This window comes from Chromobacterium sp. LK1, from assembly GCF_001043555.1.
Taxonomy (GTDB): domain Bacteria; phylum Pseudomonadota; class Gammaproteobacteria; order Burkholderiales; family Chromobacteriaceae; genus Chromobacterium; species Chromobacterium aquaticum.
In genome coordinates this window covers 225262-270231 of the sequence record NZ_LDUI01000001.1, presented here as the reverse complement: position 1 = coordinate 270231, position 44970 = coordinate 225262, and the positions used below count along the sequence as shown (strand labels likewise).

Below are 44970 nucleotides of genomic sequence, written 5' to 3'. Positions count from 1 at the left end.
GGACATGAGCGCGCAAGAGCCCTGCCTATTGGTGTTGCGCCGCACCTGGTCGCACAAGAAGCTGGTCAGCTTCGCGCGGCTGACGCATCCGGGGTCGCGCTACAAGCTGCGTTCGCAGACTCGGGTCAAGCGCTAAGAACCTGTTCAAAGCCTGCTGCGCGTCGGCGATACGGCGTTGAAAACCAGCTCAAAATGCTCATGTACCACTTGTACATTCCGCTTTTTCGCTCGTTTTCGCCTTGTCTCGCTCTTACTCAAAAGACTTTGAACAGGCTCTAAGAACCTGTTTACGATCTGCTGCGCGTCGTGAAGCGTGACACGGTGAGTACCGCTTCGAAATGCTCATGTACCACGAGTACATTCCGCTTTCTCAGCCGCAACGCCTTGCCTCGCCTTAGCTCGCGAGATCGTAAACACCCTCTAAATCCCGCCCCGCCAGGCGGAGTCCACGCTACATACAGCGGCACTAAGTGGAAGCACTTAGCCGAGCCGGCATCCCCTTGCAAGCCTTGCCAGACAAGGCTTGCAAGGCATGTCCGCCGCCGATCCCTCTCTGCCGCCGCGTATCGCTCCTGTCTATGCCTTGCCGCGCCGGAGCGCAGCAACTAATTTCTGAGTATCCCCCGCCTCCGGAGAGTAGCCGCCACATGCGCGCAGGTCTCACCCGCACTCTGTCCGCCGTCAGCGGACTGGGCCTGCGCGCCCAGTTGCTGCTGTTCGCGCTGGCCTGCCTGCTGCCGGCGGTGGTGCTGATCGGCATCGGCGCCTACGAATCGGCCCGCGACATGCGTGACGCCGCCCAGGAACAGACCCGCGTGCTGGCCGACCAGGTGGATCAGACGCTGGCCAGCAAGATAGCGGAACTGGAACGACTGCTGGCGCAGCTGAGCCAGCGCTCGCCGGTGCGCCGCTTCGACTTCGACGAATGCGCCATCGCGTTCCGCGACATCGCGCTGAGCTTCCCCTCCGTCACCAATCTGACGCTCAGCACCGCCACCGGACTGCAAGTCTGCAGCCATGCGTCCAATCCCGCGGCCAGGGAACCGCCGACCAAGGCCGGCTGGTTCCAGCGCGCGCTGGCCGCGCCCGGCTTGATGCTGAGCGAACCCTTGCAGGAGCCAGCCACCCATCGCTGGGTAGTGATGCCCAGCTTTCCGGTGCGCGACGAGCAAGGCCGGCCCATCGGCCTGCTGACGCTGCAACTGGACTTGCTGGCGCTGCAGGCCCAGGTGCTGCCCCCGGCGCTGGATCGCAAGCTGACCATCGCGGTATTGAGTTCGCAGGCGGCCTTCCTGCTGCGCTATCCCGACCCCACGCTCTGGCACGGCAAAAGCGCGGTCCACGTTGCCCAAACCATGGCGCGCATCCGCGCCAATGCCTCCGGCTTTGAATTGGGCGTCAGCCGCGACGGCGTATCGCGGCTGTACTCCTATCGCAAATTTTCCCAGGCCGACTGGCTGATCGTGGCCGCGCTGCCGGAGCATGACGTCTTCGCGCCCTACTACAGCCGCCTGCGCTGGGGCGCGGCCAGCGGCCTCCTCACCCTGCTGCTGTGCAGCCTGTTGGCACAGGGCTTCAGCCGCGCGCTGACCCGGCCGGCGCGCCGTTTGGCCGAAACCGCGCAAGCGGTGGCCGACGGCGACGCGCAGGCGCGCGCGCCGGAACTGGGGCCGCAGGAATTACGCGCGGTATCGCGTCAGTTCAACCAGATGCTGGACCAGTTGCAAGCCCATGTCACCGCGGTCCGCCTCAGCGAAATGCAGCGCGCCGGCATCATCGACACCGCGATGGACGCCATCGTCACCATAGACGCCGACCTGAACATCATCCAATTCAACCCGGCGGCGGAACAGGCTTTCGGCTATAGCGCCGAGCAAGTACTGGGCCAGCCGGTCAATCTGCTGGTGCCGGATGCGCTGCGCGCCGGCCACGCGCAATTGATCCAGGGCTTCGGCAGCAGCGGCCAGGTCAGCCGCAGCCTGGCGCCGGCCGGCGGCGTGCGCGGCCGCCGCGCCGATGGCAGCGAATTCAGCGCCGAGGCCTCGGTGTCGCAGCTGGAAGTGGCCGGTCGCAAGTATTACACCGCCATCATGCGCGATATCAGCGAGCGCCTGAAAACCGAACAGGCGCTGCAACGCCATACTCAGCAACTGGAATCGCTGCGCGACATGGGACTGACCCTGCTTTCCGCCGCCAGCCCGCAACAGACCGCGCAGGAAGCGCTGCGCATGCTGGCGCAGCTGGTGCCGTTCTGGGGCGCATCGGCGACGATGTTCGACTGGCGGCGCGAGGAAACCGTGTTCCTGGCGCTGGAATGCGAGGCCAAGGACGAAATCCCGCCCGACAGCCGCTTCCCCTTCTCCAGCTACGGCCTCAACGATCTGGAACTGCTCAAGCGCGGCCAGCCCAGCAGCATCCATGACATCACCACGCTGACGCAGCCACCGGCGCTGGTCAAATGGCTGCGCAGCCACGGCGTGCGCGCCTATCTGCGGCTGCCGCTGATGGCGGAAGGTCAATTGCTGGGCTCGCTGAACCTGGCGTTCCTGACCGTGGCCAACAATGGCTTCGAACACCAGGAAATCGCGCGCGCCTTCGCCCAGCAGCTGGCCATCACCCTGCAGCATTCGCTGCTGCGCCAACGCATAGAAAGGCTGAACCGCGTCTACGCCATCCTCAGCGGCATCAATATGCTGATCGTGCGCTGCCATGAACGCCAGGAGCTGTTCCGCGAGGCCTGCCGCATCGCCGTGGACAGCGGCGCGTTCAAACTGGCCTGGATCAGCCTGCTGGAACAAGACGACGAACAGCATCGCCTCGCCGCGCTGCACGGCCAGACCGAGCCGGCGCCGGACCCCGACGGGCTGCTGCAAGTGTCGGCCACCGCCATCGCCAGCGGCGGCAACATCGTCTGCAATCAATTGGGCGCGCCGCTGCCCAACCTGACGTGTGAACAATTGCTGGCGCAAGGCATCCGTTCGCTGGCCTGCCTGCCGCTGCCGCTGCCGGGCCAGCGCGCCGCCTCGCTGGCCCTGTGCTCCAACGAAAGCAATGCCTTCGACCACGAAGAGATGCAATTGCTGGCCGAGCTGGCCGGCGACATCAGCTATGCGCTGGACCACATCGAAAAAGAAGAACGCCTGCATTTCCTGTCCTACTACGACGAACTGACCGGCCTGGCCAACCGCAGCCTATTCCACGAGCGCCTGGCGCAGCAGATCAGCGCCAACCATCACGAGCAGCGACGCCTGGCGGTGGTCTTCCTCGATATCGAGCACTTCAAGTCCATCAACGATGTCTACGGCCGCTGGGCCGGCGACCAAGTGCTGCGCCTGCTGGCGGCGCGGCTGGAATCCTTCACCGAGGAAGCCCGGCTGCTGGCCTGCGTCAAGATAGACCGCTTCGCGCTGATCTTCCCCGAGGTCAAGAGCGAGGAAGACATCGCGCGCCAGGTGATGCAATTGCAGGAGCGCTGCGTGATCCAGCCCATCGCCATCCTGGACAAGCAATTGCGCGTATCGGCCAAATTCGGCATCGCCACCTACCCGGAAGACGGCGCCGACGCGGAAAGCCTGCTGGAAAACGCCGAAGCCGCGCTCAAGCTGGCGCAGAACACCAATGAGCGCTACCTGTTCTATCGCCAGGAAATGAGCGAGCGCGCCGCGGTGACGCTGGAGCTGGAAAACCGGCTGCGCCTGGCGCTGGAACACAAGGAATTCGTGCTCTACTACCAACCCAAGGTGGACGCGGTATCGCGGCAGATCGTCGGCGTGGAAGCGCTGCTGCGCTGGCAAAGCCCGGAACGGGGCCTGGTGTCGCCGGCGCAATTCATCCCGCTGCTGGAAGAAACCGGCCTGATCCTGGAAGTGGGCGCCTGGGCGCTGGGGCAAGCGGCGCGCGATCATCGCCGTTGGCTGGAAGCCGGCTATCCATCACCGCGCATCGCGGTCAACGTGTCGCCGCTGCAATTGCGGCAAGTGGATTTCGCCGATCAACTGCGGCGCGCGCTGAGCCAAGGCGCCGCGGTGCCGGGCATAGACATCGAAATCACCGAAACCGTGGTGCTGGACAATCTGGACACCTGCGGCGAAACGCTGCGCCGCATCCGCGATATGCAAGTGGGCATCGCCATCGACGATTTCGGCACCGGTTATTCCTCGCTGTCCTATCTGGCCAAGCTGCCCACCCAGGAATTGAAGATCGACCAGTCCTTCGTCCGCGCGATGCTGGACGATCAGGACGCAATGACGCTGACCGGGGCCATCATCGCGCTGGCTCATTCGCTGCAACTCAAGGTGGTGGCGGAAGGCGTGGAAACCGACGAGCAGGCCACGGCGCTGACCTATATGTTCTGCGATACCCTGCAAGGCTATCTGTTCTGCAAGCCGCTGCCGGCGGCGGAACTGGAACGCCGTTTCTGGCAGGACCGCCCCGATCCGCGCGCGCCGCTGCTCAATACCGTCCAGGCGCCCACCACCACGCCGGCCACGGGCTAAGCCGCTGTTCTCGAGCCTCCTAGCCGTAGAGCGAGACTTTGAACAGGTTCTTACGGCCAAAGCCGCCGCGTTACCTTGACCCCATCCCCGCTCTCGGCAACAATCCCCACGTTGCCGCCCACATGCGGCACACGGGATTGGCGTCTCGTTAAACGATAAAAAAGCGGCTGTGATCCTACAGCCGCGCACCATAGCAGTGCCCTGACGGGCAGGCTCGTGGTGGGAGAGTGCTATGCGCTCGCCGGTTTTATCGTTTCCGGTACGCCAATCCTGCCACGCGCCTGCCTCATACCTCAGCCTCACCCGGCAGGTGGTTTATCTTGTGTCACAGCAGGAGAAACACCATGTCTTACACCCTCCCCTCACGCCGCCGTTACAAACTGGCCGCCCGCGAACAACAGGAAGCCCTGCTCCCCTTCGTCCGCTATCTGCCTTCCCGCGACTACCCTCATTACTGGCAAATGCCCGCCGCCTCGGAAAACCACGCGCTTGCCCGCGCTTATGGCCGAGAATGCGCCGCCCATCTGCTGCAATGGTTGAAGGACAACCCGGAATACGTCGGCTCCGGCCTGCTCAGCCGCATCGCCCGCGACATCGACTTCAGCGACCTCAGCCAGCGCGGCCACTGGATGGGCTTCTTCAACTACCTGGAGCATATGCTGTGGCTGGGCGCGCGCCGGGTCCGGGTTTATCGTCATCTCGACTGCCAGCACCAGTTGCACGATGCGCAGACCCTGCGCACATGGCTGGAGGCGCGCCGCGCGCAACGGAGGCACTGATAAACGCAAAAAAGGGAGGCATCGCCTCCCTTCGTCCCCGTTTGGGCCGCGCTGTGCGCGTCCTCTTTAGTTCAGCCGGACCGTGATCCGGCTGACTGTTTCCTGCTTATCCGTTATCCAGTTTAACCGTTTCCGGCTTAACTGTTCCGGTTTATTTGGCTGCGGAAGCCGCGGCCTTCTTGTGAGACTTCTTCACGGCGTGCTTCTTGTGCTGCGCCGGCTTCTTCGCGGCCTTGGCCGGAGCGGAGGCTTCGGCCTTGGCGGCCTGGGCTTTTTGCGCCGGAGCGGACGCGGCTTGCTTGTGGGTTTTCTTCACCGCGTGCTTCTTGTGCGGAGCCGCTTTCTTGGCGGCCTTGGCCGGGGCGGAAGCCTCGGACTTGGCGGCCTGGGCTTTCTGCGCGGCGCCGGAAGCGTGCTTCTTCATTGCCTTGTGCGGGGCTTTCTTGGCGGCCGGCGCGGTCTTGGCGGCCGGCGCGGAAGCGGGCTTGGCGGCTTCGGCGGCGAAACCGGCGGCGGAGCTCAGGGCGAAAACGGCGGACAGGGCGATCAGGCTCAGTTTTTTCATGATGACATTCTCCAGTCGGGTCAGGGGGGCGTCCGTCTGCTCTGTGCTGCCGTGACGCCAGGTTTGGTGTTTCCTTGCTGCGTATCCTAGGCGCGCCGGACGGCCCCGTCTGTGGGTCAGTTGTAAAGGCATGTAACGCTGCGTAGCCATTACTGAGTTTGCACCTCAAGCTCGCTGATCCGATACTCGCCATCCAGCCAGGCCACCACTTCGCGCGCGCAGGGGTGTTCCAGCGCCGCGTAGCGGCCGCGCAGCTCGGCCGCGCGCTCGCCCAAGCGGTCCAGGCCGATGTCCTGCAAGGCCAGCAGATCGTGCCACAGCATGTCGGCCAGCGCCTCGCCGGCCACCGCCTGCGCGGCGCGGCGCATCGAGGCGCCGTATTGATAACGCGGCCCCAAGCGGTAGCTGTCCGCCAGCGTCAGCGCTGGAATCAGGCTGAGTTCCGCTTGCAGCGCCGGGTTCACCCCATGCGCGGCCAGCAGTTCGGCATTGGCCACCGGCCGCCCGGTGAAGCCGCGCAGATGCAGGTATTGCGACATGCGCGCGCCGTCGTTCACCGGGTAGTTGTCCCACAGCACCGGCTTGCGGCCCAGCCATTTGCCCACTTGCAGCAGGTGGCCGGGGGAGATTTCGCGCGAGCAGACTTCCTCGCCGGTCCAGAAGATGTCGATGTCCGGCGCCAGCCACTGGCCCAGTTGCTGCAGATAGCCGGCCGGACGCTGGCCGAACACCCGGTCCAGCACCGGATCGCTGGAGTAATAGCTGGGACAGACCAGCAGCCGTTCCACTTCGCAGCGCTGGCTGACCCAGGCGACGATCTCGGCCTGGCGTTCGGCCAGGTCGGGCAGGTCGCCGCGCATATCGTCGAACAGGATGGCCAGTTGGCGCATGCCCAGCCGCTGCAGCTGGGCCAGCTTGCGCGTCAGCGCGCGCTTGGCCTCGTCATCGAAATTCAGATAAGCCTGGTAGGGGCTGAGCCCGATGCCGAAGCTGACGCTGTGATGCTGACAGTGGGCGGCGAACTCGCTGAGTTGCGCCTCCCATTCCGGCGGGTAGTCCTGCTGCCACTGGCGGCGCAGATAAGCGTCCGCCTTGGGCGCGTACAGGTAGAAGCGATAGCCGTGCGCCGACAGCATGGCGGCGACGCGCGCCCGCTGCGCCCAGCTCCAGGGTTTGCCGTAAAAACCTTCGATGATGCCCAGAGGAATGTTCATGGAAAAACCTTCAGCGTCTTGGACGCGCCGGCGCCGGCCCGCCGCGCCCGGTTGACGGCCAAGCGCGGTCGTCAACCATCGAGAAATGATGACTTTAGCCTGATGATTGACTCAAAATTGCGCGCCAAGTTGCATTTCCGCCGGCAATCTGACCGGCTTATGCCATTGCTGGCAATGCTAGCGCCGCGTCGGATCCGCCTCGTCCGGCGTCGCGGCGCGATCGGTCAGCACGATGCGCACGCAATGCGGGTGCTGGGCACGGACCCGGTCCAGGAAGGCCAGGCCATCCATCTGCGCGGCGCGGATGTCGGCAATCACCGCGCCGGCGTCCTGGCGCTCCAGCCAGGCCAGCGCCTCGCTTTCGCTGCTGGCGGCCAGCACTTGGCAGCCGTCGCGCTCCAGCGTGCCGGCCAGCGCGGCCTGGATCGCGCTCGGCTCGCCCAGCAACACCAGCTTGGACGCGGCGGCCGCTTCGTCGCCGCAGTCCAGCCGCCGGCCTTCGCGCAGCAATTGGGCGAAGGCCGGCGCCGGCTGCGGCCGGCTGAAATAGAAGCCCTGCATTTCGTCGCAGCCGCGCCCGCGCAAAAACGCCGCCTGCGCTTCGGTTTCCACGCCCTCGGCGATCACCGCCAGCTTCAAGCCGCGCGCCAGCGACAGGATGGCGGTGGCGATGGAGGCGCTGTTCGGATCGCAATCCAGGTCGCGGACAAAGGATTGGTCTATCTTCAAGCGGTCCAGCGACAGGCGCTTGAGATAGCTGAGCGAGGAGAAGCCGGTGCCGAAGTCGTCTATGGTCAGCATGATGCCCAGTGCCTTCAACTGCTGGGTGGCGCGCACAAAGGCTTCCGAGTCGGCCATCATCGCGCTTTCGGTCAGCTCCAGTTCCAGCCATTCCGGCGCCAGCCCAGTTTCCGCCAGCACCCGGCGCGTCAGTTCGCACACATCCATCGCCGCGAACTGATGAGCGGACACGTTCACCGACATCGTCACCGGCGGCAGCCCGGCGTCCTGCCAGGCCTTGGCTTGCGCGCAGGCTGCGCGCAACACCCACTCGCCCAGGGGCACGATCAGCCCGCTGGCTTCCGCCAGCGGAATGAATTCGGCGGGCAGCAGCAGCCCATGGCGCGGGTGCTGCCAGCGCACCAGCGCCTCGCAGCCGAATAGCTCGCCGCCGTGCAGCTTGACCTGGGGCTGGAAGTGCAGCACCAATTCGTCGCGCGCCAGCCCGCGGCGCAAGTCATTCTCCAGTTCCAGCAATTCCAGCGAGCGCGCGTTCATTTCCGCCGCGTAATAACGCACGCCGTAACCGCCCACGCCCTTGGCCTGGTAAACCGCCGCCAGCGCGTTGCGCAGCAGGTCGTCGCCGTTGCGCCCGTCCTTGGGGAAGACCGCTATGCCGATGCTGCCGGACAGGAACACTTCCCGCCCCGCGGCTTCGAACGGCTCGGCCAGCAGCTTCAGCACCGCCTGGGCCAACGCGGCGCCGGCCATCTCGCCCTGGCTGAACAGGATGAATTCATCTCCGCCCAGCCGCGCCAGCGTGTCCGCCTTGGCAATGCCTTCCAGCCGCTGCGCCAGTTGGCGCAGCAAGTCGTCGCCGGCTTCGCGCCCCAGGGTGTCGTTGATGCCTTTGAAGCGATTGAGATTGAGCGCCAGCACTTCCAGCCGGTGTTGTTCCCGCCGGCAGCTGCGCAGCGCCTGGCTTAGCCGATCGCGCAGCAGGTTGCGGTTGGGCAGCCCGGTCAATTCGTCGAAATTGGACTGCCGCTCCAATTGCTGGATGTAGCGCTGGCGCTCGCGGATGTCGGTGAAGGACACCACCGCCCCCAGTTGCAGGCCGCCGCTATGCATGGGCACGGCGGAGAACTCCACCGGCAGCGCGCCGCCGTCCTTGTGCCGGAACGCGTCCTCGCAAGCGCGTGCTTCCTGGCCGGAACGCAGCATCGCGCGCAGCGGGCCATCCGCCGTCTCGTCCGCCACGCTGAGACAGGCGCCGGCGTCTCGGCCCAGCAGTTCTTCCTCGCAATAGCCCAGCATTTCAGCGGCGGCGGGGTTGATGAAGCGGATGACGCCATCGATATCGATGCCGAAAATGCCTTCCGCCGCGGAATTGAGGATTAGCTCGTTTTCCGCCATCCGCCGCGCCACTTCCGCTTCCAGCCTGGCGTTCTGATGGCGTAATGCATCGCGCGCCGCCTTCAATTCCAATTGGGCTTGCACCCGCGCCAGCAACAGGGATGGCCGTATGGGCTTGGCGATGTAGTCGACCGCGCCCAGTTCCAGCCCCTTCTCCTCGTCGCCGGGCGCGTCCAGCGCGGTCAGGAAGATCACCGGCACTTCGCAAGTGGCGGCCTGGCCGCGCAACGCGCGCAGCACGCCGTAGCCGTCCAGCTCCGGCATCATCACGTCGAGCAGGATGAGGTCGGGCGGCTGCTGCGTCGCCGTCAGCAAGCCGCGCTGGCTGGCAGCGGCCGTGCTCACCCGGTAGCGCGGGCTCAACATCTCGCTCACCACTTGCAGCACTTCCGGATTGTCATCCACCACCAGTACCGTCGGCGCATCCGGCGGCGCCTCTCCGTCGGGTTCGGCCGCCACCGTCTCGGCCTTGGGCAGCGCTTCCAGCGCTGCGCCCAGCTGCTTCAGGCCATGGTCCAGGGACTGGATCAAGACGGCCAGTTCCGGCCCCGACTGGCCCAGCCGCAGGGCGGCCTCCAGCGCGGCGGCCTCCGCCTGGGCGCGAGTCAGGCCCAGCGAGCCCGCCGCGCCCTTGAGCGCGTGGGCGATGTGCCGGCCTTCGTCCTGCTCGCCCGCCGCCAGCAATTGTTCCAGCCGCGCCATGTCCTGTTGATGCGCCGGCACGAATTTATGCAGCAGCCGCTCCAGCCGCGTCAGATCGCCCACCATGCGCAGGCCCGCTTCCAGGTCCAGCCCTGGCAGCGCCATCAGCAGGGCGCGCCGCGCCGCGCCAGGCGGCAACGACGGTTCGAGCGGATACGCGCCGTTCTCCGGCATCGGCAGCCATTTCAGCAGCATGCCGAACAGCTGCTCCGGGTCCACGGGCTTGGCGACGAAGTCGTTCATCCCCGCCGCCAGACAATGCTTGCGATCTTCATCGAAAGCGTTGGCGGTCATCGCCAGCACCGGAGTGTCCCGCCGCCCCGGCAGCTCGCGGATCAGGCGCGTTGCTTCCAGGCCGTCCATCTCCGGCATCTGCACATCCATCAGGATCAGGTCGTAGCGGGTGACGGCGACGCTCTCCACCGCCTCGCGGCCATTGCGCGCCAGGTCCGCCTTCAGGCCGACGCTGCCCAACATCCACAGCGCCACTTCCTGGTTGATGGCGTCGTCTTCCACCACCAGCACCTTGGCGGCGGCGCGGCGGCGCAGTTGCGCTTCCGTCTCGCTCGCTTCTTCCACCGCCGCGGCCACATGCTTTTCACCCAGTTCCAGCCAGGCGGTGAACCAGAAGGTGCTGCCCTGGCCCTCCCGGCTGTCCACGCCGACTTCTCCGCCCATCAGCGCCGCCAGCCGCTGGGTGATGGCCAGCCCCAGCCCGGTGCCGCCGTAGCGGCGCGTGGTGGAGTCGTCCGCTTGCTGGAAGGCCTGGAACAGGCCGGACAGCTTGGCGGCCGGGATGCCGATGCCGGTGTCTTCCACTTCGAAACGCAGTTGCCGCTTCTCGCCCTGCTGGCCCAGCAGGCGGGCCCGCAGCGTCACCGTGCCCTGTTCGGTGAACTTGACCGCGTTGCCGGCGTAATTGAGCAGCGATTGACGCAAGCGCGTGGGATCGCCGCGCAGCCATGCCGGCACGGCGGCGCAATTCACTTCCACGCGCAGCCCCTTGGCCTGGGCCGATTCGCCGATCAGCGAGCGAACATGGTCGAACAGCATGCCGATGGAGAAATCGGTCTGTTCCAGCGCCAGCTTGCCGGCCTCGATCTTGGACAGGTCCAGGATGTCGTTGATGATGGTGAGCAGATGGCCACTGGCCACCAATACTTTTTCCAGTTTGCTCTGCTGCTCCGGCCGCGGCTGGGCGCGCATCAGCAAATGGGTGAAGCCGATGATGGCGTTCAGCGGCGTGCGGATCTCATGGCTCATATTGGCAACGAAGGCGCTCTTGGCCACATTGGCGGTTTCCGCCGCTTCCTTGGCGCGCACCAGCGCCTGTTCGGTGTCCTTGCGCCGGGTGATGTCGGTGACAAAAGCAATGATCTTTTCCGGCTCTTCGGATTCGCCCGGCAGGTAGTAGCAGGTCATTTCCACCGCCACCGAGTTGCCGTCGCGGGTGCGCTGCCAGGTTTCAAACTGGGCGCGGCGCTGGCCGCGCAGCGTCTGCATCATGTCGGCATAGGCCTGCGGCGTGAGCTTGGGATCGATGTCCGACACATGCAGGCGCAGCATGTCTTCCACGCCATAGCCCAGCAGTTCCGCCGCGTAGCGGTTGACGTAGATCAGCCGCCCGCTGGCCGCGTCCAGCCAGTGAATGCCGATGCCCACGCTGTCCATCGCGAACTGGGTGATCTGCAGTTTGGCGCTGGTGGCGCGCACCTCGGCGGTGCGCGTCGCCACCATGTCTTCCAGGTGATGACGATAGAGGTCCAATTCCCGCCCCAGCTGTTTTTTCTCGCTGATGTCCTCCTGCAGCGACAGATAATGGCTGATCCGGCCATCCGGCTGGCGGATCGGCGCGATATGGGCGAAGTCCACGTATTCGCTGCCGTCCTTGCGCCGATTATAGAGTTCGCCCTTCCACGGCTTGCCGGCCCGCAGCGCCGCCCATAACTCGACAAAGGTCTGCCGCGGCGTATTGCCGGACTGGAGCAGGTCCGGCGTGCGCCCTATCACTTCGTCGCGGCTATAGCCGGTATTGCGGACGAAGGCCTCGTTGACGTACTCGATCCGGGCGTCCAGATCGGTGATGACGATGCATTCCGGGCTTTGCTCCACCGCCATCGACAGCTGGCGGATCCGCTCCGCCGCCTGCCGCCGCAGCGTGATATCGCGGAAGGCGCCGTAAATGCTGCCGTCCGGTAGCCGGATCGCGTTCACCTCCACCGGCACTTCGCTACCGTCCTTGCGCCGCAGCAGCATTTCGGCGCTCAATTGCTCATTGGACAGCAGCCGCTGGAACAGCGCCCTGGAATCCGCCGACCGCGCTTCGGCGCTGAACTCGCCGACCCGTCGTCCCAGAATTTCCGCTTCCTCATAGCCCAGCAGCTGGCAGGCCTGCAGATTGACGTACTGGTAGCGGCCATCGGCATCGGCCACCAGCACCGCGTCGGCGGCGTGGTCCAACACGCGGCGATAGCGCGCTTCGGCGCTGGCCAGTTCCCGGGTTTTCTCGCGCAGCGGTCGCAAATCGTTGTAGGTGCCGAAGAAGCCGCAGAAGATTCCGGACAAGTCATGCATCGCGGTGATGGAAGCGTAGACCGGTATCACTTCGCCGTCGCTGGCGACGCGCACCAGTTCTCCGGTCCAACGGCCCTGCTCTATCACCTGCTGCTCCAGCCGCGCTCTTTCTTCCCGCCGCGATGGATCGTCCGGGATGAAGCGGGCGATCGAGGAGCCGACCAATTCGTCCAGCGGATAGCCCATCAGTTCGCCGAAAGCGGCGTTGACGTAGAGAATGCGCCTGGCCGCGTCCGTCATCACCACCGGCTGCGCCGACTGATCCAAGGCCTCCGCCAGCCGATGGCGGTCTTCTTCCATCAATTTGCGCGCGGTGATGTCCTCGGTGAAGATGACGATGCCGCCGATGGCGCCATCGCGGCCATGCCAAGGCCGCACTTCCCAGCACAGCCACTGGACGGAGCCGTCCTGACGCGCAAAGCGCTCTTCTTCCTGGCGGATCACCTCGCCATCCAGCGCGCGGCGATGCACGAGCCGCCAGGATTCCGGGATTTCCGGAAGCACATCGTAATGGCAGCGGCCGATGATGGCGCCATCCAGCCGGTAATCCTCCAGCCAGCGGCGGCTGGCCGCCAGATAGCGCATGCCCCAATCGAACATCGCCAGCGCCGCCGGCGCGTGTTCGATGAACAGCTGCAACCTTTCCTCGCTTTCCTGCAAGGCGTTCTCCATCGCCTTGCGGTCGGAGATGTCCTGCATCGCGCCGCGCACCGACACCACCCGGCCGTTTTCCAGCACCGGCCGCCCGGAGGTGCGCACCCATTTGCGGCGGCCGCTGGCGCTGATCAGTTGCAGTTCCAGGTCATAGGGTTCCGCGTCGGTCACCACCCGGCGCACCGCCGTTTCGATGCGCCTCCGGTCTTCACCATGGAAAAAACCCAGCCCCAGCCGGGTATTGACGGGCGCGTCGACCGGCAGGTCGTGAATGCGCGCCACTTCCGAGGTCCAGCCGCCGTTGCCGCTGGCCGGATCGAACCACCAGCCGCCCACTTGGGCAATCGCGCTCATTTCCCGCAGCAGTTCTTCGCGCTGACCCTGCTCCGCTTCCGCCTGCTTGCGCGCGCTGATGTCGGAAGCGATGCCGCATACCGCGTAAACCTGGCCATGGGTATCGAGCAAGGGGAATTTGAGCACCAGATAGGTATGCGTCCCATCGCTCAGCGGCACGGTTTCCTCGTATTCGCGCGCCTGGCCGCTGCGTATCACTTCCTGATCGGCGCGGCGCAGATTGGCCGCCACCTCCGCCGGGAACAGGTCTTCGTCGCGCAGGCCGCGCATGGCGTCGGCATCGAGATGGAACAATTCTGGGTAACGTTGATTGGTCAGCAGATAATGCCCTGCGTCGTCCTTGACGAAGATGATGGCGGTGGAGTTGTCGATGATGGCGCGCAGCAAGGCTTGCTGGCGCGTCAGTTCGTCTTCGGCCACGCGGGAGCGGCGACTGATCAGACGCTGGCTGAACAGGCTCAGCATGACGCCGCACAGGGAGAACATGGCAATGGACACCGCGTCCGCCGGCTTGGTAATGACAAAGCTCCATTGCGGCGGGATGAATAAATACCAGACGATGAACACCGACAGCGCGGTGGCGATCAAGCCGCCCTCCAGTCCGCCCAACGCCGCGGACAGGAATACCGCCGGATAGAACAGGAACCAGGCATAGGGCCGCATCCAGTCCCATAACGGCCATTGCAGCGACAGCGCCAACAGGGGTATCAGGACGCTCAGCCCGATGCGGCGGTACGGGGTGGCGAAGAGAGCCCGGAGGCGCCGTCTGCCTGGTTTGGGATCAATCAATTATCGGCCTCGTCTCGGGAGCTGCCGCGGTGTTGTCGAACGCCATCCACGATCCGACAAGCGGCGAAAACGGCCGGGAAAGCGGCATGCGCATTCGGCACATGGGCATTTCGCAGCGGAACTCGCCGTGCAAGGTCTCATGACGCGCGGCAGACTTTAGAACAGGTTTTCTGCTCTCACGATAGACCACGCGCCCAGCCCGGACAAACCGATCACTCCCTCACATCGCCTTGAAGCGCTGCGCGTAGCCGCGGCTCAAGGGCAGCGTTTCCGGCCGCGATTTAAGCCGCAGGCTGCAGCGGCCGAGCAGGTCCTGCTCTATCGACAGCACTTGGGCGAGATTGACGATCAGACCGCGGTGGATCTGGGCGAAGCCGTCCGGGTCCAGCCGCGCCGCCAGCTCGCGCAGCGACATGCGGATCAGATGGCTTTCCTCCACGGTCACCACCTCGGTGTATTTGTCCCTGGCCTTGAAATACACCACCTCGCCGGCGGCGATCAGCCGCTTGCTGTCGCCGAGGCCGGCGGTGATCCAGTGCAGCCGCGGCGTCGCGAGCGCGGGCGGAGCCGGCGGCGGCGCGCCATGGGTCTGTTGCAGCCGCGCGATGCACTTGAGCAGACGCGCCTCGTCCAGCGGCTTGAGCAGGTAATCTGCGGCGGCGGCGTCAAAGGCCTGCAGCGCGAACGCGTCGTAAGCGGTGACGAAGACCACCCGCGTGCCGGCCACGCCCTGCGCCACCTGCACGCCGCTGAGACCAGGCATGCGGATGTCGAGAAAGGCGAAATCCGGCCGCAGCCGGTTGATCGCGGCCAGCGCCGCCACGCCGTCGCCCAGCACCGCCGCCACGTCCAGCTCCGGCCACAGCGCGGCCAGCCGCCGCCGCAGGTCTTCCGCCAGCAGCGGCTCGTCGTCGGCGATCACCGCGCGGGGCATCAGCCGGCTCCGTTCGCGGCCGGCAGCAGCAGCTCGGCCACCACGCCGTGCGGCGGATTGTCGCGCAGCGCCAAGCGCGCCGCGCCACCATACAAGGAGGCCAGGCGGCCGCGCACATTGGCCAGGCCCACGCCGCCGGACGCCGCCGGGTCCAGCCCCACGCCGGTATCGCTGACCCGCAGCCGCAACCGCTCGCCGTCGCGCTCCGCCGCCACTTCCAGCCGTCCGCCGTCAATGCTGGGCTCGATGCCGTGGCGCAAGGCGTTTTCCACCAGCGGCTGCAGCAGCAAGGGCGGCAGCGGCCAGTCCATCAATTCCGGCGCCGCGGTCACCGCCACCTGCAAGCGCGCGCCCATGCGCATGCCGGCGATGTCGAGCAAGGCGCCCACCAGTTCCAGCTCCTGCGCCAGGGTGCCGGCGCCATAGCGGGTGCGCGCCAGGCTGGCGCGCAGATAGGTGTTCAAATACCCCAGCATCCGTTCCGCGCGCGGCGGGTCCAGCGCAATCAGGCTTTGCACATTGGCCAGGGTGTTGAACAGGAAATGCGGCTCTATCTGCGCCTGCAGCAGCGCCAATTGGGCCGCGGTTTCCGCTTGGCGGCTTTCTGCCTCGCGCCGGCGCGTGGTTTCCAGTTCCATCGCCAGTTCGCGGGAACGGAAATGGCTGGTGGACAGCAACATGGCAAAGATCGCGACTGCAGGGCCGGCCCCAGCACGCGCCAGACATTGCCGGTCAGCGGCGCCTGCGGCGCCAGCACGTCGACGGCGCCGAACCAGGCCGCCAGCTTGAAACCCAGCGGCACGCTCAGCGCCGCCACCAGCAGATACCACGCCAGGTGACGCCGGCCGTCGCGCAGGCTCAGCAAGGTGCAGCCCAACCAACAGCCATAGCCTATGCACATCGAAATCAGCAGATTGTCGGCCAGGCTGCCCTTGCCGCCCAGCCAGTAGAAAAACAGGCCGATCGCCGCATTGCACGCCGTGCTGTAGCCCAGCCAATGCCATGCCGACAATCCCGCTCTCCGCTCGCCCATCCTGCTGTCGCCTCAGTAAAAGTAATTGAACACCAGCTGCCAGACCTGGCGTGCCGGGCTGGCGCCGTAATGACTGTCCGGCGCGCCGTCGAAACGCTGCCATTGCAAGGCCAGGTCCACCGGCCCCAGATGATAGCGCGCTTCGGCCCAGTTCATGCCGCTATGGTCCACCAGGTCGAAGCTGCGCATCGCGGTCAGGTCCAGATCATCCACCAGCGCGTCCTGCCAATGCGCGCGCAGCAGCGCGGCGCGCCGGGTCAACAAGCCGCCCCCGCCGGCCGCGCCGCGATACACGCCGTAAGCCGGTGGGTTCGCGCGCAGCGCGCGCCAGTCGTCGCGATCCGGTGCCGCGCCGTCATGCTGCCCTTCCAGCGTCAGGCTCAGCTTGTTGGCGCCGGTCCAGGTCAGGCCGGCGGCCAGCCGGTTGCGCCAGCCCTGATCCGCCAGCCCCAGGCTTTGCCGCCAGGCGGACTGTTGCCGGCCGCCGGCCCATTCCAGGTAGGCGACGGTGGCATCGCTGAGCACCCTCGACAGATTGAAGCCCAGTTGCGGCGAGCGGCCCTGCTCTTGCAGCAGCAGCCATTGCGGGTTGAGGTTTTCAGCGAAACGATAGCTGCCGACCAGCAATAGCCGCTGCCTGGGGTTGCTGGCGCCCCAGTCCAGGCTGGCGCCGTCCGGGTCCGGCCCATTGCCCAGCTTGGGCGACCAGATCGCGGTCAGCGAGCCGCGGTCCCATAGCTTCTGCCAGCGCAGCATCGCGTTGCCCAGGCGGTTTTGGCGCAGGCTGTCCGGGTCCGCCGACACCACCGAGCGCACGGTGCCGGCACCGAGAAAATCGGTGGGATTGTAGCCGGTGGCCACGCCGTAGCGGGTATTGACGCGACCGAAGTCCAACATCATGTCGGCGCCGAACTCGCGGCTCAGATACGCTTCCTTCAGGGTGTTGACGCCGTGGTTCCGCTGCGGCGCGCTGGCGAAGCGCCAATCCAGCCGGTTGGCCAGCGTGCCGCGCCAGACCGGGCTCAGCCGGCCATCCCAGCGCAGATCGAAGGACAGGCGCTGGCTGTCGGCGCCGCCCTGCGGCGACAGCGCGGCGGCTTCCAGCAGCAGTTTCAGATCGCGCGGCTTTTCTTCCTCCATCCGGGTCGCATCGGCCAGCTTCAGCGCTTCCTCGTCCGGCGGCAGGTCCGCGCCGTGAGCGGCGGCGCCGCACAGCGCCAGCGCGATCAACAAGCGACGCATCGCTCACTCCGCCCGGAAGCGCGGCAGGTAGTCGCGCTGCAGCCAGGCTTCCGGCACCTCGCGCCAGGCGAACTGGCTATTGCGCAACACCGTGATCCAGCGCGGGTTGAGGCCGTCTATGATCACGGTCTCGGTGGGCCGCTCGCGTCCCAGCACCGGCTGGTAAGCGCGGTAATACGCGGTCTTCAGCAGGCTGCCGCTCTCGGCGTAGAACTGCGCCTTGCGGCTGCGGTAGCCGTCGCGGTCCACCCACAGGTCGATCGCGTGGTAGGTGACGCCGGCGTTGCGCGCGGTGAGCCGCAGTTTGTAACTGCGCCGCGGCTGGCGGTCGCCATCCAGGATGTCTTCCTCGCCGGCCAGCGTCGCCTGGTAATCCAGCGCCAGGTTGACGGTGACCACGTCGCCATTGGCGGCCTGTCCCAGCAGCCGCTGCTGCGGCGAAATCGGCACGCTGGCCTTGCTGGATGGGTCAAAGAACCACAGATCGTTGCCGCTCTTGAGCATCAGCTTGCCGGCGTCGCGGCTGGGGCTGATGAAGCGCAGCAGGCTGCGGAACTGGCCGCTTTTCTGATCGGCGCGCGAATACACCGCCAGCGAGCTGGCCTCGTTCTGTTTACCGTCCTTGTAGCTGACCAGTGATACCACCAGCCCAAAGGAGCGCTCCGGATTGCGCACCGCGTCGCTATTGGCCAGGATGGTTTGCGCATCGGGCGCCGCCAGCGCCGATGCCGACAGCCAAACCGCCCCCAGGCAAGCCCATGCCCATCCCCTCATCGTCCTTCTCCCTTGCTTTCCGTCGGCCTCAAGCATGACGCAGGGCCTCCACGATATTGGCCGCCGCCGCTCGCCGCGCCGGCCACCACGACGACAGCAGCGCCATCGCCATCAAGCCGCCGGCGGTCACCGCCATCATCCGCCACTCGCCCCAGACCCGCACCAGGATGGGGCTGGGATCGACCTGTCCCGGCGGCAGCCAGGTCAGGCCGGCGTGATTGATCAGCCAGGCCAGCAGCAATGCCAGCGCGATGCCCAGCGCGCCGCCGCCCAGGCCCAGCAGCCAGCCCTCGCACAGGAATAGGCGCTGGATGCCGCGGCGGCGCAGCCCCATCGCCCGCAGGGTGCCGATTTCCACCGTGCGTTCCAACACCACCATATTCATGGTATTGCCTATGGTGAACAGCGCGACGCAGGCGATCAGCACCGCCAGGAAGCCGAAAATGGTGCCGAACATGCCGGTGATCTGGCCGTATTGCGGCTGCAGCGTGGCGAAGTCATGCACCGCCAGCGGCTGGCTGCGCAGCGTGGTGGCGAACAATTGCCGCAGCCGTTCGCTGGCGGCCGGTATCTGCGCGGTATGCCGCAGCTGCAGCACGATGGCGGTCACCATCGGCTCGCCCTGGCCGTAGACCAGTTGCTGCGCCTGGCGCAGGTGCAGGCCGACATACATATCGTCCAATTCCTTGATGCCCTGGCTCTCCACCTTGGCCACTTGCAGCCGCGCCACATTGGGCGCGCCGGCGGCGGTGGCGGCCAGCAGTTCTATCCTGTCGTCACGGCCGCTGGCCGGCGGCGCCTCCGCGGCCAAGGCGGCCAGATCGGCCGGCAGATCCTGGCCGCCGGTCGCCGCCGGCGGCGGCGCGCAGTCCTTGAGCCGGAACGCCGCGCACAATTGCAGCACCCGCGCCACCCCGGTGCCTATCACCGCCGCGTTAGGCGCGGTGCCGGTCAGCGCCACCGGCTTGCGCTTGTCGTTGAAACCGTAGTCGTCCCAGCGCCGCAGCCGGTTTTGCGCGTCCACCTCGCTGCCGCGCGCGATCACCGTGCGCGAGGCGCCGGCCGAGTAATGGCCGGCGATGCCGCCCAGGCTCAGCGTGGGCGTGACCACGGTCAGCATCGGCCGCAGCATCGGGTCGTTCTCGATCTGCCGCATCACCGCGCGGTAGTCGCGGATGCCGTAAGCGGCCGGATTGCCGCTGCCGTACAGGAAGTAATCGCGATGCTGGACTTGCAGATGGCCGCCGGCGCGCACCATGCCGGTTTGCAGCCCGTATTGCACGGTGCGGTTGTAGCCGCCGAACAGCAGCACCGCCACCAGGCCGATGATCATGGTGAACAGGGTGGCCAGCGTGCGGCGACGGTTGCGCAACAGATTGCGCCAGGCCAGCTTCAAGGTGTTCATGCCAGCGCCTCCTCTAGGTTCAGCGCGCCGACCCGGCCATCACGGACCAGATAGCGGTCGTCCGCCGCCGCGATCACCTGTGGATCATGCGAGGAAAACACCACCGCCACCTGGCGCTCGCGCTGCAACTGCCGCAGCAAGGCCAGGATGGACGCGCCGGTGTGGCTGTCCAGATTGGCGGTGGGTTCGTCGGCCAGCACCAAGGCCGGTTCGTGCACCAGCGCGCGCGCAATCGCCACCCGCTGGCGCTGGCCGCCAGACAGCTGGCCGGGCCGGTGCGCCGCCTTGTCGGCCAATCCCACCGCCGCCAGCATTTCCAGCGCACGACCGCGCCGCTGCCGCGCCGGCAGGCCTTGCAGCTGCAGCGGGTATTCCACGTTTTCGAACGCCGACAGCACCGGCATCAGGTTGAAGTTCTGAAAGATGAAGCCGATATGGCGCGCGCGGAAATCGCTGAGCGCGTCATCGCTCAAGCGCCCCAGGTCCTGGCCCGCCACCGCGATCTCGCCGGCATCGGCGCGGTCTATGCCGCCGATCAGATTCAGCAGCGTGGTCTTGCCGCTGCCGGACTGGCCGGACAACACGGTAAAGCGCGCCGTGGCGATCTTGAGGCTGACCTCGGCCAACGCCGGCACCTGCACCTGCTCCATACGATAGCTTTTCGACACCCCGCTCATTTCCACCGCCCACATGCTGGCCTCCATCGCGAAAACACAATGGCATGAATATGCATGAAATCGGAATGAAAAGCTCTGCCTTGCGACAAAACGCCGATTTCGGGCGCCAGTTGCGCCCCGGCGGCGCCAAGCCTTGCGCATCGACACCGGTTTTCCATGGGAGTAGCATGGTTTTACCCCTCGCAAAGGAGCTTGCATGACACAAGACAAAACCCCGCCCCAAGCCCCCCTGCCCGCGGAAGCCGGCGCCGATGTCCAGCCTCCGGCCGTCAAACCGCCGCCGCGCCGCGCCGCGACTCATCGCCGCAATAATGTGGAGCGCGCGCGCCAGGAATCGGTGCAGGCGATAGAAACCGTCAGCCAGCAGCCGGTGGCGCTGCAAGTGGCCGCCGCGCCGCAGGGCAGCGCAGAGGACAGCACCAGCGCGGAGCTGCCGGCCAGCTATCCTTACCGCAGCCGGCTGCGCCGCCCGGAATACGAGCAGCAAAAGCAGGCGTTGCAGATCGAGTTGCTGAAGGTGCAGAACTGGGTCAAGGAGAGCGGCCAGAAGATCGTGATCCTGTTCGAAGGCCGCGACGCCGCCGGCAAGGGTGGCACCATCAAGCGCTATATGGAACATCTGAACCCGCGCGGCGCGCGCGTGGTGGCGCTGGAAAAACCGTCGGACCGCGAACGCGGCCAGTGGTATTTCCAACGCTATATCGAGCACCTGCCCACCGCCGGCGAGATCGTGTTCTTCGACCGCTCCTGGTACAACCGCGCCGGCGTGGAACGGGTGATGGGCTTCTGCCATCCGCACGAATACTTGGAATTCATGCGCCAGACGCCGCAGCTGGAACGCATGCTGGTCAACAGCGGCATCCGCCTGTTCAAGTTCTGGTTCTCGGTCAGCCGCGAAGAACAGCTGCGCCGCTTCATCTCGCGCCGCGACGATCCGCTCAAGCACTGGAAGCTGTCGCCCATAGACATTCAGTCATTGGACAAGTGGAACGACTACACCGCGGCCAAGGAGGCGATGTTCTTCCACACTCATACCGGAGACGCGCCGTGGACGGTGGTGAAGTCGGACGACAAGAAGCGCGCGCGCCTTAACTGCATCCGCTACTTCCTGTCGCGGCTGGATTATCCAGGCAAGGACGCGCGCGTCGCGCACGCGGCGGACCCGCTGCTGGTGGGCGAGCCGCACAGCATGGACGCCGAGGACAGCGACGCGCTGCTGCGGATTTGAAGCGGGCCGGTCGTGGAGCCGCGAACAGCTGGCGCTTAGGCCGGTGAGCTACATGGATTTTGTCGCTTCCACTCCCGCCGCGCGTCACAGGCGGCGCGCAAAGGCGTGGACGACAGGCTGGTGGCGGCGAAATGCCCCACCTGGCGGGACACCTTGGACAAGGCGGAGCCGGACATACTGCCGATCTGCCAGGCATGCTGCAAGGGCCGCAGCGAAGGCGCGTCGTCGCTGGCCGCTTCCAGCCTGGCCTGCAGATCGCGGTTCACTTCCACCAGCCAGCGCTCGGTCAGCAGCATCCAGTCGCGCTGGGTGTCGGCCTGCGCCTGGACCAGGTTGGCCCCCACCAGCAGGCTGTCGTCCACTCGGCGTTCCATATCGCGCTGCGACAGCGGATAGGCCGGAGAGAACGCCGACCACCAAGTGACACAGGCGTCGTGCTGGGCTTCCAGCAAACGCCGCTGCCCGCGCTCTACCGCATCGCGATAATTCTCCATCGCGCCAATCAACCAACTCTGGGTCATTGCCACACCTCGCCACCCACAAACAGATGTTGTAAAAACCGGCTGCGCGGCCTTGCCCCCGCGACGACGTCCAAGTGCCGCCCCCAACAAGTTCTTAGGCTGACGGCAGGCGCCACACCTGCAGCAACTCCCGCAGCAGGGTTTCCAGCACCAGATCGCCCACCCGGTCCGCCGGGTAGACGAATTGCAACTCAGCCAATTTGCGCACATCCGGCAACACTGTCAACCTGCCGGCGTCCTGCCAGGCCAGCGCGTCCTCTTCCCGCGCCAGCGCCACCCCCACCCCGGAGGCCACCAGCTCAAGGATTGCGTCAAGATGATCGCACTCCGCTACCTTCTTAGGCGAAATGTTGAGTTCTCGCCACAACTCGGCGGTAATCTTGGAAAGGCTGGAGAACTGCGAGATGCCCACCCAAGGCAATTTGCCCAGTTCCTTCGGCGCGCCGCCCTGCAGGCGCAGCTCCCAGCCCACCGGCATCACAATGCGGAACGGCAGTTCCGTCAATTTGATGGTGGCGACGTTGACATAGGGGTTCTTGCCCAGATAGAAGCCGGCATCCAGCTCCTTCTTGCGCACCAGGTTCAGCACATCCACGGTGACGCCGTGGCGCAGCTGTATGTCCAGCAAGGGATAGCGTTCCACCAGGCCGGCCACCCAGGGCCCGATTTTCAAGGTGTCCGGCGTCAGGGTGACGCCTATCCGCGCCTTGCCGGACAACTGCCCTTTCAACTGCCGCGCATGATTGATGATGTCGCGCGCCGCGCTCAGAATGGAATGGGCTTGCGGCAGCAGTTCCTGGCCGGAGCGGGTCAAGGACACCCCGCCGGCGCTGCGTTCGAACAGCTGCATGCCCACTTCTTCTTCCAAGGCCTTGATCTGCGCGGTCACCGCCGGCTGCGACAAATGCAGCAGCTCGGCGGCCTGAGTCAGATGCCCTTGCTGGGCAACGGTGACAAAGGTGCGCAACTGATAGATTTCCATGTTCTCCCCTGACGTGGATGCGCGGTGACGAACCCGCCGGCATGCCGCTCCGACCCCCGCAAGCAGATCCCGGCGCCTGGGCGCGGATGGGGGATGAATGAGTGCGAAGGGGCCAACAAGATGGAGAGCGGCGGCCGGGGCAAGGCTAGCCCCGATATTTATTTGTGTTGGCCATTTTCTGCGCAGGGCCGGCCAAATAACAAGCGCTTTCTGCCACTCCATTATCGGAAGCCGCCATGGATGACGGCAAGGCAAGGCCTGGTTCAACACCCTGAAACTGTTCAAAAATAGAATATTAACTCTGGAATAAGAGGCAGAAAATTCACAATAACAAATTGATTTTTATTGATTTTTGCATTGCATCATTGGTGACACGAATTTTGCGCATCAGAAAAAGCGATTAGATTCGCCGCGCCCACCTCCCTTATGTTTTCAACAGCGACATCCCAAGTCGCGACCACAAAGGAGGATGCAATGAACGAGGACGTGCTCAAGAAGGTACAGTCCAACCCCAAGTTTCAGGAACTGGTTCACAAGAAAACCAGCCTGGGTTGGCAGCTCACCATAGCCATGCTGGTCATCTACTACGGCTTCATCCTGGTGCTGGCGTTTTCGCCGGCCACGCTGGGCCACCCGATCAGCGCCGGCGCCACCATGACCGTGGGCATTCCCATCGGCGTGCTGATCATCCTTTCGGCCTTCGTGCTCACCGGCATCTACGTCCGTCGCGCCAATACCGAATTTGATCTGCTCAATCAGCAAATCGTCGAGGAGTCCAAGCAATGAAGCAACGCCTCATCAAGCTGGCCTGCGCCGCCGGCGCCGGCTTGCCCTCCTTGGCCATGGCGGCCGGGGCCATCGAGGGCGATGTCAAGCAGCAACCCACCAACTGGCACGCCATCATCATGTTCCTGCTGTTCGTGGCGTTCACGCTGGGCGTCACTTACTGGGCGGCGCGCCGCACCAAGTCCGCCAGTGATTTCTACGCCGCAGGCGGCGGCATTACCGGATTCCAGAACGGCCTGGCCATCGCCGGCGACTATATGTCGGCCGCGTCCTTCCTCGGCATTTCCGCGATGGTGTTCGAAAAAGGCTATGACGGCCTGATCTACTCGATGGGCTTCCTGGTCGGCTGGCCGGTGATCCTGTTCCTGGTGGCGGAACGCCTGCGCAACCTGGGCAAGTACACCTTCGCCGATGTCGCCTCCTACCGGCTGCAGCAGACGCCGGTGCGCAGCTTCGCCGCCACCTCCACCCTGGTGGTGGTCGCCATCTATTTGATTGCGCAAATGGTGGGCGCCGGCAAGCTGATCCAGCTCTTGTTCGGCATGAGCTACTCTTCCGCGGTGCTGATGGTGGGCGTGCTGATGGTGTGCTATGTGCTGTTCGGCGGCATGCTGGCCACCACCTGGGTGCAGATCATCAAGGCGGTGCTGCTGCTGTCCGGCGCCACTTTCATGGCCATCATGGTGCTGGCCACCGTGGGCTTCAGCCCGGAAATGATGTTTGAAAAAGCGGTGGCCGCGCATAGCAAGGGCATCGCCATCATGGCGCCGGGCAAGGCCGACCCCATAGATTCAATCTCGCTGGGCCTGGCGCTGATGTTCGGCACCGCCGGCCTGCCGCACATCCTGATGCGCTTCTTCACCGTGTCCGACGCCAAGGAAGCCCGTAAATCGGTGTTCTTCGCCACCGGCTTCATCGGCTACTTCTACATCCTCACCTTCATCATCGGCTTCGGCGCCATCATGCTGGTGCTGAACCAGCCGGGAATGATGGAAACCGTGGTCAAGAACGGCAAGTCCGTCACCCAGTTGATCGGCGGCAACAATATGGCGGCGGTGCATCTGGCCGAAGCCGTCGGCGGCGATATGTTCCTGGGCTTCATCTCCGCGGTGGCCTTCGCCACCATCCTCGCGGTGGTGGCCGGCCTGGCGCTGTCCGGCGCGTCGGCGGTGTCGCACGACCTCTACGCCAGCGTGATCAAGAAAGGCAAGGCCAACGAGGCCGACGAGATCCGCGTGTCCAAGATCACCACCGTGGTGCTGGGCGTGGTCGCCATCGTGCTGGGCCTGGTGTTCGAGAAGCAGAACATCGCCTTCATGGTGGGCCTGGCCTTCTCCATCGCCGCCTCGGCCAACTTCCCGGTGCTGTTCCTGTCCATGTTCTGGAAGGGGCTGACCACGCGCGGCGCGGTGATCGGCGGCTTCATCGGCCTGTTGTCGGCGGTGGTGCTGATCGTGCTGGGGCCGACGGTATGGGTGGAAGTGCTCAAGCACGAGCACGCGCTGTTCCCGTACAAGAACCCGGCCATCTTCTCGATGACCCTGGCCTTCGTTTCCACCTGGCTGTTCTCGGTGCTGGACAACTCGCGCCAGGCCGGCGAGGAGAAAGCCAAGTTCGAAGCCCAGTTCGTGCGCTCGATGACCGGCATCGGCGCATCCGGGGCCTCCAAGCATTGACAATGACATAAGGCCGGACCGAGGATGTCGGCCCGGCCTATAAACCACCACGCCGCTCCGGCAGCATCGAGAGCGGCCGCATCACAACAAAGCTAATCCAGGAGAAGTTTATGTCCACGCTAGAATCCGTCCTCAAGGAAACCCGCAGCTTTCCGCCTTCCGACGATTTCCGCCAAAAGGCGGCGATCTCCGGCATCGAGGCGTACCACACGCTGTGCGAGCAGGCGGACGCCGATTACCTGTCGTTCTGGGGCGATCTGGCGCGCGATCAGATCTCCTGGAAAAAACCGTTCACCCGCGTGCTGGACGATAGCCAGGCGCCGTTCTTCAAGTGGTTCGACGACGGCGTGCTCAATGTGTCCTACAACTGCCTGGACCGCCACCTGGCGGTCAACGCCAACCGCATCGCGCTGATTTTCGAAGCCGACGACGGCGCGGTCACCCGCGTCACCTACGCCGAGTTGCACCGCCGCGTCTGCCAGTTCGCCAACGGCCTGAAGAGCCTGGGCGTGGCCAAGGGCGACCGCGTGGTGATTTACATGCCGATGGTGATCGAGGCCATCGTCGCGATGCAGGCTTGCGCCCGCATCGGCGCCATCCACTCCGTGGTGTTCGGCGGCTTTTCCGCCGGCGCGGTGCGCGACCGCGTTCAGGATGCCGGCGCCAAACTGGTGATCACCGCCAACGAAGGCCTGCGCGGCGGCAAGAGCGTGCCGCTGAAGGCCACGGTGGATGAAGCGCTGGCGATGGACGGCTGCGACAGCGTCAAACACGTGATCGCCTATCAGCGCACCCAGAACCAGGTGGCCTGGAGCGAGGGTCGCGACATCTGGTGGCATCAATTGACCGACGGCCAGCCGGAACAGTGCGAACCGGAATGGATGAATGCGGAAGACCCGCTGTTCATCCTCTACACCTCCGGTTCCACCGGCAAGCCCAAGGGCATCCAGCACAGCAGCGCCGGCTATCTGCTGGGCGCCGCCAACAGCTTCCGCTGGGTATTCGACTACAAGCCCAACGACGTGTTCTGGTGCACCGCCGACGTGGGCTGGATCACCGGCCACAGCTATATTTGCTACGGCCCGCTGGCCAACGGCGCCACCCAGGTCATCTTCGAAGGCGTGCCCACCTATCCGGACGCCTCGCGTTTCTGGCGCATGATTGAGCAACACAAGGTCAGCATCTTCTATACCGCGCCCACCGCCATCCGCTCGCTGATCAAGCTGGGCGCGGACCTGCCCAAGCAGCACGATCTGTCCAGCCTGCGCCTGCTCGGCACCGTCGGCGAGCCGATCAATCCCGAAGCCTGGATCTGGTACCACGAAACCGTGGGCGGCGGCCGCTGCCCGATTGTCGACACCTGGTGGCAGACCGAAACCGGCTCCATCCAGATTTCGCCGCTGCCGGGCGCGGTGGCCACCAAGCCCGGTTCGTGCACGCTGCCGCTGCCGGGCATCATGGCCGATATCGTCGATGAGTCCGGCGCCCAGGTTGACCCGGGCCGCGGCGGCTTCCTGGTGATCAAGAAGCCCTTCCCCAGCCTGGTGCGCACCATCTGGAACGATCCGGAACGCTTCAAGAAAACCTATTTCCCGGAAGAGTTCAACGGTCAGTACTACCTGGCAGGCGATTCCGCCAACCGCGACGAGAACGGTTATTTCTGGATCATGGGCCGTATCGACGACGTGCTCAACGTGTCCGGCCATCGTCTGGGCACCATGGAGATAGAGTCCGCGCTGGTGGCCAACCCGCTGGTGGCGGAAGCCGCCGTGGTCGGCAAGCCGCATGAGGTCAAGGGCGAGGCGGTGGTGGCCTTCGTGGTGCTCAAGGGCGCGCGCCCGCAGGGCGAGGAAGCCAAGAAAGTGGCGGCCGAGCTGAAGAACTGGGTGGCGCACGAAATCGGCAAGATCGCCCAGCCGGACGACATCCGCTTTGGCGAGAACCTGCCCAAGACCCGTTCCGGCAAGATCATGCGCCGCCTGCTGCGCTCCATCGCCAAGGGCGAGGAAATCACCCAGGACGTGTCCACGCTGGAAAACCCGCAAATCCTGCAACAGCTGCAACAGCCGCTGTAAACGCTGGACTCGCCGGATTCTCCGCGCCGGAGCCGCCATGCGGCTCCGGCTTTTTCATGCCTCGCGCGCCGCTCTGGCCTTGCCGGCAACAGCGCGCTACTCCAGCCGGAAACGCGCGATCATCTTGTCCTGCTCGGCCACGTCGGCGGCGGTATCGTTGCAATGCCGCAGCTGTGTCTGCGCCGCGTCGTTGACGCGCTGGCCGATGTGCTGGATGCTGCCGGCGCTGTCGTTGATTTCCCGCGTCATCCGGCTTTGGCGGTTCACCGCGTCGGCGATATCGCTGTTCTTGGCGTTGATGTCGGAAATCACATCCTGGATGCGCGTCAGCATCTCGCTGATCTGCTCCGCGTCCTTCACCGTGCTGCTGGCGCAATCGCGGCTTTCGTCCATCTTGCCCCTGGCCTCGCCCACACCGCGCTGCAGCTGCTCTATCATGCTGCGGATTTCCTGAGTCGCCTCCTGGGTTTGCGAAGCCAGCTTGCGGACTTCGTCCGCCACCACCGCGAAGCCGCGCCCCATTTCCCCCGCCCGCGCCGCCTCGATCGCGGCGTTCAGCGCCAGCAGATTGGTCTGCTCGGCCACGCCAGTGATCACCCTGACGATGGATTCAATGTTCTTGCTGAACTCGGCCAGCTCGTTCATGGACAGGGAAGTCTGCTCCAGGGTGTCGGCCAAGCGCCGTATCGCCTGGCTGGATTGAGTCACCAGCACCATCCTGCTACCGGTCTCCTCATGCGCCTGCCGCGCGGCCTCGGCCACCGCGCCGGCATTCGATGTCATCTCGCCGGACGCCTCCGCCATCTGGCCAATGGAGGCCACCAATTGCTCCAGCTCCCTTTGCAGACGGCTGGCCTCGCCGCTGCTCTGCTGCGCTTCCGCGGCGCTCTGCTCCGCGCCATCGTGGACGCGCGTGGAAATCTGGCGGATATCGCCGATCAAGCGCTGCAGATAAGCGATGAAACGGTTCAACTCCTTGGCCACTTCGCCGAATTCGTCGCGGGAGCTTTCGTCTATGCGCCGCGTCAGGTCGCCGTTGCCGCTGTTGAGTTCGGCCAGCGAATGCTTGAGCTGCTGCAAGGGACGGCGCAGGATCTGCTGCATCAGGGTGCTGAGAATGACCATGCTCAACACCACGCCGATCACCGCGCCCCAGAAGCCGCGCCAGCCTATCTGCCTCGCCTCGGCCATCACCTTGTCCTCGTCCAGCACCACGCCCACCAGCCACTTGGCCGGCTGCAGGTGCGACAGCGGATGGAAGGCCACCATCAGGCGCTGGCCGTTGACCTCCACTTCCTGTACTTTGCCGTCCAGGGCTGGCGCGTTGCCGCCAAACAGTTCCGCGACGCTCTTGCCATTCAGCTTGGCATCCGGATGGCTGATGATCTTGCCGTCGGCGGACAGCAGGAAGGCGTAACCCGCGCCATTGAAGGTGGCGGTGTTCAACGCGTCCGAAACCGATTTCAGGCTGAGATCGCCGCCGAAAGCGCCCTTGAACGCGCCCTTGTCGGTCAGCTTGGCCACCACCGAGATCAGAATCTCCCCGGACGCCGCGTCGGGATAGGGATCGGTCAGGCCGACGCCGGAGGCCGCCTTGGCCACCGGATACCATGGCCGCTTGCGGGCATCCCAGGTAGGCGGCGGGTTCCACGATGGGTCATTGGAGATTTTCTTGCCGTCGCTATCCAGGCCGCCGAACACCAGCTTGAACTCATTCTTCAGCATCGGCCGCTGAAACACTTCCTGGATGCGCTCGCCGCTGAAGCCGGCGTCTATGGTTTCCGCCATCAGTTGGATCTGCGCCAGCTTGCCGTTCAGCCAATTGGCGATCTGCTCGGCCAGCACCTGGCTGGCCTGGGTCACTTCCTGCTCTTTGCCGGCGCGTATGCTGTTCGCAACGCTCAGGTATTGCAGCCAGGACAGGGTGGATAGGGTCAAGGCCAGCACCAGCGCGGAAATCAGGCCGGCTTTGTGAGCGATTTTCATGGCGGGCGCTCCGGGAAAGTGAGTATTTTCACCATAGCGCAACTGTGCACACCTCCAAGCCATCCTGTTTATTTTTTTACAAAAGCGGCTTGCCGCGCCCAGGAGCGGCGAAAACCGAGCCCAAGCTGGACGGGTAAACCGTCGTTACGGCAAGGAGCGGCCGCGCCAGGAGTTGAAGCCTGGCGCCCTAGCGTCGATAATTAGCGGTTTTTGAAGCGGAATCCGACAGCATGCCCGTGATCACTCTCGTCGAAAGGATAGACGCCCTCCTGCCCCAGACCCAGTGCGGACAGTGCAGCCATAGCGGTTGCCGTCCGTATGCGGAGGCGCTGGCGGACGGACGCGATCCGATCAATCGCTGCCCGCCGGGCGGCGACGCCGGCATCCGGGCGCTGGCGGAGCTGCTGGGCCGCGACGTCATTCCCTTCGCCGCCGACGGCCCGCAGCCCAAGCCGCGCGCGCTGGCCGTGATACGCGAAGACAGCTGCATAGGCTGTACCCTGTGCATCCAGGCCTGTCCGGTGGACGCCATCGTCGGCGCGGCCAAGCAGATGCATACCGTCATCGCCGCCGAATGCACCGGCTGCGAACTGTGCCTGGCGCCCTGTCCGGTGGATTGCATCGACCTGGTTCCGGTGGCGGACCCGGCCGACGGCGAGCGCGAGCAGGTCATGGCCCGCGCCGCCCAGGCGCGCATCCGCTATCAGCGGCGCCTGGCGCGCAAGGAGCGCGACCAGGCCGACAAGGCCAAGCGCCTGGCCGAGCGCGCCGCGGTCGCCTCCGCCGCGCCCAACGCGCCCGCCACGGCGCCAGCCGCGGTACCCGCTGCGGTGCCGGCGGCACCCGCCGCCGCGGTCGACAAGAACGAACTGATCCGCAAGGCGATGGAGCGCGCCGCCGCGATGCGCGCCGCCCGCGAACAAGCAGACAAGGACAAAGCGTGAACGCCGTCAAACGCAAGGAAATCTTCAGCCGCCTGCGCGCCGCCAACCCTCACCCCACCACCGAGCTGGAGTACAGCAGTCCGTTTGAGCTGCTGATCTCGGTGCTGCTGTCGGCGCAGGCCACCGATGTCAGCGTCAACAAGGCCACGCGCCGGCTCTACCCGGTGGCCAATACCCCGGCGGCGATGCTGGCGCTGGGCGAGGAAGCGCTGGCCAACTTCATCAAGACCATAGGCCTGTACAAGACCAAGGCCAGGAACGTGATTGCCACCTGTCATTTATTGCTGGAAAAATACGGCGGCGAGGTGCCACAAACCCGCGAAGCGCTGGAATCGCTGCCGGGGGTGGGCCGCAAAACCGCCAACGTGGTGCTCAACACCGCCTTCGGCCAGCCCACCATCGCGGTGGACACCCATATTTTCCGGGTTTCCAACCGCACCCGGATCGCACCCGGCAAAGACGTGCGAGAAGTCGAGGATAAGCTGGTAAAATACATCCCCGACGAATTCAAAGTCGATGCGCATCACTGGCTTATCTTGCTGGGCCGCTATGTCTGCAAGGCGAGAAAGCCGGAATGCGAGCGCTGCGTGATAGCCGATCTCTGCGAATATCCGGCAAAAACCGTTATGATTAAAGACAATTGATTCCGCCACTGGAAAATTCTGGTTCCGTCCCTATTTCCGCATAGACATCAACCTAAAAGGATAGCCTGTGACAACGTATCTGCGCACCCTGGTTGGCGCCTTGCTCGCAGCCTCGTTGCTGTCCGGCTGCGACAAGGTCGAGCGCTTCTTCAAAGGCAGTTCCCAACCGGCGCCGGTCGCCATTCCCGCGCAGCAGGACGGCCGCGTCGCCATGCTGCTGCCGGACTTCACCCAATTGGTCAGCCGCGACGGCCCGGCGGTGGTGAATATCCAGGCCAGCCGCGAAGACAGCGGCGCTTCCCAGCAAAGCAATCTGCCGATTCCGGTGCCGGAAGACGACCCGCTGTACGATTTCTTCCGCCGCTTCATTCCCAATCATCCGCAGCAGCGCGAACAGCCGCCGGAAGAAAGCGTGTCCTTCGGTTCCGGCTTCATCATCAGCGCCGACGGCTACATCCTGACCAATGCCCATGTGGTGGCCGATAGCCAGCAGGTCAAGGTGATGCTGACCGACAAGCGCGAACTGCGCGCCAAGCTGGTCGGCGTCGACAAGCGCACCGACGTGGCGCTGCTGAAAGTGGCGGCGGCGGACTTGCCTGTCGTCAAGATCGGCAGCCCGGCGGACCTGAAAGTGGGCGAATGGGTGGCCGCCATCGGCGCGCCGTTCGGCTTCGAAAACACCGTCACCGCCGGCATTGTCTCGGCCAAGGGCCGCAGCCTGCCGGACGAGAACTTCGTTCCCTTCATCCAGACCGACGTGGCGATCAACCCCGGCAATTCCGGCGGCCCCTTGTTCAATCTGCGCGGCGAAGTGGTGGGCATCAATTCCCAGATTTACAGCCGTTCCGGCGGCTTCATGGGCATTTCCTTCGCCATTCCGATAGATCTGGCGATGAATGTGGTCGAGCAACTGAAGTCCAAGGGCAAGGTCAGCCGTGGCCAGCTAGGCATCAATATCCAGGAAGTGACGCAGGAGCTGGCGCAATCCTTCGGTCTGCCGCGCCCCAACGGCGCGCTGGTGGTACGCGTCGATCCCAAGGGCCCGGCCGCTCGCGCCGGCCTGCAGACCGGCGACATCATACTGAAGCTGGACAGCAAGGCCATTGAAAGCTCCAAGGACTTGCCGCTGCTGGTCGGCTCGCTGCAGCCCGGCACCAAGATCAAGCTGACGGTATGGCGCAAAGGCGTGGAAAAGGAGCTGGAAGCCACGCTGGCGGAACTGGCGCAGGAGGCGCCCAGCTCACAGCCGCAGCAGGAGGAAAGCTCGCCGCAGGGCTTCCAGTTCGGCAAGCTGGGCCTGACCCTGTCCGAGCTGACGCCGAGCCAGCGCTCCGATCTGGGCGTGCGCGGCGGCCTGCTGATCCAAAAGGCGCAAGGCCCGGCCGCCCGTTCCGGCCTGCAAGCCGGCGACGTGATTCTGGGCTTGAATCAGGTCGAGGTCTCCACCATCGCCAGCTTCGAGAAGGCGCTGGCCAGCGCCAAAGGCCATATCGCGCTGCTGGTGCGCCGCAACGAGGCGGTATTGTTCGTGCCGCTGCGCCTGGAGTAACTCAAGCTCTTAGCATTGCCCAAAGCCGCCGCCAGGCGGCTTTTTCATTGCCAGCGCGTATCGGCGTTCCCGATCCGCTGCTAGGATGAAGCTTTCGCCATCCATTACCCGGAGCCGCCATGGACTTTCACACCGCCGATATATGCGATCAGTTCGATGAACAGCTGCAAGTGATGGCGCCGATACTGCAGCGCTACGGTGCCCTGCCCCGCTTTTATGGCCGCATCGAAACGCTGAAGCTGTTCGAGGACAACAGCCTGGTGCGCGAGGCGCTGAGCCAGAACGGCGCCGGCAAGGTCCTGGTGGTGGATGGCGGCGCCTCGCTGCGCTGCGCGCTGCTGGGCGATCAACTGGGCGTGCTGGCGGTGGCCAACGGCTGGGCCGGCGTGGTGATCAATGGCTGCGTGCGCGACAGCGCCGCGTTGAACAAGCTGGCGCTGGGCATACGCGCGCTCGGCACCCATCCGCGCAAATCGGTGAAGCGCGGCGAAGGCCAACGCAATCTGAGCATAGAGTTCGGCCAAGTACGCTTCAGCCCCGGCCACTGGCTGTACGCCGACGAGGACGGCGTGGTTGTCGCGCCCGGCGCGCTGCACCCGGCGCCGTGACGCGCAGGCTCAGGCCTCGCTACGTTGATAGACGGGCAATTCCTGCTGTGCGGCCGGGCTGCCCCAGATCAGATGCTGTTCCCACCAGATATGCCCGGCCGGCGCCAGCGTCTCCGGATGATCCAGCGACGAGGCGGTGATGTCGATTTCCTCCGGGTCGGACTCGTGCCGATAGCTGAGGGTAGAACCGCAATGCGGACAGAAACCGCGGCTGACCGCGGCAGAGGAGTGATACAGCACCGGCTTCTCGCCGCGCCAGTCCAGGTCGGCCACCCGTACGGTGAACCAGGTAACGAAGGCCGCGCCGCTGACGCGGCGACAGCTTTTGCAATGGCAGTGCACCACATCGTAGGGCTCGCCGCGCAAACGGTAGCGCACCGCGCCGCACAGGCAGCCTCCGGTCAGATTCTGGCTCGTGCTCATGATGCCTCCCTCGCTATTGGGTTGACGACGGCCGGGAAACCACGGCCGGCGCACTCCATGCCGCCAGCCAGACACCCCCGCTTTTTAAATATGATTCAGCAGCGCCGCCAACGCCAAGCCCCAGCCGCAAATAAGCGGACCGCCGCCGCCAAGCTGATGCTGTGCCGCAACAAAAACAGCGGCCGCCCATGGGCGGCCGCTGCTTGCAAGCAAAACCGGAACGGATCAGCCCGCCTGTGTCGGCGTGGCGCCCTTGACCTCGGTCATCTGGTTATTGGCGTCGACGAAGACCAGCTTGGGTTGGTGATCCTTCAGTTCCGCCGCCTCGTACTGGGCGAAAGAAGCGATGATCAGCAGATCGCCCGGCGCGGCGCGGCGCGCCGCCGAGCCATTGACCGAGATAGTGCCGGAGCCGCGTTCCGCCTTGATCGCGTAGGTGGCGAAACGCTCGCCGTTGGTGACGTTCCAGATCTGCACTTCTTCGTATTCCAGAATGTCGGCCGCTTCCAGCAGGTTCTCGTCGATCGCGCAGGAGCCGATATAGTGCAACTCGCTGTGCGTGGTGGTGACCCGGTGGAGCTTGGATTTAAGCATATTGCGCTGCATGATTGCGTCCTTGATCCGCTGTTCAGCGGAACACTTCGATGTTGTCGATCAGCCGAGTGCGCCCCAGGCGCGCGGCCGCCAGCACGACCAGGCGTTTTTCGCCGGCGTGCGCCACCGCCAGGGTATCGGCCTGGCGGATTTCCACGTAATCCACGGTCCAGCCCGCCTGGGCCAGATCGTCGCGCGCGCCCTGCTCCAGCGTCGCGTAATCATTGTCGCCATCCTGCAGCCGCTGCTGCAGCCGCGTCAGATTGCGGTACAAGCGCGGCGCTTCGGCGCGCTCTTCCGCGCTCAGATAGCCGTTGCGCGAGGACAGCGCCAGGCCATCGTCGGCGCGGCCGGTATCCACCGGCACGATCTCGATCGGCGAATTCAGGTCGTCGACCATCGCGCGGATCACGTGCAGCTGCTGGAAGTCCTTCTTGCCGAAACAAGCCAGGTCCGGCTGCACGATATTGAACAACTTGGTCACCACGGTGGCGACGCCGCGGAAATGGCCGGGCCGGAACGCACCGCACAGCTCGTTCTGGATATTCGGCGGTTCCACATTGAAGTCCTGGCGCACGCGCGGATACAACTCTTGCTCCTCGGGGAAGAACAAGGCGTCCACGCCGGCGGCGCGCAGCTTGTCGCAATCGGCGTCGAAAGTGCGCGGATAGGCGCCGAAATCTTCGCCCTGGCCAAACTGCAGCCGGTTGACGAAGATGCTGACCACCACTTTGTCGGCGTGCTCGCGCGCCGCCTTGACCAGAGCCAGATGGCCGGCATGCAGATTGCCCATGGTGGGCACGAAGGCGAGCTTGCCCGCCTGGCGACGCCAGGCGCGCATCGCTGCGACGGTACGGATGATTTCCATTGCGCTATGTCCTGGGTTCGCCGATCAGAAAGTATGTTCCGCCGCCGGGAAGGACTTGTCCTTCACCGCCTGCACATAAGCCTGCACCGCGCCCTGGATGCTGGCGTTCTCGGCCATGAAGTCCTTGACGAAGCGGGCTTTCTTGCCCGGATAGACACCCAGCATGTCATGCAGCACCAGCACCTGGCCGGACACATCGACGCCGGCGCCTATGCCTATGGTGGGCGCGGCGATGGCAGCGGTGATCTCGCGCGCCAGTTCCGCCGGCACGCACTCCATCAACACCAGGCTGGCGCCTGCCTCGGCATGGGCCTTGGCGTCGTTGACGATGCGGCGCGCGTCCTCTTCGCTCTTGCCCTGCACCCGGTAGCCGCCAAAGCTGTTGACGAACTGCGGGGTCAGGCCGATATGGGCGCATACCGGGATGCCGCGCTCCACCAGGAAGCGGGTGGTTTCCGCCATATAAGCGCCGCCCTCCAGCTTGACCATGTGCGCGCCGGCCTGGATGATGCGCGCCGCGTGCGCGAACGCCTGCTGCGGGCTTTGCTGGTAAGCGCCAAAGGTCATGTCGCCCAGCACCATCGCCTGCTTGGCGCCGCGCGCCACGCAGCGCACATGGTAGAGCATCTCCTCCTCGGCCACCGGCAGCGTGGAGTCTATGCCCTGCACCACCATGCCCAGCGAATCCCCCACCAGCAGGATTTCCACGCCGGCCTGTTCCAGCAGCGCGGCGAAGCTGGCGTCGTAACAGGTCAGCATCGCGATCTTCTGACCTTCCTGCGCCATTTTCTGCAGGGTATTAACGGTAATTTTCATGCCCGTTCTTCCTCGTTCAGTCGTCTATCAGCCGACAGGGCGCATCACGCGCGGCGGCTCAGACGCTCTTGTTGAAATAGTTGCGCTGGCCGCGCGCTTCGCTGATGCAGCGGATCAGCAGTTCGAAGTCCTCGTCGCCTTCCACCAGGTTCAGGTGATCGGTATTGACGATCAATAGCGGCGCGGCCTCGTACTGGTGGAAAAACTCGCTATAGGCCTGATGCACGCGCTTCAGATAGCCCTCGGGGAAATTCACCTCGTACTCCGCGGCGCGCGCGGCCACCCGGCTCAGCAGATTCTCTTCCGACGCTTGCAGATAGATCACCAGGTCCGGCACCGGATGCTCCGGCATCGCCAGCGCGGCCAGGCGTTTGTACAACGCCTGCTCGGCCTCGTCCAGATTGATCTTGGCGAACAGCGCGTCCTTCTCGAACAGGAAGTCCGACACCAGCGGGCTGGCCAATAGTTCACCGTCCAGCATGCTCTTGGCCATGTCGGCGCGTTGCAGCATGAAGGAGAGCTGGGTCGAGAGGCCGTGGGCCGGCAGATTGCGATAGAAGCGCGGCAGGAAAGGATTGGCGGCCGGGTCTTCCGCCAGCAGGCGCACGCCCCAGTATTCCGATAGCCGGCGCGCCAGAGAGGACTTGCCCGCGCCGATCGGCCCTTCGACCACGACATAACGCAATTGACTCATCTCTCGCTTCCTCTTAGCTAGTTGTTTTCGAGACGCTCCACGCCCTGGTCGGCCAGGCGGCCAGCCAGTTCGCTGGCCGGACCCAGGCCCGGCAGCGTCAGATCGGGGGCGATTTCCGCCAGCGGAATCATCACGAAGCCGCGCAAATGCATGCGCGGATGCGGCAGGGTCAGGTCGGCGTCGCTCAGCTCGACGCCGCTGTAATGCAGCAGGTCCAGGTCCAACACCCGCGGCGCGTTGCGGAAGGTGCGCACCCGGCCGAATTCGGCCTCGATCGCCAGCAGATGACGCAGCAGTTCACGCGGCGCCAGCTCGGTGTCTATTTCCGCGACGGCATTGATGAAATCGGGCTGGTCGGCATAGCCTACCGGCGCGGTGCGGTACAGTGAAGACGGCCGCGTCAGCGTGGTGCCGGGCAAGGCGGCGATCGCGTCCAGCGCGGCGCGGATCTGCGCCGCCGGCTGCTCCAGATTGCTGCCCAGCGCGACGAAGGCTTGCGCCACTTAGGCTTCTCCGCCCGCGTCGCCGGCACTCTTGCGGCGATTGGCCGGGCGGCGGCGGCGGCGTTTCTTGGCCGGATCCGGCTCGCCGCTGGCCTTGGCGATTTCCAGCAGTTGCTCGCGCTCTTCCTCGTCGGCGCGCTGGAAGTCATTCCACCAGGACACCAGCTTCATGTCCACCTCGCCGGCTTCGCCGCGCAGCGCGAAGAAGTCGTAAGCGGCGCGGAAACGCGGCTGTTCCAGGAAACGGTAGGCGCGCTGGCCGCTGCGGCTGTCGAAGCGCGACTGCAGCATCCAGATTTCGCGCATGGTCACGCTGAAGCGGCGCGGAATGGCGAAATCGTTGTCCTGTTCGGATTCGACGTCGGCAATCGCCTGCGACAACGCGTACACCGGGCGCTCGCCGGCGTTCAGGCGCTTCTGCCAGCGCTGGTGCACCTGCTTCCACAACAGGGTGGCCAGCAGGAAACCGACCGATACCGGCTTATCGGCGCGAATGCGCTGATCGGTGCTCTCCAGGCCCAGCTTCAGGAACAGGTCCTCGCCCTTGTCGTCCATCACCGCGTCCAGCAGCGGGAACACGCCGCGCGCCATGCCTTCCTCACGCAGCTTTTTCAGACAGCCATAGGCCTGGCCCGACATCAGCAGCTTGAGCATTTCGTCGAACAGGCGCGCCGGCGGCTCCTTCTTCAGCAGATGGGCGTGGGTGCGGATGGGCTTGCGGGTGGCGTCGTCGATCTCGAAGCCCAGCTTGGCCGCCAGGCGCACCGCGCGCAGCATGCGTACCGGGTCTTCCTGATAACGGCGGGCCGGCTGACCTATCATCACCAGCTTGCCGGCGCGCAAATCCTTGACGCCGTGATGGTAGTCGATGACGGTTTCGTCGGACGGATCGTAGAACAGCGCATTGACGGTGAAGTCGCGACGGTGCGCGTCCTCTTCCTGGCTGCCGAAGCTATTGTCCGCCATGATGCGGCCGGTTTCATTGGTGTCATCGACCGAGCCGCCGCGGAAGGTGGTCACCTCGATGGTCTCCTGCCCCATCATCACGTGGACGATGCGGAAGCGCCGGCCGATGATGCGGGAACGGCGGAACACCCGGTGCACTTCTTCCGGCGTGGCGTTGGTGGCGACGTCGAAGTCCTTGGGCGACACCCCCAGCATCAAATCGCGCACCGCGCCGCCCACCACATAGGCGGCGAAGCCGGCCTCCTGCAGCCGGGTGGTGACTTTCAGCGCAGCGGAGCTGAGCTGATCGCGGCGGATGCCGTGCTGCGGCAGAGGAATCACGCGCGCCTTGGTGCGGCGCTTGCCCATGCCGGCGGGCAGGTCCAGTACTTTACGGATAAACTTGCGGATCATTATGAAAAGATAGTCGACTTGGAATCAGACGCTGTCGTCACCGGTTTTGGCGCGGCATCGGGGCCGGGAGGCCGTCCCGCCGTTCCATGCAACCCCGGCAGGCAGAGCAGGCTCTGCGGCGCGCGGCGCCTCGATCGACTGAAACACACATCCCGGCGCCGCCGCAAAACGGGTGGCGACAGCACCTTGGAATTCGCAAGACTATAAGGTAGTCAAGCCGGCGATTATATCCCTATTCTCCGCAGAAAATACAATTCGCCGCCATATCCCGCCGCAATGCAACATCCATGGCCGCCAATTGCCCCCCTCCGGCGATCGGCATACAATCGCTGCCGGTTCGCTGACTTCAACAAGACTCCCGCCGTGCTCCCAACTCTCAGCTTTCAGATTCAGACCATTCCCGACGTGCAAGCCATCCGCCAGCTCTATCAGCTGGATGGCGAAATCGGCGAGGCCGACGTCGCCGACTTCGTGCTGCAGCGCTGCCGCGCCCAAAGCGGCAGCGACTTCATGCCCTTCCATCTGCACCGCGTCGTCGCCATCGCCGGCGTGCTGCAACAGGATGGACGCCTGAGCGTGATTCAGCGCCTCGCCGCCGATCCCAAGGACGAGGCGGCGATGCTGGCCGACTGGCTGACGCTATTGCGCGACAGCCGGGCGCGCCTGGTCAGCTGGGACGGCGCGCGGCTGGAACTGCCGGTGCTGCGCCATCGCGCGCTGGCGCTGGGCCTGCCGCTGGCGGAGCAACTGCGCAACGGGGCCGATGCCGCCTCGCACTGCGCGCTGAGCGACGCGCTGAGCGGCGGCCATGCCGAGCTGGCCACGCCGCTGGGCGAACTGGCCAGGCTGTGCGGCCTGCCCGGCGAGGCCGACCTCAACGGTCCACGTCGCTGGGAACTGTATCGCGCCGGCGACAGCCAGGCGCTTTCCGACCACAATGCGCGCCAGGCCGCCAGCTGCCATCTGCTATGGCTGCGCCAGCAATGGATAGACGGCGCGCTCGATCAGGCCGCCCACCTGAACTGGCAGCAAAGCCTGCGCGCCGCCGCCGCCGCGTTGCCGCACGCGCACTGGCGCGGCTGGCTGGCCGATTGGCGCGGCTACGACGCCGCACAAAATCGTTGACAGCCAAAAAGCAAAGGCATAGATTGACGTTCATGCGCCGATTTGACACAGCTTGCGGGCGCTTAACAAATGCCAGCTAAAGCGTAAAACCGGTAAACCCGCTTGCGCTCTTAGTCGCCGGCGGGTTTTGTTTTTCCGGCACAGGCAGTTAAGCGGCCAATCGCTGCGGATCGATGCATGCGCCGCGTTTTCCCCGACACCGGGGCAAGCGCGGCAGGCGCCGAGTTAATGACAACTTGCAGGGCGCCCAAAAATCCTGCTAAAGCGTCGCCGGCGGATACCCCAGAACCGGCGCGCCAACCGCGACCCGACTGGAGAACCGCCATGTACGACTGCCTGCAAGATAGCTATACCGATTTCTCTTTTGCCAATTTCGACGCCGTGGGAAGACCTCGCCCCCTTTGCGGCAGCCTGAGCGCCTCGCCGCTCACGCCGACCGATGCCCCCGCCCTGCAGCAGCTGGCGGATTTCGCCCATGAGCTGGGCTATGAACTGGACCGCAACGGCGAGCATCTGACCGTGCAGGACATTTCGCTGCTGGACGCGCTGAACATCAATGCCCGCTTTGGCGGTGAATTGTTGATCAGCTGCGATCTGCGCCGCGATCCGCCCGCGCGTTTCTGATTCCGTCTCGCGCGCTCCCGCGCCGCCGGGAGCGCCCTGCGTTCCCGGCACACGCCATGCCGCCCCATTGTCATGGCGCGGCAAAGACAAGCTCGCCCCTCAGCCGGTATAATGGCCAGTTCTCCGTGCCATTTCAGCCCTACTCCCATGCTGTTTGAAATCAATCGCGCCCCGCGCGGGGCCGTGCTGCAGGAAGCCCGTCAAATCAGCCGGCTGGCGCTGCCGATGATGATCGCCCAGATCGCCCAGGTCGCCACCGCCTTCGTCGACACCGTGATGGCCGGCCGCGTCAGCACCGACGATCTGGCCGCCGTCTCGCTGGGCGCCAGCGTGTTCATCACCTTCTACGTCACGCTGATGGGCATCGTCACCGCGCTCAACCCCATCCTCGCTCACCAGCTGGGCGCCGGCGAGCACGACAAGTTCAAAGACACCGCGCGTCAGGGCCTGTGGTTCGGCCTGCTGATCGGCCTCCTCGGCGCCGCGATGATGGTGGCGCTGGAACCGGCGCTGCGGCTGTGGCTGCACCTGCCGCCGGAAGTCATCGACAAGGTGATGCTGTTCATCACCGGTGCCGCCGTGGGCATGCCGGCGGCGATGACCCACCGCGCGCTGCACGCCTACGCGTCCAGCCTGGGCCGGCCCAAGGCCATCATGGTGGTCAGCCTGCTGGCGCTGGCGCTGAACATACCGCTCAACTACATCCTGATCCACGGCCTGTTCGGCCTGCCCAAGCTGGGCGGCGCCGGCTGCGGCTGGGCCACCGGCATCGTGTTCTGGTTCAATTGCCTGGCCTTGCTCGCCTATGTCAGCTGGCACCGCAACTTCCGCCAGTTCCGGCTGCTGGAGCGGCTGCGCGGCCCGGACTGGCGCATGTACCGCGGCTTTCTGAAGCTGGGCGTGCCTATCGGCCTGTCCTTCTTCGTCGAAGTCAGCCTGTTTTCCTTCATCGCGCTGCTGATCGCAGAGCTGGGCACCGTGGTGGTGGCCACCCATCAATCGGTGCTCAATTTTTCCAGCATCATCTATATGCTGCCGCAGAGCGTGGCCACCGCGATGTCGGTGCGCGTCGGCCACCATGTCGGCGCCGGCGACTATCGCGCCGCCCGCTTCAGCTCCGGCGTCGGCCTGTTGCTGGGCCTGAGCATGGCCTTCTGCGCGATGCTGGTGGTGCTACTGTTCCGCGAGCCCATCATGCGCATGTACACGCCGGACCCGCGCGTGATCGCGATGGGCGCCACCCTGCTGCTGTTCGCCGCCGTCTACCAATTGACCGACGCGGCCCAAACCATCGCCTCCGGCGCGCTGCGCGGCTACAAGCTGACCACGGTGCCGATGATCATTCACATCCTGTCGTTCTGGTGCGTCGGCCTGGGCCTGGGCATCACCCTGGGCCTCACCGACTGGCTGACCCCAAAACCCATGGGCGTGTTCGGTTTCTGGACCGCGCTGGTGATCAGCCTGAGCGTGGCCGCTCTGTTCCTGACCCGCTATCTGGCGGGCGAAAGCCGCCGCCGCCTGCATCGACAACTTCAAACGGAACCGGCGCCATGAGCCTGACCTTCTGCCACGACTATCCGCTCAAACCGCTGAACACCTTTGGCATGGACGTGCGCGCCCTCGTTTTTTGCCAGCTGGACACGCTGGCCGAGCTGCCGGCGCTGCTGGCCAGCCCGGCCTATCAAGCCGGCCCGGTGCTGTGGCTGGGCGGCGGCAGCAATCTGCTGTTCACTCGCGACTACCCCGGACTGGTGGTCAAATTGGCCCTCCGCGGCATCCGCTTGCTGGAAGAAAACGGCGATGAAGTGATCGTCGAGGCCGCCGCCGGCGAAAACTGGCATGCCTTCGTGCAGCACACTCTAGAGCAGGGCTGCTACGGCCTGGAGAATCTGAGCCTGATTCCCGGCACCGTCGGCGCCAGCCCGATCCAGAACATCGGCGCCTACGGCGTCGAGGTCAAGGACCACATCCACCAGGTGATCTGCGCCGATCTCGAGAACGGCGGCGCGCCGCTGACGCTTTCCGCCGCCGAGTGCCGCTTCGGCTACCGCGACAGCGTGTTCAAGCACCAGGCTGCCGGCCGGCTGCTGGTCGTCGCGGTGCGTTTCCGCCTGTCGCACGCGCCGCGCCTGCGCACCGGCTACGGCGACATCCAACAGGAACTGGCCGCAGCCGGCGTCACCACGCCCACACCGCTCGACGTCAGCGCCGCCGTGGTCCGCATCCGCTCCAGCAAGCTGCCCAATCCGGCCCAACTGGGCAATGCCGGCAGCTTCTTCAAAAACCCCGTGGTGCCGACGGAACAGGCGCAAGCCTTGCTGGAACGCCATCCGGCGCTGCCGCACTACCCGGCCGCCGACGGCAAGACCAAGCTGGCCGCCGGCTGGCTGATCGATCAATGCGGGCTCAAGGGCCATCGCGACGGCGACGCCGGCGTGCACGCGCGCCAGGCGCTGGTGCTGGTCAACTACGGCTCCGCCAGCGGCGAACAAATGCGCGCGCTGGCCGCCAAGGTTCGCGCCGAGGTCAAACTGCGCTTTGGCGTGGAACTGGAGCCGGAGCCCATCATTCTATAAACCGTCGCGCGCAAGCGCGCCGGCGTTCAAGCAAGCGAGGCACAATGAACTCTTCTGTCGACATACTGGTGTTTGATCTGGGCGGGGTACTGGTGGACTGGGACGGCATCAACCCCTTGGTGAAGCTGTCCAATGGCAAGCTGGACAGCGAGCAGGCCAGGCTGTTCTGGATGAATACTCCGTGGATCGCCAAACTGGACACCGGCGCCTGCACGCCGGAAGCGTTCAGCGCCGCGATGGCGGACAGCCTGGGGCTGGATATGGACGCGGCGGAGATGACCGCGCAGCTGGACAGCTGGCTGCAAGGCGCCTTCCCCGGCGCCGATGAAATGCTGGGCCAGCTGGCCAAACGGCACCGACTGGCGGTGCTCAGCAACAATAATGCGCTGCACTGGGACAAGATCGAACGCGAGTTCGGCCTGCTGCAGCACTTCGAGCGCTTGTTCGCCTCCCATCTGATCGGCCTGCGCAAGCCCGATGCCGCGGTCTACCAATACGTGCAGCGCGAGCTGGACGTCGCGGCGGAACGCATCGCCTTTTTCGATGACAATATCGAATGCGTGGACGCCGCCCGCCGCGCCGGCTGGCAAGCCTTCCACACCAAGGGCCTGGAGCAGGTGCAGGCCGCGCTGCGCGCCAACGGCTGGCTGGAAACCGTCTAACAAACCTGTTCAAAGTCTGCTGCGCTTCGTGAGACGTGGCACGGTGAGTACCGCTTCGGAATGCTCATTTACTACTTGTAGACTCCGCTTCCTCAGCTGTTTTCGCCTTGTCTCGCTCTAGCTCGCGAGCCTTTGAACAGGCTCTAAAGCTAGAACAAGCCGCCGGCCTTGCAGAAAATCGCCACCACCGTCAGCAAACCGATCAGCCAGGACAGCGAGCGCAAGCTCGCCTGATCGGCCAGATACAGCAAGCCGTGCGCGATCCGCGCCGCGATGAACACCGCGGCGGCGAGATTCAGGAAGGCCGGCGGCACATGCATGCCCCAGCCCACCAGCACCGCGGCGGCATAGGTCGGAAACGCCTCCCAGGCATTCTGTTGCGCCCAGTTGGCGCGCAGCCGGTAGCCGCCGACCTGGGCCATCGCTTCGCGCGGCTTGTGGTTATCCACGCGCGAGCCGGCCTTGGCCACTCCGGCCCAGATCAACGGCAGCAGCGCCGCCAACAAGATGCTCCATAACGCAAACGACATAACGCTCTCCTCCAAATGTCCATCTATCAAGGCGCGCGGCGGCGGCGCCCAAGGTAACGGCCATCGTCAAACGTCGACATCCAGGCGGGCCGGTACACCACCAGCACCGCCGCCAGCAAGCCGGTGGTGAACGCCTCCGACCACGATAACAAAAAATAGAACGGCAGCGTTTCCTCCAGCAACTGGTCCCACGGATAGGCGCCGACCAGACCCAGCGCCAGCAGGCCGCTCAGGCCGGCGGCGAACATGCCGGCGCCGCCGGCGAGAAAGCCGTTGACGAAGACATAGACGAACAGATTGCTGGGCAGGGCGCGCTGGCTCAAGCGCAGCGCGGCGCCGGACAGGGCCACCGGCGGCAACACCATGGTCAGCCAATTGATCCCCAGCGCCGCCGCGTCGACCTGCCCGCCCAGCGCCAAGGCCAGCAAGGGCAGGCTCAGCGCCAACAGCGCCAGCCACGGCCCCATCATCAGGGTGAACAGCCCGGCGCCCAGCAGATGAAAGGACAGCCCCGGCGCCAGGCCGCCGCGCAACAACCACAAGGCCAGCGCCAGCACGCAAGCGCCCATCCAGGCATTGCCGGCAGCCGGCGGCAGGCTGCGCCAGGCGACTCGCCGCGCCGCCAGCGCCAAAACGGCGGCCGCCACGACATTGCTTGCGCCAAGCGCGATTGCGGGGAAAAACTGTGCGGGCAAATCCATGGCCTACCTGTCGCCAAATTATCCATTCAGAATGATACCAGAGCGCATGCCACCAAGATGCCGCATTCGGTACAATGGCGTTTTCTTGGAGAGCACCGTATGCCCGTTCTGCCCGCCCACCACTTGATCGCCCAGCAGGTCGCCGCAGCGCTGGCCGAAGACATCGGC

General features: G+C 65.2%; 38 protein-coding genes (1 of these 38 only partly in view). 16 read left to right on the top strand and 22 right to left on the bottom strand.

Annotation, left to right across the window (positions count from 1 at the left end; all coding sequences use genetic code 11):
* The first annotated feature begins 647 nt into the window (after positions 1-647).
* The gene (locus tag VI26_RS23005) at positions 648-4496 is read left to right on the top strand and encodes an EAL domain-containing protein (RefSeq protein ID WP_053074160.1); all 3849 of its coding nucleotides are present in this window, start codon (positions 648-650) and stop codon (positions 4494-4496) included.
* A 344-nt stretch (positions 4497-4840) separates the two neighbouring features.
* Entirely contained in the window at positions 4841-5275 is a 435-nt protein-coding gene (locus tag VI26_RS01195) for a hypothetical protein (protein ID WP_048407896.1), read from the top strand.
* Between the two features lie 151 nt (positions 5276-5426).
* Here VI26_RS01195 and VI26_RS01190 read toward each other — a convergent pair whose 3' ends face one another.
* The 10 genes from VI26_RS01190 to VI26_RS01145 all read right to left on the bottom strand — a co-directional run bounded on the left by VI26_RS01190 (position 5427) and on the right by VI26_RS01145 (position 20343).
* Positions 5427-5840, bottom strand: coding sequence for a hypothetical protein (locus tag VI26_RS01190; RefSeq protein ID WP_048407895.1), 414 nt, complete (start codon positions 5838-5840; stop codon positions 5427-5429).
* A gap of 149 nt (positions 5841-5989) precedes the next feature.
* Positions 5990-7054, bottom strand: coding sequence for a beta-N-acetylglucosaminidase domain-containing protein (locus tag VI26_RS01185; RefSeq protein ID WP_048407894.1), 1065 nt, complete (start codon positions 7052-7054; stop codon positions 5990-5992).
* Positions 7055-7231: 177 nt separating this feature from the next.
* Positions 7232-14263 carry a PAS domain S-box protein gene (locus VI26_RS23000; RefSeq protein ID WP_082150810.1) on the bottom strand — a complete coding sequence of 2344 codons (7032 nt, stop codon included), beginning with the start codon at positions 14261-14263 and terminating at the stop codon, positions 7232-7234.
* 220 nt (positions 14264-14483) lie between these two features.
* Positions 14484-15197, bottom strand: coding sequence for a LytTR family DNA-binding domain-containing protein (locus tag VI26_RS01170; protein ID WP_048407893.1), 714 nt, complete (start codon positions 15195-15197; stop codon positions 14484-14486).
* Positions 15197-15835 carry a sensor histidine kinase gene (locus VI26_RS23510; RefSeq protein ID WP_231580934.1) on the bottom strand — a complete coding sequence of 213 codons (639 nt, stop codon included), beginning with the start codon at positions 15833-15835 and terminating at the stop codon, positions 15197-15199. Before VI26_RS23510 ends, VI26_RS01170 begins: the two co-directional genes overlap by 1 nt.
* Positions 15748-16209, bottom strand: coding sequence for a hypothetical protein (locus VI26_RS24920; protein ID WP_053074157.1), 462 nt, complete (start codon positions 16207-16209; stop codon positions 15748-15750). The genes VI26_RS23510 and VI26_RS24920 overlap by 88 nt, the downstream gene beginning before the upstream one ends.
* A gap of 33 nt (positions 16210-16242) precedes the next feature.
* Positions 16243-17472 carry a hypothetical protein gene (locus VI26_RS01160; RefSeq protein WP_048407892.1) on the bottom strand — a complete coding sequence of 410 codons (1230 nt, stop codon included), beginning with the start codon at positions 17470-17472 and terminating at the stop codon, positions 16243-16245.
* Positions 17473-17475: 3 nt separating this feature from the next.
* Positions 17476-18246: an outer membrane lipoprotein-sorting protein gene (locus tag VI26_RS01155; RefSeq protein ID WP_048407891.1), complete on the bottom strand. Its 771-nt coding sequence runs from the start codon at positions 18244-18246 to the stop codon at positions 17476-17478.
* A 28-nt stretch (positions 18247-18274) separates the two neighbouring features.
* Positions 18275-19651, bottom strand: coding sequence for an ABC transporter permease (locus tag VI26_RS01150; protein ID WP_048407890.1), 1377 nt, complete (start codon positions 19649-19651; stop codon positions 18275-18277).
* Positions 19648-20343, bottom strand: coding sequence for an ABC transporter ATP-binding protein (locus VI26_RS01145; protein ID WP_048407926.1), 696 nt, complete (start codon positions 20341-20343; stop codon positions 19648-19650). Before VI26_RS01145 ends, VI26_RS01150 begins: the two co-directional genes overlap by 4 nt.
* A 361-nt stretch (positions 20344-20704) precedes the next feature.
* On the opposite strand from VI26_RS01145, the gene ppk2 reads away from it, so the two are divergent.
* Positions 20705-21556, top strand: a complete 852-nt coding sequence (gene ppk2 / locus VI26_RS01140) for a polyphosphate kinase 2 (protein WP_197081338.1) — start codon at positions 20705-20707, stop codon at positions 21554-21556.
* Between the two features lie 35 nt (positions 21557-21591).
* Here ppk2 and VI26_RS01135 read toward each other — a convergent pair whose 3' ends face one another.
* Together VI26_RS01135 and VI26_RS01130 are read right to left on the bottom strand one after the other, a co-directional pair.
* Complete coding sequence (locus VI26_RS01135; protein WP_048407888.1) at positions 21592-22077, bottom strand: hypothetical protein; 486 nt, start codon at positions 22075-22077, stop codon at positions 21592-21594.
* Between the two features lie 94 nt (positions 22078-22171).
* Positions 22172-23059: a LysR family transcriptional regulator gene (locus VI26_RS01130; RefSeq protein ID WP_048407887.1), complete on the bottom strand. Its 888-nt coding sequence runs from the start codon at positions 23057-23059 to the stop codon at positions 22172-22174.
* 474 nt (positions 23060-23533) lie between these two features.
* Here VI26_RS01130 and VI26_RS01125 point away from each other — a divergent pair, with 474 nt between their 5' ends.
* From VI26_RS01125 to acs, 3 genes are all read left to right on the top strand, one after another.
* Positions 23534-23845, top strand: coding sequence for a DUF485 domain-containing protein (locus tag VI26_RS01125; protein WP_048407886.1), 312 nt, complete (start codon positions 23534-23536; stop codon positions 23843-23845).
* Positions 23842-25521: a cation acetate symporter gene (locus VI26_RS01120; RefSeq protein WP_048407885.1), complete on the top strand. Its 1680-nt coding sequence runs from the start codon at positions 23842-23844 to the stop codon at positions 25519-25521. Before VI26_RS01125 ends, VI26_RS01120 begins: the two co-directional genes overlap by 4 nt.
* A 110-nt stretch (positions 25522-25631) precedes the next feature.
* Positions 25632-27596, top strand: a complete 1965-nt coding sequence (gene acs / locus VI26_RS01115; protein WP_048407884.1) for an acetate--CoA ligase — start codon at positions 25632-25634, stop codon at positions 27594-27596.
* Between the two features lie 96 nt (positions 27597-27692).
* On the opposite strand, the gene VI26_RS01110 is transcribed toward acs, so the two are convergent.
* Positions 27693-29582, bottom strand: coding sequence for a methyl-accepting chemotaxis protein (locus tag VI26_RS01110; RefSeq protein WP_048407883.1), 1890 nt, complete (start codon positions 29580-29582; stop codon positions 27693-27695).
* Positions 29583-29812: 230 nt separating this feature from the next.
* Here VI26_RS01110 and rsxB point away from each other — a divergent pair, with 230 nt between their 5' ends.
* The 4 genes from rsxB to rraA all read left to right on the top strand — a co-directional run bounded on the left by rsxB (position 29813) and on the right by rraA (position 33327).
* Positions 29813-30526, top strand: a complete 714-nt coding sequence (gene rsxB, locus VI26_RS01105) for an electron transport complex subunit RsxB (protein ID WP_048407882.1) — start codon at positions 29813-29815, stop codon at positions 30524-30526.
* Entirely contained in the window at positions 30523-31170 is a 648-nt protein-coding gene (gene nth / locus VI26_RS01100; protein WP_048407881.1) for an endonuclease III, read from the top strand. The genes rsxB and nth overlap by 4 nt, the downstream gene beginning before the upstream one ends.
* Before the next feature lie 67 nt (positions 31171-31237).
* Positions 31238-32719 (top strand): DegQ family serine endoprotease, encoded by a 1482-nt coding sequence (locus tag VI26_RS01095; protein ID WP_048407880.1) that lies wholly within the window; start codon positions 31238-31240, stop codon positions 32717-32719.
* A 119-nt stretch (positions 32720-32838) separates the two neighbouring features.
* On the top strand, positions 32839-33327 hold the full coding sequence (gene rraA / locus VI26_RS01090) for a ribonuclease E activity regulator RraA (RefSeq protein ID WP_048407879.1): 489 nt from the start codon (positions 32839-32841) through the stop codon (positions 33325-33327).
* A gap of 9 nt (positions 33328-33336) precedes the next feature.
* On the opposite strand, the gene VI26_RS01085 is transcribed toward rraA, so the two are convergent.
* The 7 genes from VI26_RS01085 to pcnB form a co-directional block, all read right to left on the bottom strand.
* Positions 33337-33750 carry a GFA family protein gene (locus tag VI26_RS01085; protein ID WP_048407878.1) on the bottom strand — a complete coding sequence of 138 codons (414 nt, stop codon included), beginning with the start codon at positions 33748-33750 and terminating at the stop codon, positions 33337-33339.
* 225 nt (positions 33751-33975) lie between these two features.
* Entirely contained in the window at positions 33976-34356 is a 381-nt protein-coding gene (gene panD, locus VI26_RS01080) for an aspartate 1-decarboxylase (RefSeq protein ID WP_048407877.1), read from the bottom strand.
* Positions 34357-34378: 22 nt separating this feature from the next.
* On the bottom strand, positions 34379-35212 hold the full coding sequence (panC, locus tag VI26_RS01075; RefSeq protein WP_048407876.1) for a pantoate--beta-alanine ligase: 834 nt from the start codon (positions 35210-35212) through the stop codon (positions 34379-34381).
* A gap of 24 nt (positions 35213-35236) precedes the next feature.
* Positions 35237-36028, bottom strand: coding sequence for a 3-methyl-2-oxobutanoate hydroxymethyltransferase (panB, locus tag VI26_RS01070; RefSeq protein WP_048407875.1), 792 nt, complete (start codon positions 36026-36028; stop codon positions 35237-35239).
* A 58-nt stretch (positions 36029-36086) separates the two neighbouring features.
* Complete coding sequence (locus tag VI26_RS01065) at positions 36087-36722, bottom strand: deoxynucleoside kinase (protein WP_048407874.1); 636 nt, start codon at positions 36720-36722, stop codon at positions 36087-36089.
* A gap of 17 nt (positions 36723-36739) precedes the next feature.
* Complete coding sequence (gene folK / locus VI26_RS01060) at positions 36740-37225, bottom strand: 2-amino-4-hydroxy-6-hydroxymethyldihydropteridine diphosphokinase (RefSeq protein WP_048407873.1); 486 nt, start codon at positions 37223-37225, stop codon at positions 36740-36742.
* The gene (pcnB, locus tag VI26_RS01055) at positions 37226-38584 is read right to left on the bottom strand and encodes a polynucleotide adenylyltransferase PcnB (protein WP_048407872.1); all 1359 of its coding nucleotides are present in this window, start codon (positions 38582-38584) and stop codon (positions 37226-37228) included.
* Positions 38585-38947: 363 nt separating this feature from the next.
* On the opposite strand from pcnB, the gene VI26_RS01050 reads away from it, so the two are divergent.
* From VI26_RS01050 to VI26_RS01030, 5 genes are all read left to right on the top strand, one after another.
* A complete protein-coding gene (locus VI26_RS01050; protein WP_197081332.1) occupies positions 38948-39709 on the top strand; it encodes a hypothetical protein in 762 nt (253 codons plus the stop codon).
* A 324-nt stretch (positions 39710-40033) separates the two neighbouring features.
* Positions 40034-40333 (top strand): hypothetical protein, encoded by a 300-nt coding sequence (locus VI26_RS01045; protein ID WP_048407870.1) that lies wholly within the window; start codon positions 40034-40036, stop codon positions 40331-40333.
* A gap of 147 nt (positions 40334-40480) precedes the next feature.
* Positions 40481-41887 (top strand): MATE family efflux transporter, encoded by a 1407-nt coding sequence (locus VI26_RS01040; protein ID WP_048407869.1) that lies wholly within the window; start codon positions 40481-40483, stop codon positions 41885-41887.
* Positions 41884-42909: a UDP-N-acetylmuramate dehydrogenase gene (gene murB, locus VI26_RS01035; protein ID WP_048407868.1), complete on the top strand. Its 1026-nt coding sequence runs from the start codon at positions 41884-41886 to the stop codon at positions 42907-42909. The genes VI26_RS01040 and murB overlap by 4 nt, the downstream gene beginning before the upstream one ends.
* A 44-nt stretch (positions 42910-42953) precedes the next feature.
* The gene (locus VI26_RS01030) at positions 42954-43571 is read left to right on the top strand and encodes an HAD family hydrolase (protein WP_048407867.1); all 618 of its coding nucleotides are present in this window, start codon (positions 42954-42956) and stop codon (positions 43569-43571) included.
* Between the two features lie 149 nt (positions 43572-43720).
* On the opposite strand, the gene VI26_RS01025 is transcribed toward VI26_RS01030, so the two are convergent.
* Together VI26_RS01025 and VI26_RS01020 are read right to left on the bottom strand one after the other, a co-directional pair.
* The gene (locus VI26_RS01025; protein WP_048407866.1) at positions 43721-44101 is read right to left on the bottom strand and encodes an MAPEG family protein; all 381 of its coding nucleotides are present in this window, start codon (positions 44099-44101) and stop codon (positions 43721-43723) included.
* A gap of 26 nt (positions 44102-44127) precedes the next feature.
* Positions 44128-44802, bottom strand: a complete 675-nt coding sequence (locus VI26_RS01020) for an energy-coupling factor ABC transporter permease (RefSeq protein WP_048407865.1) — start codon at positions 44800-44802, stop codon at positions 44128-44130.
* A gap of 99 nt (positions 44803-44901) precedes the next feature.
* Here VI26_RS01020 and nadC point away from each other — a divergent pair, with 99 nt between their 5' ends.
* A protein-coding gene (gene nadC / locus VI26_RS01015) for a carboxylating nicotinate-nucleotide diphosphorylase (protein WP_048407864.1) crosses the window boundary here: on the top strand, positions 44902-44970 show its start. It continues 771 nt past the right edge of the window; 69 of the gene's 840 nt are visible here — the first part of the coding sequence; the start codon lies at positions 44902-44904; the stop codon falls past the right edge of the window.

Coding starts and splice junctions, on each gene's coding strand:
- VI26_RS01170 (WP_048407893.1), bottom strand. CDS start 15,197: ATGCCCCGCGCGGTGATCGCCGACGACGAGCCGCTGCTGGCGGAAGAC.
- VI26_RS23510 (WP_231580934.1), bottom strand. CDS start 15,835: ATGGAACTGGAAACCACGCGCCGGCGCGAGGCAGAAAGCCGCCAAGCG.
- VI26_RS01125 (WP_048407886.1), top strand. CDS start 23,534: ATGAACGAGGACGTGCTCAAGAAGGTACAGTCCAACCCCAAGTTTCAG.
- panB (WP_048407875.1), bottom strand. CDS start 36,028: ATGAAAATTACCGTTAATACCCTGCAGAAAATGGCGCAGGAAGGTCAG.
- VI26_RS01185 (WP_048407894.1), bottom strand. CDS start 7,054: ATGAACATTCCTCTGGGCATCATCGAAGGTTTTTACGGCAAACCCTGG.
- VI26_RS01045 (WP_048407870.1), top strand. CDS start 40,034: ATGTACGACTGCCTGCAAGATAGCTATACCGATTTCTCTTTTGCCAAT.
- panD (WP_048407877.1), bottom strand. CDS start 34,356: ATGCAGCGCAATATGCTTAAATCCAAGCTCCACCGGGTCACCACCACG.
- VI26_RS01085 (WP_048407878.1), bottom strand. CDS start 33,750: ATGAGCACGAGCCAGAATCTGACCGGAGGCTGCCTGTGCGGCGCGGTG.
- VI26_RS01110 (WP_048407883.1), bottom strand. CDS start 29,582: ATGAAAATCGCTCACAAAGCCGGCCTGATTTCCGCGCTGGTGCTGGCC.
- VI26_RS01065 (WP_048407874.1), bottom strand. CDS start 36,722: ATGAGTCAATTGCGTTATGTCGTGGTCGAAGGGCCGATCGGCGCGGGC.
- VI26_RS01195 (WP_048407896.1), top strand. CDS start 4,841: ATGTCTTACACCCTCCCCTCACGCCGCCGTTACAAACTGGCCGCCCGC.
- VI26_RS01155 (WP_048407891.1), bottom strand. CDS start 18,246: ATGAGGGGATGGGCATGGGCTTGCCTGGGGGCGGTTTGGCTGTCGGCA.
- acs (WP_048407884.1), top strand. CDS start 25,632: ATGTCCACGCTAGAATCCGTCCTCAAGGAAACCCGCAGCTTTCCGCCT.
- rsxB (WP_048407882.1), top strand. CDS start 29,813: ATGCCCGTGATCACTCTCGTCGAAAGGATAGACGCCCTCCTGCCCCAG.
- VI26_RS01040 (WP_048407869.1), top strand. CDS start 40,481: ATGCTGTTTGAAATCAATCGCGCCCCGCGCGGGGCCGTGCTGCAGGAA.
- VI26_RS01145 (WP_048407926.1), bottom strand. CDS start 20,343: ATGTGGGCGGTGGAAATGAGCGGGGTGTCGAAAAGCTATCGTATGGAG.
- panC (WP_048407876.1), bottom strand. CDS start 35,212: ATGGAAATCATCCGTACCGTCGCAGCGATGCGCGCCTGGCGTCGCCAG.
- murB (WP_048407868.1), top strand. CDS start 41,884: ATGAGCCTGACCTTCTGCCACGACTATCCGCTCAAACCGCTGAACACC.
- VI26_RS01190 (WP_048407895.1), bottom strand. CDS start 5,840: ATGAAAAAACTGAGCCTGATCGCCCTGTCCGCCGTTTTCGCCCTGAGC.
- VI26_RS01135 (WP_048407888.1), bottom strand. CDS start 22,077: ATGACCCAGAGTTGGTTGATTGGCGCGATGGAGAATTATCGCGATGCG.
- VI26_RS01130 (WP_048407887.1), bottom strand. CDS start 23,059: ATGGAAATCTATCAGTTGCGCACCTTTGTCACCGTTGCCCAGCAAGGG.
- VI26_RS01025 (WP_048407866.1), bottom strand. CDS start 44,101: ATGTCGTTTGCGTTATGGAGCATCTTGTTGGCGGCGCTGCTGCCGTTG.
- VI26_RS23005 (WP_053074160.1), top strand. CDS start 648: ATGCGCGCAGGTCTCACCCGCACTCTGTCCGCCGTCAGCGGACTGGGC.
- pcnB (WP_048407872.1), bottom strand. CDS start 38,584: ATGATCCGCAAGTTTATCCGTAAAGTACTGGACCTGCCCGCCGGCATG.
- VI26_RS01020 (WP_048407865.1), bottom strand. CDS start 44,802: ATGGATTTGCCCGCACAGTTTTTCCCCGCAATCGCGCTTGGCGCAAGC.
- rraA (WP_048407879.1), top strand. CDS start 32,839: ATGGACTTTCACACCGCCGATATATGCGATCAGTTCGATGAACAGCTG.
- VI26_RS01150 (WP_048407890.1), bottom strand. CDS start 19,651: ATGAACACCTTGAAGCTGGCCTGGCGCAATCTGTTGCGCAACCGTCGC.
- VI26_RS01120 (WP_048407885.1), top strand. CDS start 23,842: ATGAAGCAACGCCTCATCAAGCTGGCCTGCGCCGCCGGCGCCGGCTTG.
- VI26_RS01160 (WP_048407892.1), bottom strand. CDS start 17,472: ATGCGTCGCTTGTTGATCGCGCTGGCGCTGTGCGGCGCCGCCGCTCAC.
- VI26_RS01030 (WP_048407867.1), top strand. CDS start 42,954: ATGAACTCTTCTGTCGACATACTGGTGTTTGATCTGGGCGGGGTACTG.